Raw genomic sequence first — 50,746 nt, forward strand, 5'->3', positions numbered from 1 at the left:
CTTAGCCTGTGGTTATCAATCGGCGGAAAAGTTTTCCTTACGTTTTAAGCAACAATTTGGCCTGACCCCTGCGGCTTATCGTCGTACACTGTGAGGAGGAATAGATTGATACTCAAACAATCTCAAGCTGCAGGAGCGATATAATGGCGGATGAGCAATTTACCGACAGCGGATTTTGGAACAAGGTTAAACTCTTTAGCCGTCAGGCGGGCAGGGAAGTGATCGAGCGTGCCCTGTGGCTTTATTATGCGGCGCAGCAGCCGAATACGCCTAAATGGGCCAAGTCTGTCATCTTCGGTGCCTTGGCGTATTTTATTTCTCCCTTAGATGCGATCCCCGATCTTACGCCTTTAGTGGGTTTTACCGATGACTTAGGTGCGCTTGCCGCGGCTTTGACTATGGTGACCTTATATATTGATGACGAAGTGAAATCCCTCGCGGCGGATAAACTGGCACTCTGGTTTGGCGATAAACAGACGGAACCTAAGGCTTAAGCCTAATGTGCTCGCCAAGACCTAAGTGATGCTAAATTGCGCTAAAAATATGATTTTATTAGGAGTCGTGGATTTGGTTTTTACTTAGATTTTCTGGGGTAAAAATATTTTTTTGCAAACGTTTCACTATTGCTTGATTGCGCTATATGCTAGCGCTGTTTTGTAAACCCCTTGTGTTTGTTTAGGCAGATAAATGAAAAATATTATGGTAGTGATCCTATGGTTTTTAGGTGTCTCTGCCGCTACCCCCGCGTTTGCCGATGAGGCCTCTCCGGAACAACTCGCCCGTCTTTACCTCGATTTTATGGCGCAGAATAGTCGCCAGAGCGAAGCTTTGTGGCCGGGTTTTCGCCTCGAAGATAAAGTGCACCTCTTTAGTTATGGCGGCAACGTCTGGCTGCGTCAGCCCGGTGGCGAAATCATTCAAGATAATAGTGTCTTAGAGTCAGTCAACCTGCAGTCTGGTTTGTCGATTAATTTCGGTTTTCCGCAATATCAAGGTCAGCCAGGGGTATTAATCCAACTCGAAGCGCCGAACATCCAATTTACTGCCGACACTAAGCCTACGGATTTAGCCTTTTTAATCTGGGCCAGTAATGGTCTGCATGAAGCTTTTCACTTTTATGCGCAATCCGAATGGCGAGTTTTAGAAGAGGGCAGGCGTTACGAGGGCGAAGTGTTTCCGCTCAGCCTCGATGCCCGTTATTACCGTTTACAGTTGTTTGATGCCTTAATGGCGGCGCTGGCACAGCCCGAGCAGCAGTCATTACACTTGAGCCATGCGGCCTATTGGTTGCAGCAATGGCGTCAAATTGCGCCAAACGAGGATAGAGTCGGTTACATCAACGACCTCGTCGAAGGCAGCGCTAAGTATGTGGAATTGGCCGCTGGCGCACGTATCTTAAGCCAAAATCAAACCTTACTCGGTTATCAGCAAATACTGACCCAATATGTGCACGACTATTACCAGCAGAGGAAAATGTTGGGTGGTTGGACGGCGGAGGCGGAAAACATCGGTGCTCTGGCGGGCATATTGTTGGATAGCACTCAAGACCCTTATGTGTGGAAAGAGTCTGTCATGTCGGGCATGTTACCGCTAGATTTACTGTTAAATCGCGTGAAACCAGTGCCGCCGGTGGAAAGAAAAGACAATAAACAGAAGAAGCCGTTACAGCAAATGCTAGCGTATTATCCTGCCACTCAAGCGAAATTGTCGCAGCTATTATTGAATGCGCAAGACGTTAGAGTACCGTTATTGGTGATGCCGAGCGTGAGCGATAGCAGTAGTTTTATTGATGTGGGTGATGTGCGTTCTGGTTTTTATGTTGTGCCGTACCAAGATGAAATGACGCAAGCCTATCTAGGGATGAGCGCGCAATTTAGTAACTTGTCAGTGAGTGGCAGTCCATTACTCGATGTTCCTGTACAAAATTATTGTGAGGGCATTGAGGCTGCAACTCTGTTACCTTTGGCATTCCCCTTTCAGCGTGAGGGTCAGTATCTGGTATTCAATGAAGCAGAAGTCCATGGAACTATTAGGGTTTCTGCGAGTGTTGTTGATGGAAGAACCCTCTACTGTGCGATGAATTAATAATGAGAAAAAATCAGCTCGAATTTACCTACATGCGTGGCATTGCGATTATCTTTATCGTGCTTGGCCACAGTATTTACAACTCTGGAGAAGGTTTCCCGCTGCTGTTGGAAAACCTATTACGCGGTGGCACGGCTTTGTTCGTGTTTATCTCAGGGTACTTTTTCCATCGTATTTTTTATAAGGATTTCGACTACAGCAAGTTCATGAAGAACAAAGTACAGAACGTACTTTATCCTTTTTTAGTCGTCTCTCTGATCGGTTTATTCTGTTTGTGTTTGCGCTGGATTTTTATGGAGCACCAGTCGCTCGATAAACTCTTGCTGAGTATTTTTTACACCATACGTAACGGTTATATCCTGTATCCGCATTGGTATATTCCATTCATCATGGCGGTGTTTTTATTTTCGCCGATATTTTTGTGGTTTATCCGTTGCTCACAGCAGATGCGTTGGACGCTATTTGTTCTGAGTTGTGTGGTGGCAATTCTGCTGCATAGACCCATAGGCAACGTCAATTTCATCCACTCAGTGGTGTATTTTATGCCTTTCTATTTGATTGGTATTTTATATTCGCAAGATGAACATATTGTGATGCGCTTTGGTTCTATCTTTACTGCCCTCGCGATGATTTTTTTAGTGGTGAGCTTAGTCGAGCAAACTTACATAGTGCAGCATATTGGTAACTACCATAAGGCTCCGTTTGAATATAACGGCATCGATTGGCAGTTTATTCAAAAACTCTGTTTATGTGTGTTAGTGCTGAATTTCTGCGAATGGTTGTCGGGGCGCAGTCGATTGCCTTGGTTAGTGGAAGTGGCTGAGATGAGTTTTGCGATTTTCTTTATTCATCCGCTGTTCGACATGATGTTTAACGCCACTGCGACCTTAATGCGTTACCGTTTACCGCCGGGATCTTGGGTCACTAGCGTGCTCTTCTCTGCGGGGATTTTTATCTTCCTGATGGTGGGAAGTATCATTACGGCTCGCTTTATCAAGAAGCGTCTCGGTAACCGTTCACGCACGTATATCGGCTGGTAATCACTTGGCTTATCATCACTAACACTAGGTGAAATTCAGTTTGAATTTATTTCCTAGTGTTAGGGTGTTTTTCATCTAAAAAATGGAGAACAAGATGAAGTCCAGAATTGCCCTACAGAGTCTCGCGCTCGCCAGTTTGTCTTCGATTGCCTTACCATCCATAGCGGCTCAAGCTGAGCCCTTATCCACTGAAGCGCAGAATACTTTCTTCGCGCAAATCGCCGTCCATTGCGGCCAAGCCTTTGCGGGCAAAGTAGTTTCGGGTGACACTGCGGACTCGGCCTTTAGCGGTAAGTCTTTAATTATGCACGTGCGCGAATGCAGTGACACTGAGCTTAAGATCCCGTTCCATGTGGGTGATGACCATTCACGTACTTGGGTGCTGACTAAAACGCAGCAAGGGCTTAAGTTGAAACACGATCATCGCCATCAAGATGGCAGCGAAGATGCTGTGACTATGTATGGCGGCGATACCATGAATGACGGGACGGTGCTGAAACAATCGTTCCCCATTGATCGGGAATCTATCGATAACTTCGTTAAGAATGGGCTAACCCAGTCGATCACGAATGTGTGGCACATGGAAATCACCCCAACAACGTTTAGCTATCAACTTACGCGCGAAAACCGCGATTTCAAAGTCGATTTTGATCTCACTCAACCCGTCGCATTACCGCCAAAACCTTGGGGGCATGAGTAGTGTCGCGCGCACTTTTGAACCATAGGTTAGAGCATATCTAACAAAACGGCGAGCACTGAGGCTCGCCGTTTGATTTAACCGTTTAATGACTCGCATTAGTTAGCTTTAGGTTCGAAGCTAAAGGCTTGACCCGCAAGTGCTGCTTCAAACATCAAGCCGCCTTTTGCTGCGGTAAATACCGCCATACCGTTAATGTAAGAGCCGCTTGCTGAGCGATTACCACCCGATTGGCCTGCGCCTGCGGAGTTGCCCGTGGTTCCCGCTTGAGCACTTGCACCCATGTTGATGGCAACCGCCGAGGCTTGGGCATCAAACTCGAAACTGCCGCTTGTGAAGGCTTCATAGGCTTTAGCATCTTTAAAGAAGATGATCTCGCTGTAGGCTTGTCCACCTAATTGAAAACCGATGGATAATTGAGTCAGGCTCGAATCACCCATATAAACACCGCCTTGATAGACTCGGCCCTTGCCATAGGCTGCGCCAATGCCTATGCCGCCTTTACCCACAGTCGGGAATAACGCATAGCCATAGGCTGTGTCGAAAAACTTACTGGTTTCTTTTGCTTTTTGGAAATTGACTACCGCCTGATCATAGCTTTCATCCGCATGTGCAGTGGGCGCCGCAAATAGGCTCACGATAAGGCATGTCGATGCCGCAATGGCAGTTAAAAATGATTTCATGGTAACGCCTCTTCAAGTCTTCAGTTGCTCCAGACTAGCCTTTATCGACACAAATGACAGCCAAAAGTGACTCCTGTGTCAGCTTAGGTTCAGTGTTCGACTCAATGGTTGGAGTGATATTGATGGTGATTATAGGAGTGTGGTTTCGCTAATTAGTTCTTAGGTGGTGAAGAAGCTTGGGGTTTTTCTGTGTCGTCCTGCTGAATTTGATGTAAGAATTCATACTCCTCAGGGGTGAGCACATTTTCAATCGCGATCGGGCGTGGCCGTGATTGGGGTTTAGCTAGGCGACCTTTTAGGTAGGCAGATCGGGTGATTTGTTTCAGGCCGTATACGGCCAACATATACATGCTCAGCAGTAAGGTGAGTCTTGGTAACGCATGGGATAGCAACGATAAGTTATCACCAAGATAGAAGGGCAAAATCACCACAAACACGCGGATCAACCAGTTCAACAACATGGCTAAAGTCAAACCTATCAGCCACCGAAACCGAATGGTACCGAGCGCCTCTTGGGTTAATGTGGCATCAGTTTGATTGCGTTTATGCCGACGAAACAGCACCCACAGCGCGATAAAGTAACAACAGGTTTGTATTGATAGCAGTGCGGGCAGTATGGCGCCCCATTGGCTAATGCTAATTTCCTTCAGCATCTGGGTTAAAGGTTGCCACTCCCCGTTGGGATGCGCGCTTAATCTTAGGGCGATATCTAAAATGGCGAAAACTAAGGTGAATGCTGACGGCCAGTAATGTTTTGAAAACCCTAGTGGTTTATTAGTTGGTACTAAGCTGCGTTTGCAGTAGAGATAGAGCAAAGGCATAAGCAAAAAATAGATAGGGTTAATCAGGTTGAATAGAATATGGATCGGAATTGGACTGTTATCGCGGTTCAACAATCCCGTTAGGAAGTACAGGGCGATGAGACTTAAGAAAGCGGCGAGGAGTTTTTGGTTACCGTCTGGGTGATAAAAGTAGCGAATATAAATAGCTAACGCGAGGCAATGTACGCCTCCGAATAACGACAACCACCAGTAAGCTTGAGCGAAAAAAGTATTAAAATCGTTCATATGCGATACCTCGAGCCCTGTTATATCAGGGAAATCGGCTCGGTAAAAGTATCGCCGTTAGTTTTTCTGCTGGTTGGCTATGCGCCGATGACGATTTGAAGCCGCCTCTGGCACAACGCTGGGAACGGGAATGCGTTCCGCGAGTAAGTGTTTGATTGCGCGAATGGGATGCGGTAACAGCATCCTAGGACCGGAGAAGATCATGATCTCTTTGACGATTTGTTTCTGCGCTGGTTTGTAGCAATGTACAGGGCATTTATTACAGGTGGGTTTGCTTTGTCCGTAGGGGCAGCGATCTAGGCGCGTTGCGGCATAATCCAATAACTCAATGCAATCTGCACATAGGCCTATCGCGTCTTGGCCTTGGTGTTTCGCCTTGCAATAAATCGTTACCATAGCGGCAATGGTTTGGTGTTCGTACAGGAGTTTGCCCGTAAGCAGTGTGGCTGTGCCCATTGGAATACCTTAGCTTGTCACTCGGATATCCCATCATAGGCAGAGAAATTGACGCTGACAAAATGAAAGCGCCAATTTATGAAGGTGCGCACAAAATAGGGCTTCAAATAATTCAACTATCCCCAATGTCACACCTAAAAATAAACCTTAGATATGCATCACTTTGTCGGCAGCCAGTGTCCAGCGAGTTAAATCTTGTAGCGTACCTATGTGCGCGCCTTCGATGATCATTTCCGCCGTGACGCCTCGCGCTTGAGCGCAGGTCTTACAAAGCAGGATCGGCACTTGCTGCACTGAGAGGATCTCGAACATCTGTTGTAGGTTGTAGCTTAAGTCGGGTGTGGTTTGATTTTTGAGTGCGCCAAACACGGCATCAGACATGAGAAAGAGTTTAAGATCGACGGCTTGTTCATCCTGATCCTTCAGTGCTAATGCGATGCGTAGGCTGTTAAATAGCTTTTCTGTCCCGTAGGGGCTAGCGTGGGCCACGATAAGAATACTTTGCATCAGGTTTTCCTTATATTTGTCGTAAGCTGGGCAATTGGGGTGATAAGGCAACACGGTTGCGTCAGTCTAGCGCAATTGGCTATAACTATTTGAGCGCAAGATCGTATAAAAAGGCATAAATACTTGATTTACACCGACACAATGGACTTTAATAGCGGTTAATCTCTGCTCAATTTTTAGCTAGACTCGGTTGCCATGGACACTGTCCTAATGGATTTTGGCAAACCAATTGACACGGCTTCTGACGAGAAGCGGCCATCAAAGGTGAACAAGAATGAAGATCATAGTCGTATTTATACTAATTGCTGTCGGGGTGTTTTTATTCCTTCGCGCGCAGCGATTGGCGAAAGAAGAACAAGAGGCGATGAAACCTAAGTCGACCACGGTAAAACCTGTTGTTCCTACCGAAGAGGTACCTATTTCCTCCGCTGCTGAACCCGAGCGCGTAGAGCCTGAGCCAGTTGAGCAGGCTGAGGACACTCGCGTGGTGGAAGTTGAGCCTATCATCGAAGTTGAAGCTGAATTAATGCCCCGTGAGACGAATGAGCCGGCGAACATTTCGGTGGAGCTAGACACAGATATCATCGAAGTCGATATTCCTGCGGCCCATAATGAAGAGGCGGTGATCATTTTAGGCACCACGCCAACAGATGAACAAGCTGACGTTAAGACTGAAGCTGAGCCTGCATCGAGCACGCGTTCAGAGGTCGGTGCGCCAGGGGCTTGGGCGAATGTAACCTTAGTTCGGGCCTTTGAAGAATATCAAGGGGCAACGTCAGCCAGTGCTCGCTATACCGCGCTGCAAAATATGGTCGCAGAGTGCTACAAGCAGCGTAAATCGGCGGATTATCTCAACTATGGCGCTCAGTTAGCTGAAGAATATGTCGCACTGTTCCAAGCGGCTAGCGCCGAGCAAGGCAAGGATACAGAGCTTAAGTCTTCCGGTTTCTTGCATTTAGCCACCTTGCTGAATGATACCCAAGCCTTCGATGCCGCCATTGTCATTTGCCGTAAAGCATTAGAGCTTGGGCTGAGCGATGGCACTGTCACTGGCTTTGAGGGCCGGATCAATCGGATTGAGAAAGCACAGGCTAAAGCAACTACGGCTTAACACTTTGGTTGGGAGTGCTTAGCGGGTAAACCCTTAAACGAAAAGCGGTTATTTCCCTCGTCTAAGCAGTGTAGAATCCCTGCTAACTGAATGCGCAAAAGGCGAACTAAGGTTCGCTTTTTTTATGGGCTTGATAGGGGAAAAATGAAACTAAGCTATGCCTTACCGAATGTCTTATTCGGGCTTGGATTATTGCTACTCAGTGGCTGTACTAAAACCCCAGAATGGACCCTATTTTATTATCCCGATGTGAGTGCCATTCCGGTGACGCCTTTGCAGGCCGAGGATATTAATGGCTACTACGACACCCTAGCGCAATGCCAGAGCAAGGCCCACGGCATGCAGCGTCTAAGCAGCTCTGGCGTGAGTGGCTTTGGCCTTGGGGTGTATCAATGTGGGCACCTATGTGAGTTCGACGATAAGTCGGTGCTGGTTTGCAAGACCATGAGCCAATAGGTGGACAAGATGAAGTTTAAACAGGATTTTTTTACGCAGTTACCTGAGTTTTACTCGCAAGTTTACCCGCAAGGGATTACTAAGCCTGAATGGCTGGCATGGAGTGATGACGCTGCGCAATTGATTGGCTTAAGCCAACCCACAGATGAGCTGTTATTGGGCTTGTCTGGCAATGCCGCCGTCGATGGCGCGACTTACTATGCTCAAGTGTATAGCGGCCACCAATTTGGCGGTTACACGCCGCGCTTAGGGGATGGACGCTCGATCATTTTAGGTGAAGCGATTGGCCCAAATGGCGCATGGGATGTTGCCCTTAAAGGCGGCGGTCCGACGCCATATTCGCGCCGTGGTGATGGCCGCGCCGTTATGCGCTCTGCCGTACGTGAGTTTTTAGTCTCTGAAGCGCTGCATCATTTACATGTGCCGACGACCCGCGCCTTGGCCGTGATTGGCTCTGACTTACCCGTATGGCGTGAGAGCCAAGAAACCGCAGCTATTACCGTGCGTTTAGCCCGCAGCCATATTCGTTTCGGTCATTTCGAGTTTTTCTGCCACAGTGAGCGCGGCCGCGCCGATAAACTGATCCAATTACTCAACTTCACTATTACTCAGCATTATCCCCATTTGAGTTGTGATGCCGCAGGCTATAAGGCGTGGTTTTTACAGGTAGTGCAAGATACCGCCAAGATGATTGCCCACTGGCAGGCGGTCGGTTTTGCCCATGGCGTGATGAACACAGACAATATGTCGATTCTGGGTGACAGTTTTGACTTCGGTCCCTTTGCGTTCCTCGATACATTTCAAGAAGATTTTATCTGCAATCATTCGGATACCGAAGGTCGCTATGCCTTTGGTCAGCAGCCGGGTGTCGGTTTGTGGAACTTGCAACGCTTAGCGCAGGCGCTCACACCTGTGATCCCATCCGATGACTTAATTGCCATTCTTAATCAATACCAAGAGGCGCTAGTGCAGCCTTATTTGCGCTTGATGCGGGCAAAACTAGGTCTTTCAGTAGTTGATGTCTCGTCGGTAGAGCAGGACAAACAGGATCTCGACCTCATAGGTCGATTCACTGTGCTGATGGAGAAAAATCAGCTTGATTACACTCAGACTTGGCGTCAATTAGGTAAGTTAGATCCGACCAGCAAACACAGTGCGCTGCGGGATGACTTTATCGATGTCAGCCAGTTTGATGCTTGGTATCAAGCCTATCAACAGCGATTGGGCGCGGTGGCTGATATCCCTGCGTGGCAAATTGAGCGCAATAGTGTGAATCCCAAATATATTTTGCGTAACTATTTAGCCCAAGAGGCGATAATCGCGGTAGAAGAGGGTAATCTTGCGCCGCTGCATTTGCTGCAAAAAATCTTAACTCAGCCCTTTGCTGAACACGCAGAACATGAAGACTTGGCCAAGCGTCCACCGGACTGGGGCCAAGGTTTGATCATGTCATGTAGTAGTTGATTGGATAACAAGCATGAAATTACCAAGCACGCATCTAAAAGCCATTAGCTTAGATACCATTCGCTTAGATAGAAGCGCCTTAAGTTTAGCGGTCAGTGCGGATATCGATTTTGATCGTTTCGCCGACTTTGCCGAACCCTTAGCCGCGGCGCTCGATTGCACTGTGCGCGAGCGTCAGTGGGGCGCCGACAGGCATCAATGGTTATTAGAATTTGAAGGCAGCCAGTTATGGCTCAATTATGAGTTTTACGGCAACATTTGCTGGCTCTCGACCGAACGAGAAGCCGATTTTGAGGTGCTGGAATACTTAGCCACTTTGCTGCAACCTCACCTAAGAGTGAACTGAATATGAGTCAGAATATGACGCCACCAACCACGAGTTCTAGCGGCGCTGAGTTTCATTTTCAAGCGCTAACACCGGATTTGATCTTAGATGCGATCGAAAGTCTGGGCGTGTACCCAGAAACAGGCTTGCTCGCGCTAAACAGTTACGAGAACCGCGTGTATCAGTTCCGCAGCGATGAAGGTCTGCGCTATGTGGTGAAGTTCTATCGTCCCGACCGTTGGAGCGACGCGCAGATCCAAGAGGAGCATGATTATGCGCTCGCACTTGCGGCAGAAGATATCCCAATTGCGGTACCTGTGATCATCGAAGGTCATACCTTACACAAGTACCAAGGCTATCGATTTACCCTGTTTCCTTCCTTGGGTGGCCGTGCCTTTGAAGTCGATAATTTAGAACAGCTGGAATTAGTGGGTCGATTCATCGGTCGTATACATCAGTACGCAGCGCAAACTGTATTTGCTGAACGTGAACCGCTGAATCCGCAGATTTTAGGCGCCGAGCCGCTCGCGTGGTTAAAGCAATCCAATCTGGTACCTAACAGCCTACGCTTGCCGTTTTTTACCGTCGTTGAGCAAGTGTTGGCTAAGGCGAATGCGATTTGGGATCGCCAAGATTTTGCGGCCATTCGTTTGCATGGCGATTTACACCCAGGCAATATTTTGTGGACGCCAGATGGTCCCGGATTCGTCGATTTAGACGATGCTCGCATGGGGCCGGCGATTCAAGATTTATGGATGATGTTAACGGGTGATAGAGCGCAGCAGTTGATGCAGCTTGAGATATTACTCGAAGCCTATGAAGAGTTTTGTGAGTTTGATACAAGGCAGTTAGCCTTGATTGAACCGCTGCGGGCGCTGCGTATGGTGCACTACAACGCGTGGATTGGTCGTCGCTGGGACGATCCAGCTTTCCCGATGAACTTCCCTTGGTTTGGGGATGAAAAGTATTGGGAACAGCAGATCTTGGCATTTAAGGAGCAGCTTTTTGCCCTTGGCGAGCCACCACTGAGCCTAGTGCCTTATTAGTATTGAGCAAAATATGATGTCACAGACGTATCTTGTGACATTAGATTGAACTCTTAAGCTTGAGTTACACTCAAAAAATGGAATATGTTAGTCTCCAGCCAATTTATCAAAAATGATTTAAGGAATGTTCATGAAAAAAGTATTACTTATGGCCGCGGCTTTGTTACTGGCGCCACTGGCTGTATCGGCTGTGGAATACCAAGAAGGTGTGCACTACACAGTGATTAATGATGGCCCAGCAACCGCTAAGCCAGAGATCACTGAGTTTTTCTCTTTCTATTGCCCACACTGCTTTAATTTCTCTAAAACAGTTGTGCCAAAAATTCTCGCCGAAAAGCCAGAAGGCGTAGCGTTTAACCAAGCACACGTTGATTTTATTGGTAAAGAAATGGGCGTTGAAATGTCACGCGCATTTGCTGTTGCACATCAGTTAAATGTCGATGAAAAAATGGATGCGGCGTTATTTTCTGCCATTCATGAGAAAAAAGAACACTTTACTAGCCTTGCCGATATTCGTGCCCTTTTCGTGGCTAACGGTGTCGATGGTAAAACCTTCGATGCGGCGGCAGAATCTTTCATGGTGAAGGCGCAGATGGCGAAAATGAAGCGTGATACTGAAAACGCTAAACTGACAGGCGTACCTGCTCTTGTCGTTAACGGTAAGTATCGTGTTGAGACTGGCGCGATTAAATCCTACGACGAACTGTTAGATATCGCTTTCTACTTAACCAAAAAATAGTTTTATGGCGTTATCACATCACTGTCATGCGGGTTTGTGATAATGCTGAATATACTGAGTTTGAAAGGAGCCTGAGGGCTCCTTTTTTATTGCGGTACGGCGCAGACTAGGCGATTTTGAGGTTAGTCGCTTGAACTTATTGAATAAAAGTGAGGCAAAAAAAAGGGCAAAAAAAACCGTACTTCTTGTAAAAGAAAGTACGGACTTGAGCCAGAGGACTCATTTTTACCCTGAGTAACGCTGTTAATTTAGCAGAGCGTCAAAAAAATGGCAAGTGACATTATTATGGCGCTTTGTTTATTTGGGTTACAGCGTGGCAAATTGATAAGTTAACTAAATCAGATGATTAACTGTTTTTGGCAATAAATTATGAAAAAAAGCACGCTAACGATGAAACTCAAGTGGTAAAGCTTCTGTCAAACAACTGTAATCAATAACAACAAGAATGCTTGTAGGTGGTCATATGAGAGTTTTTCCTGTCTACGCACCTAAGCTTATCGTTAAGCATGCGCGTATTTTTCTCACTGGTGTTATTTGGGTTAAAGACTTAGGACGATTGGAATTTGAGAAGGGACGGTTTTTGCTGCCAAGAAAAAGCCTGCCAAAAGTGAAGCAGGCTATTTTAGAATTGAACGAACTGATCGAAGCGCAGCATCATCAAACTAATGCAGTTTAGATTTCGCTGTTTAACAAGCCAACAAGGCCAGTCACTTTTTCGTTCCAAGAAGTGAGTTCTTCTTGTAGTTGCTGGTTTTGCGCATTCAATTGTTGATTGTGCTCACTCAGCGTAGACGCTTTTTGCTTCTCTTCTTCAAGCTCCATTTTTAGAAGCTCGATAGTTTCGAGTGCAGCCTGGATTTTGGTTTCCAGTTTGGACAGTAATTCAAGGCTCATCTGGAGAGTCCTATGGTTTCTGGATGGGACTGTGATTCTAGCAGTGCCTAGAACTTAAGGAATAGCGATTCTTGTCGTTTGGTCAAAAAACACCCTATTACTGGGTTCTAAATTAAGTTTTTTTGCATTTGTTATTAACTCGTTAGTATTCTTGGTTTTATTTTTTATCGGAATGGTCCATGTCGCCTAGTCTGCTCGCCATACTCCCGCTACTGTTGACCTTAACCTTAGCCCTGTTTTTACGTCGTACACTGGTGGCGTTAGGCGTCGGCATCGTCTCTGGCGCCCTATTGATCGCCCAATTTGATCCACTGCAAACTGGGCGGTATTTGCTTGATATCGGCGTTAAACAATTCTATGCCCAAGGTGCTTGGCAAGCGTGGCACCTCAATGTGCTATTGGCCATGTTGCTGCTAGGCAGCATGACGCAGTTATTAGCACGTGGCGGCGCCGTGGGTCAGTTTGGTGATTGGCTTTATAGCCGTATCCGCACTGAACGTCAGGCGCGTCTGGGCGTCGTTTTCCTCGGTTGGTTAGTGTTTATCGATGGAATTTTCAGTTGTCTTGCCGTCGGCCATGTTTGTCAGCCATTAAGCCAGCGTTATGGCATTCGTCATGATCAGCTCGCCTATTTGGTCGATTCCAACGCTTCACCTCTGTGTGCGCTATTGCCTTTCTCTAGCTGGGGCCCCTATGTGATGGCTCTGATTGCGGGGATCAGCTTTTTGCCCGTGTCACCGCTGGAAGCCTTTATCGATGTGGCTTTATTTAATTTTTACGCCATAGTGACTTTAGGTTTATCCGTGCTTGTCGCTTGGTATGGTGTGGGGTTTCGCTCTTTTGTTGCCCCTATAGAGGCCAAATCCTCAAATGCGGTCGAGGTTAGGGGAAATCCTTGGCTGCTTGCTATTCCTATGCTGACGCTGTTATTGGCTTCAGTGGGATTAACTTTGTGGTCGGGGGCTCAGCAGGTCTCGTCTTGGGATGTGTCGCTCTGGCTGGCTAAGGCTGATATTGGCGCCTCTATGCGCGACGCTTGTTTGTTGGCGACCTTAGTCACTCTGATTATGTTGAGCTTGTCTGGGCGACGTTTAACGGCGTTAGTGGGGGACTTGAGCCACGGTGTGCGTATGATCGCTTTCGCCATTGCGATTTTGCTCTGTACTTGGATGATTGGCGCTGTGATCCAAGATCTTGGCGTGGCGAAATTGTTAGCTGCTTGGGCTAAGTCTTATCTTTCTCCGCACTTGCTGGTGGCGGGCATGTTTTTACTCTGCGCGATTATGGCTTTTGCGACGGGTTCAAGCTGGGGAACATTTGCGATTATGATCCCGATTGGCGCTGAGATTGCCCATAATTTAGATCCTCATCTGTTATTGCCTGTATTGAGCGCTGTGATGGCGGGGTCAGTTTTTGGCGATCACTGCTCGCCCATCTCAGATACCAGCGTGCTCAGTGCGACCAGTTCAGGTTGCGCTCCCCATGACCACGTGGTGACTCAGTTGCCTTTCGCGTTAATCGCGGCGTGTTCGGCCTTGGTAGGATTCCAATTAGTGAATTTAGCTGTGGCGACGCCGTTAGTGTGGTTGGCCGTGGTGAGCTGTGGTCTCGGTTTATTTGCCTTGATGGCACGTTTCTACTCGCCTTGGCCTAAGTTAGCGGCGCAGACATAACGCCTGTTTATCGTTAAAATGGCCTATTCGGTTTGAGTGAAACCCTTTATTTCAATGTACTGATTTAAGAGATGATCAATATGAGCATTACCCGTTTAGACGTTGGCACCCGCATGAGCAGCATAGTCATTCACCAAGGTACTGTGTATCTGTGTGGCCAAGTGGCGAAGGATAAGTATCAAGATATCACTGAGCAAACCGTCACTATGCTGGAGGAAGTCGATACCTTGTTAGCTCAGTCGGGGAGTTCACGTGAGCATATATTGTCAGCGACTATCTATCTGAAAGACATGGGTGATTATGATGCGATGAATGCCGTATGGGATGCTTGGGTGCCTAAAGGCCATGCACCAGCCCGCGCTTGCGTGCAGGCTGCTATTGCTGAGCCCGAATATTTGGTTGAAGTGTCTGTGATCGCGGCGATCCAGTGACCGATTTCAACCGATAAAATTATAGTTGCCATGTGTTGCCACTGTTAATCTTGTTTAGTGGCAATAAGCACCCTGCCAAATTCAGCATTCGCATCGGCAGGCGTGATGGCAACGATATGGTCGAGCCTAAGGGCGTGTTGAGTTTGCTGCTGGATAACAAGCCACTCGGTTTTGTCGGCTCTGGTCTGCGTGGTGATGGCTTGGCCTTGGCACTGGGTGCCATTAATCAACTCAATGTTGAGCTGATAACCGCGCAGGCAGGCAAGTTCGAGGTAATCGTAGTGTTCGCAGGGGATCATCTTATAATCTGACATAGGGTCGTCTCATTGGGAGTTCGACCCTATTGTGGCAAAAATACTTGCCATTGGCATTATATGCGCGCCCCTCTTGACTTTATTCCTGTCGCTCCCTAGTCTGCTTGTTCAGTAATCAAGGTGGTATGCGATGGAAATAACTTACAATTTAAAACCTGCGTCTGAGCGCCGTACTGAGCAATTCAAGCCCGAGGGGAATGTGGGCTTTGGTAGCCTCAGAACCGATCATATGTTTTTGATGGATTATCATGACGGACAATGGTGCGATCCGCGCATCGTTCCTTATGGTCCATTTGAAATGGCCCCGGGTGCAATGGCGTTGCATTATGGCCAGTCGATCTTCGAAGGCGCGAAAGCCTTTATGCACGAAGATGGCGAGATTTATACTTTCCGCATTAATAAGAATGCCGAGCGGATGAATCGCTCCGCCGATATCGTCTGTATTCCTAATATCGATGAACAAGTGCAGATGGATGCGATCAATGCGTTGATCGATGTCGATCGCCTGTGGTTCCCGATGCAAGAAGGTGCGTGTCTGTATATTCGCCCCTTTATTTTTGCGACCGAAGACCGTCTCTCTGTTAGCCCAAGCACGCGTTATACCTTCTGTGTGGTATTAAGCCCAAGTGGTGCTTATTACGCAGCGGGCGTGAACAAAGGCATACGCTTATTGATCAGCAAAACTTTCCATCGCGCGGTATCGGGTGGCACTGGCGCCTCAAAAGCGGCGGGTAACTATGCGGCTTCGTTGCGTGCGGGTAAAGCTGCGGCAGCCTTTGGTGCATCGCAAGTGTTATATCTCGACTCGACCAATCAACAGATTGAAGAAGCGGGCGCGATGAACCATTTCCACATCTTAAAAGATGGCACTGTGATTATTCCCACCTTCACAGATACCATTCTTAAGTCGATCACCTCGCAATCCATCATGGAATTGGGTGAGATGCTTGGTTGTGAAGTGCGCCAAGAGACTGTCATGCTTGATCAATTTATCGCCGATATCGAATCTGGTGAAATTGTCGAGGCGGGTGGTTTTGGTACAGCGGCCGTGGTTTCAGCTGTGGGCTCCTACATTTTTGAAGATGGCCATGTTGTCACTGTCGGTAATGGTGAAGTGGGCGAGCATGTTCAGCGCATCTACAAACTCTATACCGAAATCCAAAAGGGCCACATTCAAGGTCCAGAAGGCTGGGTTAAGCGTGTTGAACGTTTAGCAAAGTAAGGATGTTGTGGTGATGATTAAAGGCTCCTAGGAGCCTTTTTTATTGGCTATTTTTGACGATGACATTTGTAGGCTTCGCCTCAACTCAACTCAACTCAAATCGGCTGTGGCTTAGATTGGTTTTTGAGCAAAGTTAAAAAATCCGCGGCACTTAAGGGTTTACTGAGTAAGAAACCTTGTACTTGATCGCAACCTTGCATCGCCAAGAAGTTGAGTTGTTCTTGGGTCTCTACGCCTTCGGCGACAACGTTCAGGTCTAAACTGTGGGCGAGGGCGATAATGGCGCTGGTGATGGCGGCATCGTCGGGATCATTGGTGATGTCTCTGACGAACTCTCGATCAATTTTCAGCGTGTCTATCGGGAAGCGTTTGAGATAACTCAGGCTCGAATAACCCGTCCCAAAATCATCCACCGCTATGGTTAAGCCTAGGGCCTTGAGTTTTGACAAAATACTGACCGACTCCTGCGGATTGCCCATGATCATCGACTCTGTCAGTTCAAGCTCAAGGGACTGTGCTGGTAGACCAGAAACTGCCAAGGCCACTTCTATGGTGGAGATAATATCAGCCTTAAGCTGGCGCGCCGATAGGTTAACGGCGACAGTGATACCATTGAATCCTAAGCTGTTCCATTCGGCTAATTGCTGGCAAGCATGATTGATTACCCAATGGCCAATTTGGGTGATTATGCCGGTTTCTTCCGCCAGCGGAATAAACTCGACGGGGGAGATGGGGCCAAGTTCAGTGTGATGCCAACGTAAAAGCGCTTCTATCCCAGTCAGCGAGCCATCTTTTAAACAGAACTTAGGCTGATAAACTAAGCTCAACTCGTTGCGCTGAATCGCCTGTTTTAACCCACTTTCGAGTTGCACATGGCGCGTGGCAATTTCATTTAATTTAGAAGTATAAAACTGGAAGTTATTCCTGCCTGATGATTTTGCGTGGTACATGGCAGTATCGGCAAATTTAATCAGCGAGTCGGCGTTGTCGGCATCGTTTGGATAGAGACTGATACCGATAGAGGTCGAAATGGTCAGCGTTTTATCGTCTAATAAAAAGGGCGTTTGGAATGCTCTGAGCACTTTTTCTGAGATCAAAGTAGCGGCTTTGGTTTTGGCCACTCCTTCTAAAATAATGGTAAATTCGTCACCGCCTAAGCGTGCAACCGTATCGCCATCGCGCACTGCATTTTGCAGTCTTCTGGCAACGGCTTTGAGCAGTAAATCGCCGACATGGTGACCCATGGAGTCGTTGATATGTTTAAAGCGGTCGAGATCTAAAAACAGTAAGGCGACGATATTGTTCGCTCTATGCGCTTGGGTTATCGCGTGATTAAGCCTGTCTTGGAACAAGGTTCGGTTGGGTAGGCCAGTTAACGTGTCGAAACTGGCGAGGAAACGCAGATCTTCTTCGGCTTTTTTTCGCTCTGTAATGTCGGTAAATACCGCAACGAAGTGGCTGGTTTCACCTTTAATGTCGATAACTTGGTTGATCTCTAGCCAGACTAGAATTGCCTGCCGTTGTTTATTGCGGATCCACAGTTCCCCAACCCAATGTTTATGACGCAGCAGCTGCTGTTCAATGGTATTGAACAATTCACGCTGTTGGCGGCCAAAGGCTAAGTGAGTAAAATGTCTGTCGCTGATTTGGCGTTCTGTGTAGCCTGTTATCGTGCAAAATGCAGGGTTTACTGAGCGAATGCGATAGTCTAGGCCCGCTACGACAACGGCTTCATTCATGCTGTTGAGCACTTGTGAGGACAAGACCAACTCGTTCTCAATCAGCTTACGAGAGGTGATGTTACGGTTAGTCCCTGTCATGCGGATCGGGTTATCTAAACTATCTTTTTCAACCACTTTGCCACGATCTAAAATCCATACCCAATTACCCGGTGAGCGTTCGACACGGTACTCGGCTTCGAAGAAAGGTGAGCGGCCTTGAAGATGCTCGTTTAGCTCAAGTTTGAATCTCTCTCTGTCTTCTGAGTGCATGCTCTCATGGGCAATATTGCTGCTATTCCAATGGGGAATCGAAGCATCCATATTGGTACGATAGACTCGATTTTCGGGTATGTTCCAGTCCCACATGCCATCGCCAGATGCCCACAGTGCCAGCTTTAGTCGCTCCTCAGAGGCGCGGATACTGGTTTCAAATTCACTTTGTATGTGACGTTTCTTTTTACGCCAGCGAATAATCCAAACCAGCAAGCCTAATGTGAGTAAGAAATAAAGGGCGTAGGCGAACTGAGTGCGATAGAAGGGGGCTTGTACATTCAGATCGACAAGCAGTGCATAGGCACCTGCTGAGTTGTATTGCAGCCCATGGCGAACATGCAATCGGTAATGACCAGGATTGATGTTAGTGAAGGTGATTTCATTGCCTGTGGGTAGCTCATGCCATTCGTTATCAAATCCTTCAAGATAATAGCTAAAACGATTTTTACCTGTGTAGCTGAAATCCAATGAGGTCACCTCAAAACTGATCAGCTGATCGCTATAGTCCATCACTATGCTAGGAGGATGACTTAAGTCGAGAATCGTATGGTCTTTTCCCGCAATGCTATAGCCTGTGAGCGCGACTTTAACATCGGGTCGTTGATCCGGAATCAACTTGGGATTAAAACGATTGATACCATTAATGCCACCAAACCAGAGATCGCCATCGCTGTCTTGCAGTTTTACACCACCGTTAAACTCCAGCGCCTGTAATCCCTCTTGCTCGTTGAATATGATGACACGATTGGTTTTAGGGTTTAGTTTGCCTATGCCCGCATTACTGCTAAACCAAATATTATGTTGTTGGTCTTCTAATAAGGCGTAGATAGTATCGCTTGGTAATCCCTGATCGCGGGTGTAATGGGTAAAGCCTGCATTGGCATCTTGAGAAGGTAATATACTGATGCCACCATGGGTGGCGAACCACACCTCGCCCGCCTGAGTCACTAAAATATCGCGGACACGGTTATTGATTAAGCTTTTCTTATTAGCAGCTTGATGGAAGTAAGTTTTCCCTATACCCGTCTGCATGTCCAGTTTCAACAAACCATCGAGTGTACCAATCCATAGCGTATCTTTATGTGCTCTTAGGATTAAAAGTTGGTTTTGTGCTGGAGAGAAATGGTCAATATTCGCCAATGAGATAAAAGTAAACTCATCGTTATCTATAGCCTTGCGATAGAGGGCGTGAGTCGTTGCTACCCAGAGATGGCCTTGATCATCAATTTCTAGATTACGAATATAATTGGCTTCAGAGCCTTGGTCCGTACTTGCAGTGACCTTGAGTAATTGGAATTCTCCCTCTGGCGACAACCGGCCGAGTCCATAGTTAGTCGCAAACCAGAGCACGCCCGCTTTGTCTTGATCAATATCTCGCAGGGTGAGATTTAAATTGCGTTGATGCATCCCTAAGGCGTTCGCAAATCTCTCCGTAAAGTGCTCATATTGCCCGTTCGTTAATATGCGCTTAAGCCCTGCGCCTTCAGTACCTATCCAGAGGGCATCATCTTTACTGCGGAACAAGGTGCGAATATTGTTACTCTGTTGCGACAGATCTGGGGTGTATTCGAAAATATGCTGAAAATACTGGCGGCGGGTATTTATTTTATCTAAGCCCGAATAACTGGCGCCTAACCATAAATTACCAAAGGGATCTTGCAGCAAACTCAGTATGTTGTTTTCACTGATACTGTTGGTGCGCTTAGGATCATACCTGTGGTAAGTCGCATTAAATGCTTTGTTGTTTCTCTCCAGTTGAATAAGACCCGCTTCAGGCCCGACGACCCAAAAATCACCCTGTTCAGTTTGGATAAAATCCTTGATATAAGGCACGTTATCGTCGGTCTGCCAAAGGATTTCGCCCTGTTGCGAGGCTAAGTTGTAGTGCCATAGCTGTCCACCGAGCGCTAAGCTGATCGAATAGGCCGAGTTCGCTTTAATTTGATAGGCCGTGACATTTTGCGGCACGTTCAAGCGGGTGATGGTATTTGCACTGACAGCAAAGGTGCCGCTATCTTGGGTTCCAGCTAACAGATAAGTGTTTTCAACATTGGCTAGGCTTGTGATATGGGGTTCGACACTATTACCTAAACTTACTTGGGTAATGCGTTTAGTTTTGATCGATAGGGAAAATAGCCCTGCTTTAGTGCCAATCCAGAGTGTATTACCCACTATGCTGAGTTTAGTGGTGCGGGGATCGGTTAAGCCTTGTTCTTGGCCAAAGTGTTCAAAGGTCCCAGTGCTCAAATCGAGTCGATTGACTCCTTGGCTGAACGTGGAAACCCAGATGTAGCCTTCTGAATCTTGAATAATGTCAGAGACATAACTTTCAGAAATACTGTTAGGATCGTTGGGTGAGTGGGTGAAAATATTGAAGTTATGACCATTATAGGCATGCAAACCATCTTGAGTGCCAATCCACAACATGCCAGCACTGTCCATAAACAGGCTGGTAATTGTATTCTGGTTGAGACCATCTTCACTGCGAATATGTTCAAATTTAAGCTGTGTAAAAGCCGCACTCAAGGGTTGCGTTAATCCATTGCACGATATCCCCCACAAACTTAGGATACAAAGCGCGCTTAGCACAAGCTTGTGGATTAGTTGACTCAAATTTTCCCCTACCAAAAAACGGACCCATCCTGATTAGGTTTCTATTTAGTTTAGTTCTTAGCCTAGACCTTAAATGCCATTTTGTTGTAAAAATTTAGTTTAAATAACTGACTTGGTTTAAAAATAACCAAAATCGATGGGCGCGATTCTATCACCGATCATGCGATAGCTTAAATATACTGTTTCAGTGTCTTTGTGCTGGTTATGACGAGCTTTTTTTCCCGTGTTTAAGCTTAAGAATCTTAGCACTGTTTAAGATAGGCCAACATATGATGCTGCGACAAATGCAGCGAAAACCAGTGCGCAGAGTCACTAAAATCATGAAGGGGAATAGAAAAAGACCTTGCCGGAAGGGGGAGAAGCAAGGTCTTTGGTTGAACTGTTTTAGCGTTTAGATGGCAGGGTTAAACTTGCATTGACTCAGTTACGTCCATAGCCAAGGTCAAGATCCAAATACGCTTGTGTATTTATGATCCGTTCACGCTCTGCAAACGACACCATCTGCTCGGCAATACTGCCACTGTCACCTTGCTCAAGAATGGTGCGCAAGGTGTGCTGACAAGCATGGATAGTCGCTCGCTGTAAGTCTGAGGGAATAATGATGAACTTGTATCCCAATGCTTGCAGTCTGTCCTTCGACACCAGCGGTGTTTTACCACTGTGGAACATATTGATGAGCTTAGGCTGCTTAATATGTTTAGCGATCAATTCAATTTGCTCAACGGTTTCGGGTGCTTCGACAAAGATCACGTCGGCACCTGCCGCTAAATACGCTTGTGAGCGTTCAATTGCAGCGTTGAATCCTTCAACGGCGATCGCATCAGTGCGGGCAATTAAGATAAAATCTGGATCAGTTTGGCTGTCCTTGGCGACATGGATCTTATGCACCATTTCTTGGGTACTCACCAAAGATTTATCATTCAGATGGCCGCAACGCTTTGGAAAGGTTTGATCTTCCAAATGCAAGGCTGCGACACCGGCTCGCTCAAAGGCTTTTACTGTGCGGCTCACGTTGATGGCATTACCAAACCCAGTATCCGCATCCGCTATGATAGGCACTTGAGTCACTTCGACCATCTGTTCTAGCCGATGCAACACTTCGCTAAAGCTCAGCATGCCTATATCGGGGAAACCACAACTTCTCGCAATCGCGCCGCCACTGGCGTAAACCAGCTTAAAACCCGTTTGTTCAGCTAAACGTGCCGTCATTCCATCGTAAACACCGGGCGCGACGTGAATATCGCTACCACTGAGCATTTGTCGTAATGCCGTTGTTTTTTTCATTTGAATTATCTTCCTTGTGCGCCTTTAGCTATTAATCCAGAACCCTGTAGACGATTAGAAACAATCGCTCGGTACTCGCACAAAACCTTCCATCAGTACGCGGGCGCTGCGGCTCATAATGGCTTTAACCACAGTCCACTGCCCGTCAACCATTGACGCCTCTGCGCCGACGCGCAAGGTGCCAGAGGGATGACCAAAGCGCACCGCATCTATTTTGCCCTGAGTGTCGCCGCCAGCAGCTAAGTTAACTAAGGTGCCGGGGATTGCTGCTGCTGTGCCAATTGCCACTGCTGCCGTGCCCATCATGGCGTGGTGCAGTTTGCCCATCGACAGGGCGCGCACGAGCAAGTCGATATCATCGGTATTGACGGGTTTGCCGCTCGATGACACATAGGCTTTGGGTTTAGCAACAAAGGCGACCTTGGGCGTATGTTGGCGCGTAATCGCTTCATCTATATGCGAAATCAGGCCCATACGCACAGCGCCATAGGCGCGAATGGTTTCAAATTTAGCCAGTGCCGCCGTGTCGCTGTTAATATCATCCTGCAGCTCAGCGCCTGTGTAGCCTAAGTCCTCAGCATTGATAAAAATGGTGGGAATGCCAGCGTTAATCATAGTGGCCTTAAAGCTGCCAATACCCGGCACTTCTAGCACATCAACAACATTGCCCGTCGGGAACATGCTGCCACTCCCTCCGTTAGAATTGGCATCTTCGTCAGCAGCCGGATTCATAAATTCGATTTGCACTTCGGCGGCGGCAAAGGTCACACCATCGAGCTCAAAATCCCCTGTTTCTTGCACTTCACCTTGGGTGATGGGTACATGGGCGATAATGGTTTTGCCTATGTTGGCTTGCCAAATACGCACAGTGCAGATGCCATTTTGTGGAATGCGGGCCGTATCAATTAAGCCATTGCTGATGGCGAAAGCACCGACGGCGGCGGTTAAGTTGCCGCAGTTACCACTCCAATCGACAAAGGGTTTATCGATGGCCACTTGGCCGAACAGGTAATCGACATCGTGATCGGTTTGGGTGCTAGGGGAGAGGATCACAGTTTTACTGGTGCTTGAGGTGGCAGCGCCCATGCCATCAATTTGTTTACCGTAGGGATCTGGGCTACCAATCACTCGCAGTAACAAGGCATCACGGGCAGGGCCGGCAACTTGTGCGGCTTTAGGCAAATCCTGCAGACGGAAAAACACGCCTTTACTGGTGCCGCCGCGCATATAAGTTGCGGCGACTTTGATTTGGGGCGGGAAAAGATTGTTACTCATGCTATTAACTCCAAGGGGAATAGCGATACAGGTTAGCGTTGCTATCAAAGGTGGCGATTCACGTGTGGAGTCGCCACCTGTTGAAAGCGAGTTTTACTTCAGATTCGACTCTAAAAAGTCCTGAGCAAAACGCTGCAATACGCCGCCCGCCTCGTAGATAGACACCTCTTCGGCGGTATCGAGACGACACGTCACCGGCACTTCGATGCGCTCCCCGTTTTTACGGGTGATGACGACGGTCAAATCTGCTCGTGGCGCTGGCGTGCCGAGGACATCGAACACTTCTGTGCCATCTATTCCATAAGTTGCACGATTGTCGCCCGCTTTAAATTCAAGTGGCAACACGCCCATACCGACTAAGTTAGTGCGATGAATGCGCTCGAAACCTTCGGCAACAATGGCCTCAACGCCCGCTAAACGCACGCCTTTGGCAGCCCAGTCGCGGGACGAACCTTGGCCGTAATCTGCGCCCGCTATGATGATCAGCGGCTGCTTACGTTCCATATAGGTTTCAATCGCTTCCCACATACGGGTCACTTGACCTTCTGGCTCGATACGCGTCAGTGAGCCTTGTTGCACTTTGCCATCAACCAGCGCCATTTCGTTTTTAAGCTTAGGATTGGCAAAGGTTGCGCGTTGGGCGGTTAAGTGATCCCCCCTGTGGGTGGCGTAGGAGTTAAAGTCTTCCTCCGGCAAGCCCATTTTGTGCAGATATTCGCCTGCGGCGCTGTCCATCATAATGGCGTTAGAAGGCGATAAATGGTCCGTGGTGATGTTGTCACCCAGCACCGCCAGTGGTCGCATGCCTTTTAACGTGCGCTCTCCGGCCAATGCGCCTTCCCAGTAAGGTGGGCGACGAATATAAGTAGATTGCGGACGCCAATCGTACAGCGGGCTGATTTTTTCGCCGTAATCGACGGCTAAATCGAACATGGGCTCGTACACTTTACGGAACTGCTCAGGTTTAACACTGGTCGCAATCACGGCATCGATTTCTTCATCCGATGGCCAAATGTCGATAAGTTTGACGGGGTTGCCGTCTTTATCTAATCCCAACACATCCTTTTCGATATCGAAACGTATGGTGCCGGCAATTGCGTAGGCGACGACCAATGGCGGCGATGCTAAGAAAGCTTGCTTTGCATAGGGATGAATACGGCCATCGAAGTTGCGGTTACCCGATAACACTGCGGTAGCGTACAAGTCGCGGTCGATCACTTCTTTTTGAATCACAGGATCCAGCGCGCCGCTCATACCGTTACACGTCGTACAGGCAAACCCAACAATCCCAAAACCGAGTTGTTCAAGTTCAGGCAATAGCTTGGCTTCTTCCAAATACAACTGCACAGCTTTTGAGCCGGGGGCGAGTGAGGTTTTGACCCAAGGTTTGCGGCTTAAGCCTTTAGCGTTGGCGTTGCGGGCAATGAGACCTGCGGCAATCACGTTGCGTGGGTTACTGGTATTAGTGCAGCTGGTAATCGCCGCAATAATCACAGCACCATCGGGCATTAAGCCAGGCTCGTTTTCGACTACGCCGCTAATTCCGCGCTCAGCCAATTCTGATGTTGGCACCCGTGCATGTGGGTTTGATGGCCCTGCAATGGTGCGCACCACCGAAGATAAATCAAAATGCAGTACGCGTGGATAGTGCACTTCGGTCAAGCTGTCGGCCCACAAACCTGCGGTTTTGGCATAGGTTTCAACCAGTTTAACTTGCTCGGCTTCGCGGCCAGTTAAGGTTAAATAATCTAAGGTTTGCTGGTCGATGTAGAACATGGCCGCAGTAGCGCCAAACTCAGGTGTCATGTTCGAAATCGTTGCGCGATCGCCTAATGTCAGTGCCGCTGCGCCTTCGCCGAAGAACTCTAAGTAGGATGAGACGACTTTTTGTGCGCGTAGAAACTCGGTCAAGGCCAATACGATATCGGTAGCCGTAATGCCTGGCTGTGGTCTGCCCGTGAGCTCAACACCGATAATGTCCGGTAGACGCATATAGGATGCGCGCCCTAGCATCACGCTTTCGGCTTCTAAGCCGCCGACACCTATGGCGATAACGCCGAGCGCATCAACGTGCGGCGTGTGGCTGTCGGTGCCAACTAAGGTATCGGGGAAGGCCACGCCATTGCGTGAATGCACCACAGGCGACATACGTTCTAAGTTAATTTGGTGCATGATGCCGTTACCCTGAGGGATAACATCGATGTTTTTAAAGGCTTTTTGCGTCCAATCAATAAAGTGGAATCTGTCTTCGTTGCGTCTGTCTTCGATGGCGCGGTTTTTGGCAAAGGCGTCTTTATCAAAACCACCAAATTCGACGGCGAGTGAGTGATCCACAATTAATTGTGTTGGTACAACAGGGTTCACTTTGGCGGGATCGCCACCCTTGGCGGCAATAGCGTCACGCAGACCTGCAAGGTCAACTAAAGCGGTTTGCCCCAAAATATCATGGCACACCACGCGGGCAGGAAACCAAGGGAAATCCAGTTCTTGCTTAGATTCGATAATCTGTTTTAGCGAGTCGGTCAAAACGGCCGGATCGCAGCGACGGACTAAGTTTTCAGCTAAAACGCGCGAGGTGTAAGGCAGCTTGGCATACGAGCCAGCTTGAATGGCTTCTATGGCTTCGCGGGTGTCGAAATAATCGAGTTTGGTGCCGGGTAAGGGCTTGCGATATTGGGTATTCATAGCAGTGTTCATAACATCATCCATTTCGGAAAATGAAGTTGGCGCGAGACTGTCCTTTAACAAAAATCTCGCGCCAAGAGTCGTTAGCTTGGCTTAACGGTTGGCAATGGGGACGACTTTGCGTGGTGCAACGCCCACATAATCGGCACTTGGGCGGATGATGCGGTTGTTAGAGCGTTGCTCCATCACGTGTGCAGCCCAGCCTGTGACCCGTGAACACACGAAAATTGGCGTGAACAACTTAGTCGGAATGTCCATGTAGTGGTACGCGCTGGCGTGGAAAAAATCTGCATTACAGAAGAGTTTTTTCTGTTCCCACATCAGGGCTTCACAGGCAACCGATACGCGGTATAGACGGTCGTCACCGTTGGCGGCAGCCAGTTTTTCTGACCATTCTTTGATGATGGCATTACGTGGATCGCTGTCGCGGTAAATCGCATGGCCGAAGCCCATGATCTTATCTTTACGCTCCAGTTTGCCCATCAAGATGTCGCGCGCATCGGCTTCATCTTTCATGTCTTGGATCAGTTCCATCGCCGCTTCGTTCGCGCCGCCATGCAGCGGGCCGCGCAGTGAACCAATGGCGCCAGTGACGCATGAATGCATGTCTGACAGAGTTGAAGCACAGACGCGAGCGGTAAAGGTTGATGCGTTAAATTCATGTTCTGCATAAAGAATTAACGATACGTCCATTACTTTAGCATGCAGTGCCGACGGCGCTTTACCATGTAATAAGTGCAGGAAGTGTGCGCCAATTTGATCGTCATCGGTTTCAGTGTCGATACGCACGCCATCGTGACTAAAGCGATACCAGTAACAGATGATCGATGGGAACGCAGCCAATAGGCGGTCGGTGATTTCACTCTGATCGGCAAAGCTGTGTTCGGCTTCTAAGTTGCCTAGCATAGAGCAGCCAGTACGCATCACATCCATAGGATGAGTTTCAGCAGGAATGCGTTCTAATACTTCTTTTAATGCTTGTGGCAGACCGCGAAGGCTTTTGAGTTTGGTTTTGTAGGCATCAAGCTGGGCTTGAGTGGGCAACTCGCCGTAAAGAATGAGATAGGCGACTTCTTCGAAGGTAGCATTTTCACCGAGATCTTTCACATCATAACCGCGGTACGTGAGGCCGCTGCCTGACACGCCCACTGTGCTCAATGCTGTTTCGCCTGCGCTCTGGCCACGTAATCCTGCACCGCTTAGTTTTTTAGCTTCTGACATAATCCTTCCCTTCCGTTAACTCTATGTGGTTATTGCTGGTGGATGAATGCACTTATTTTTGAGTGTTCATTCGCCGACATTTATTGGTTAAGGCTGCACTTTTTATGTAACTTGTTTAACGTTAAATCTGCATTAACGCCAAACCCTGTAGGGTTGCAGCTTTTCGGTGACGCCTTGCTGCTTGGGGCAAAGCGTCTGGGTTTCAGTAACAACATGAGCTTGCGCTTCTACTGACAATCCATGGTCTTGTGTATTTTGCTTTCTAGCTTGTTTAGCTATTTATCTTGGCTAAACAGTTGATCTAACTTGTCTTCAAAGGCGTGGTAGCCCAAGTACTTATACAAGTCTTTACGGGTCTGCATAGTGTCGAGCACGTTGCGTTGATGACCATCATTCATCAGCGCTTGCATGACGTTCAGTGCCGCTTGGTTGGCTGCACGGAAAGTACCGAGTGGATAGAGCACCATGTCGGCGCCTGCCTGCGCGAGTTCTTCTTTATTGAACAATTGGGTTTGACCAAATTCAGTCATGTTGGCCAAAATCGGTGCTTTGACTTGCGCTTTAAAGTGGCGATATTGGTCTAGCTCAGTTAAGGCTTCGGCGAAGATCATATCGGCACCGGCGGCAATATAGGCTTGCGCGCGTTCGATACCTGCTTCTAAGCCTTCAACGGCAACTGCATCGGTACGCGCCATGATCACAAAGTTAGGGTCGGTGCGGGCATCGACGGCCGCTTTAATGCGATCGACCATTTCTTCTATGCTCACGACCGCTTTGTTAGGTCTGTGGCCGCAACGCTTTTGCGACACTTGGTCTTCCATGTGCACAGCGGCGACGCCGACTTTTTCGAATTCTTTGATGGTGCGAGCAATGTTGAATGCGCCGCCCCAGCCAGTATCGATATCGACCAATAAAGGCACTTGTGTGGCTGAGGTGATTCGACCTGCATCGATCAGCACGTCGTTCATTGAGGTCATACCTAAGTCAGGCAAACCGTATGAAGCATTGGCAACGCCAGCGCCCGAAAGATACAAGGCTTGGAAGCCAGTTTGCTCTGCCATCAAGGCAAAATAGGCATTGGTGGTGCCAACGATTTGTAACGGTTTAGCCTTAGCAAGAGCTTGGCGAAAACGTAATCCTGCGCTTTGGGTCATGGTCTTGTCCTTATCCTTTTCCATTTATGGGAAGTGACATATTGAGCCGTATAAACTTAGCTGATGTTGGCTAAGGTTTCTTTTGCGGCTGCATTGGCTTGCAATTCAATTAAGCGTAATTCGGTATTTTTACGCCCCTGTTCGATATGGCGACGCATCAACAAACTGGCGAGTTCACCATCGCGCTGGGCAATGGCTTCGACTATGCGTCTGTGCTCGGCAATGGCTTTAACGGGGCGATTTTTATTAGTGCACTGGTAGCGGTACATGCGCAGCAGGTGATACAGGCCGCCGACTAAGGTTTCCTGCAGATGTTTGTTACCGCTGGCTTGAATAATTTGGTAGTGGAAGTCGACATCGCCTTCCTCTTGGAAGTAAGTATCTCCCTTGGCGAGCGCCGCTTCTTGCGTTGCGAGTAGATCTTCTAACTTGGCTAATTGTTCTGGGGTGATACGACTGGCGGCGAGTTCGCAGGCCATGCCTTCGAGTACGCTACGAAGTTGATATAAGTCGTTAAGTTCGCTCACTGTCAGTTGTGCGACGCGGGCGCCAACATGGGGGGCGCGCACCACTAAGCGTTGTCTTTCTAAGGTTTGCAGGGCTTCGCGGGTCGGGCCGCGGCTGATACCGTATTTTTCGGCCAGCGCTTGCTCGTTAATTTTACTGCCCGCAGGCAGCTCGCCCTTGATGATGCTGGTTTGGATCTGCACCAAAATTTGATCGGCGAGTGTGGTCGACGTTTTATCTGCCGAGGTCGATTTGACCTTATGCAGGTGGGAAACATGTGTGTCATCAGAAACGAACGTCGTGTCTTGCTTCAACATAGAGCGCATCACTATTAATAGGATTGTCGACAATGGGTAAAAAATAGCCCTCCCTTGGTGGATTGTCAACAATGTGTTTACTTAGACGTAAGTCTACATCCTAATTGTTTTTTATTTATTGTTATGATTTTTATAGTTTTATTTTAATTTGTTCGTTTTTAATATTTTAGCTTATGAATTTTTAAATATTAAATTGTCAACAATGAAGTGGTTTTTGCCGTCCGTTCTTGTTGCAGGTGTTGATGGCTTTGGGGGAAATCGTCCAAATGCATTTTGCATGTTTGTCCTTCGCGTTATGCTATGGGCGGAATGACACGCTTGGAGGTGACAGTGGAAAAAGTGTTAGTGAGCAGTTGTTTACTCGGGCAAGCGGGTTGGGCAGCGTATCTTAACCGCTCAGAGTGAGGATGTGACCTACGCTTTTAGTCTGGGAGCCGATCTCGCGCTTAAGCTGGCGCAGCAACAAGGGATTAAAGTGGCGATTTTAAAAGCCCGTAGTCCATCCTGTGGGAATAAGCAGATTTACGATGGTCAATTTGTAAAACAGTTAATTGCGGGGCAAGAATTAACGGCTGAAAAACTCAGCGCAGCAGGGATAACCGTATTCAATGAATTGGAGTTATTCGCTGCAGCGGCATGCGTTGCTGAACTAGAGCAAAGCTAGAGACGAGCTAGCTTGCTTGAGTGTGATTAGTGCTGGTGGCGCTATCCGCGACATTTTGATTTGTTTGCAGTAACGCATGAATTTGTTGATCTTTTTCCGCCCACACTTGGTTTAACCAGCGTTGGAACTCGACGCGATACTCAGACTCAGAGAAATAACGCGTTGGATCGACTTGAGGTACGGGCAGGGCGTTGATCCGCACAATAATCTTGCTGACCTTGCCGTTCATCACCCCAAACAGAATATCGTCAGGCGCATCTGGGTAGACAATTGTCATATCCAGCAGGTTAGTAAATTGCTCACCCATGGCCGATAGGGTAAAAGCGATTCCACCTGCTTTAGGGCGTAACAAATGTTGATAAGGCGAGTTTTGGCGTTGATATTTATCACGGGTAAACCGGCTGCCTTCAACATAGTTAATGATTGATGTGGGCATATTTTTAAATTTTTCGCAGGCGCGGCGTGTGGTCGCTAAATCTTTGCCCTTAAGCTTTGGATTCTTCTTGAGTTTTGCAGGGCTGGTTCTGTTCATAAATGGCATATCCAGCGCCCAACAACCCAGTCCCATAATCGGCACATAGATGAGTTCTTTTTTGAGGAAGAACTTCAGCATAGGAATATGGTTGCGTAACACATAAGTTTGCGCGGCGATATCGAAGCCACTGAGGTGGTTGCTGATCAGCAAGTACCAGCTGTTTTTATCGAGTCCTTCGAGCCCTTCGACATCCCACTCAATTTTAGCGATCAAATACAAGATGCCACCGTTGCAGCAGGCCCACGCCCACATAAAACGATTCATAACCGCAGTCACCGCATTACGTGCACTTTGCGCTGGCATCACGAGTTTTACGACTCCGCCTATGCTGATAAGCGAGCCCCAAACGGCGGTATTAATGATCAGCAAGCTTAAGCTCAGCATAAACAACACTGGCCCGGGCAGGAAATTCAACATAGTGGCGTTACCTTTATTCTTTATTCGCTTGGCTAGCGAGTTGGCTTAACACTTGATCCTTAGTGAGCCAGAGTTGATTCAGTTGTTCTTGGAAGCCAATTTTAAAATCGCGGTCATTCATATAATCGCCGCGCATCGCAGGATCAATATCAGAAACCTTGATGTGTACTTTAACGCTTGGCAACTTACCTGTCAGGTAGTCCCAATAGCTTGGCACTGAGTCTGGGTAATAAATGGAGACATCGACTAGCTTGTGGATCTGTTCACCCATGGCCGATAGCGCGAAGGCCATGCCGCCTGCTTTAGGTTTTAACAAATGTTGGAACTGTGAGTTCTGCTTTTGATGTTTAGCTTTACTGAAGCGCGTGCCTTCTACAAAGTTCATCACACTTACAGGTTTAGCCTTGAACTTAGCACAGGCTTTACGTGTAATTTCAATGTCTTTGCCCTTTAGCTTAGGGTTTTTACGTAGCTGTGCCGTGCTATAACGGCGCATAAACGGAAAATCGAGCGCCCACCAAGCTAGGCCTAAAATCGGCACAAAAATCAGTTCTTGCTTGAGGAAAAACTTCAAGAAAGGGATTTTTCGATTAAAAATCCGCTGCAGGATCAGGATATCGACCCAAGACTGGTGGTTGGCAATCACCATGTACCACTCTTTAGTGGAAAAGTCGGTGTCACCACTCAGTTCAATCTTAACGGGATGTAAGCAGCGCTCAATCACACCATTAACACTGATCCAAGCGCTGGCACAAAAGTCGAGTACATGGCTAGTTGCAGTCCTTAACGAACTGATAGGTATCAGTTTTATAAAACTGACCAACAGGATTGGGATTGTCCAAAAGACGGTATTTATAACGTAGCCTAAAAATGCGATACAGCCTTTTATCTGTGAAAACAGCGTTCCCATCCGAGCCCCCTGACAAAAATTGGAGGCCTATGTTACTCGGTGTCGGCGTTTGGCTCAATCTTAGGCACTGCTGGTCGGTGCATTTGTTAACATTTATTCCCGGGCAAACTTAATATTGCTGGGATAAGCGGGCGAGTAATCTATCCATAGCGCGATAACCCAGTGCTTGGGCAATATGGCGGCGTTCTGTGTTAGGCACTTGTTCCAGATCGGCAATCGTGCGCGCAACTCTTTGTATACGATGAAAACTGCGAACCGAGAGGCCAAGCTTTATCACGCTTTGCTCCAAAAACACTAAATCAGCGTCACTGAGTCCGCTAAAGCGTTTCAATTGTTTCCCTGTAAGTTCGCTATTGAGCACACCAGCACGGGCGAGTTGTAGCTCACGTGCTAGCTTCACTCGTTTGGCGATATCTTGGCTGGTTTCTGTCTGCGGCGCGGCTTGAGTTAAGGTGCCCGCGGGGAGTTTGGGCACTTCAATGGTTAAATCGAAGCGGTCGAGAAATGGGCCCGAAAGCCTTGAGAGATAACGTTGAATCTGTTCGGGGCTCGATCTGTGTTGGCTATCAATATCACCGCTCGGGCTGGGATTCATCGCCGCGATCAATTGGAAGCGACTCAAAAATGTCAGCTTAGCGGCGGCGCGGGAAATCACCACTTCGCCGGTTTCCATCGGTTCGCGCAGGCAATCTAAGACTTTTCGAGGAAATTCAGCCACTTCATCTAAAAACAGCACGCCACGATGGGCGAGGGAGATTTCACCGGGTTTTGGAATACTGCCACCGCCCACGAGGGAAATCGAAGAACTCGTGTGGTGCGGCGCCCTAAATGGTCGTTGTAAAAAATGCTGCGGTTTAATGTCGAGTCCAGCAACGGAATGAATTGCTGCTACTTCTAATGCTTCCTCATAATTAAGCGCGGGCAATAGCGCCATCATGCGGCTGGCAAGCATGGTTTTGCCCGTACCTGGTGGGCCAAGCATCAAGAGGTTATGGTTTCCCGCCGCGGCAATTTCGAGTGCTTGCTTGGCCTGATATTGGCCAATCACATCGCTCAGGCAAGTATGGGACTCGAGCGTCTCTTGGCTTATCCATTCTAATTGCGGCGCTAACGTCGGCAGTTGGTTTTGCCCCTGTAAATAAGCGGCCAGACTCTGCAGGTGCGAGCCAAACAATACATTGGGATAGCCGACTAACTCGGCATCGTGGCGATTATCCAGCGGCAATATCAAGGTATGGTCTTGGCGCTTTGCGGCGATAATCGCCGGTAATAATCCTTGGCAATAACGTATGTGCCCAGACAATGCCAGTTCACCGACAAACTCGAGATTTTTTAGGCTATTAAGGGGGATTTGTTCTGATGCGGCCAATATGCCTACGGCTATGGGTAAGTCGTAGCGGCCACCTTGTTTAGGTAAATCTGCTGGCGCAAGGTTAACGGTTATCCGCCGCATCGGAAACTCGAATCCTGCATTGATCAGCGCGCTGCGCACCCGCTCGCGGGCTTCTTTCACCGACGCTTCGGGTAATCCCACTAGATTAAATGCTGGTAAGCCGTTACTGAGATGCACCTCAACTGTGACTTGGGGCGCTTCGACCCCACAACTGGCTCGGGTATTGACGCAGGCAATCGCCATAAACAAATCCTTTTGTTGTTCATTTCGCACAGAATTTGAGTGTAGCAGTAATTGACGTTAGGGGTTTTCGATTAACTTGGTCATTCGCCTCATCAGTAAGCTGCTGAATCTGGCTTTACCGTTCCCGTGATAGCTTTGGCAAATTGCCATATTGGACGATAGCAAATAGTTGATAGAAATGATAAAAAGCAAACATTGGAGTCCTGAGGTCAATATGGATATGTTGTTAGCAGAAAATTCCCCCATTCGTCAGCAGCTGCTAGAGCAAAAGCTGGCGCAGTTTAAAGACCCGCATCTTGCCCATACGCTTTCGGCATTTATTCGAAGTAGTGTCGATCTCTATCCCAGTGCAATCGAAGACTATGCCCAGTTAGGTAATAGCCGACTGGGTGGATTGCCGGATTTGCCTGTTGGCATGGATTATCCGGTGACTTTGGTCGGAAGGGAGGAGATGTTGGATGGCTATGTTGAGAGCTTTGGCCATACCCGCGAGTTTATTAATGAGCATTGGCGGGAGGACTGGCAGGACGATTGGGAGACAGATGAGGCGCATCTTTGGGATTGGGACGAGGCTGCGCAAGCCTTCCGTGTGCCCATGCAATTTATCGCACAAATCAATTGTAGCGACCTGAAGGCGTTTCAATCTTATTTGCCCCGAGAAGGGCGATTGTTATTCTTTTTGGAGCGATGGCGATTCTCAGAAATGCTTCGCGGCCATGTCTATTATGTCGCAGAGGGTCAGCAACTGAACTCTGGGAAAGCGATTGCCGAACTTAAGTTCGACGATGCGGTATGTGCAAACTATGAGTATGAGGCGGCTTATCAACTTCAGGGGATTGCCAGCATTAAGATGATAGCCCCTGACATGATTAATAGTGACAACCCGCATTTAGTAAAGTTAGCCAAGGCACGTTTACAAGCGCTACCAGAACCGCAACAAGCTATGGTGCTGGAGGCTCTAGCGGTTGTGGATGATGAATTGGCACCAGAGTGGCAAGATCAGCTCAAGGGCTATGAGCTGATACAATTGAATGAGCACGGGTTCATCCCTGGCCAGATTCTCACTCAATCGCAATGGGCTAATACCGAGTGGCAGCCATCCAGCTTGCAGTCATTGCTGGTCCCCGAGCAGCCGCTGCCGTATTACAATGGTATCGCCAGCATTAATGGCCATGGCGACAGCCGCTATAAAGCCCCCGAGCTCCACGCTGCGGCTGAGTTAGGCGGCAATGCCGAAGATTATCTAGTACTGTTCAAAGTCGTCTACAGTGAGCATTCTATGCAATTGAATTTTATTATTCACAGGGATGATTTAGCGTTAGGAAAATTCGATCGCATTTACTGCATTTATGATTATTAGCGTATTGAAAGGTTGGCTATAACCAACCTTTTTGTTTGGCGATGCGGGCTACGCAGCACTTGGAGTACATAGAGATGATTGGAGATGTATGTTGCGACTGACTAAAAGAAGAGTCGCACAATTTCGTGCCTTTGAGTGAATATGAGTTATAAAGGATTGATTCTGGGATTCTTGAACCCGACTGAATAGATTAAGTGATTGATAGTTATGTTTAATTATTTCAATCAGTTAATGGAGATTAGTCAACCTATGCCATTATATGAGGGCATCGTTGAGCAGCCTCATTTGGTTTACCCTCCAATGAAAATCATGGTTCAAATCCCCCAATCTTGATTCACCTCGGCCGTTAGGCCGCATTAACGGCTAGAATGAACTCGTGTACCTTGTGACTCTTTATGACGAACCAAGACGAACCAACAACTTCCCCTTTTAAAACGTTTAGGTCCCTCTCATTTTCTACGTGGTTAAGCCTTAAGACTGACCCATAAGATAGTCTGCAATGACTCATAAATATTCTGCTACGGATCCACGCGATTTCCTTATACAGACAGGGTGTCGGAATAAATAGTCAGCATATAAAGTATACTTTGTATCATTTTGTGGTTTAATCGAAACATCTGCTGCTGGTTTTAGCAACATTTTGGGCGGCGATGCGGTAACAAGGTTGTGAATCGATAATAATAAAGTGACCTCTTGTGAAGGATGACATTTGAGGGAACATGGTCGAGGAGAACTCGCCTATGCGTTCGTGGATGTTAGCGTGTGTGTTTATCTGTACTGCGGGGTTTGGTGGGGCAGTTTGGGCTAAACTCGATGTCGTATTTTTTAATCCCGGGGCTGTCGATGACAGTTTTTGGGGGGACGTCGACCAATTGATGCTGGAGGCGGCGACGACACTCGATATTAAGCTCGAAATCATTCATTCCGATCGCAATCATTTCAAGATGATCACCCAACTCGATGAGTTGTTAGCCTCCGCAAAGGCGTTACCTAATTACGTTATTCTGGTTAATGAAAAACAATCCGCGATAAAAATGCTGCAAGCGCTTTACTCCCACCCCATCTATGTGCAATTGATTTCAAACGATATTTCCATCGGTGAACGTGATGTTTTACTGCAAGATCCCCATTGGCAAGAATATCTGTTACCCGCCATTATTCCCGATAATTACGCTATAGGTTCGGCGACCGCTAAGGGCTTAATGGACGACTTAGAGGGAAAGCAGGCTAAAGTTTTGTTGATTTCGGGCGATAAGTCGACGCCTGCTTCAGTACTTCGTACCCAAGGTGCCAGCGATTATTTCTTTATGCAGCCCAATGCCACTCTGACTCAAACGGTTTATGGCCAATGGAGTGACGCAGTAGCTTATGGTCAAGCGCTCACTCTGCTGAACCGTTATCCCGATCTGAATGTGATTTGGACCGCCAGTGATCGTATGGCGATTGGAGTGCTTAAAGCATTGAAGGAAAAAGGCTTAGTCTCGGGTAAAGATGTATTTGTCAGTACGATCAATACGTCACCTGAGATTTTACAGCTTTGTCGCCAACACGCGGTGAGCATTATTGGTGGCGGGCACTTTATGGCTGGCGCGTTAGCTTTGGTCGAGTTGCAATATTATCAGCAGCATAAGCGCTATATTCCCTATGACAATGTCACCTTGTTCGGCGTTTTACTGCCTGATTCGGCATTTTATCAAATGTTAGTTGCTCGGGATTGGCCGCAGATTTTCCAGTCTCAGATTTTGAATAAGTTGCCCTTCAAGGCGTAATAACGGGTGTACATGAAGCATCGAAATCATTCTATTAGTCATAAGATGACGCTGACCATCATCGGGGTGAGCTCATTTTTTGCAGTGTTAACTATGCTGGTGCAGTTGATTTGGAACTATCAGGATAGTATCGACAATGCCACGTCGGATATCCGCGAATATTCAGAATCTATTCTGCCGAGCGTGGCGAAGTCGCTGTGGGACGTTGACCGCAGCCTGCTATCTGATTTGCTTTCTGGTTTAGGGATGATGCCGTTAGTGTCGAGTGTGCATTTAGACAGTATCGATGGCGTCACTATGCAGCTGGGTAAACCGCTGTTAACCGATGATGAGTCGCAAACTCTGTTTCATTATCCGGTGACTTATCAAGACCAGCCGATCGCCACTTTAACCGTAGGCTTAGACACCAACCAGCTTTACTACGAGCTGTGGCGGCAGTTGATTTTTATCGTACTCGGCAATGGTTTAAAGACCCTGCTGATGATCTATTTGATCTTGACCTTAGTGCGACTCATGGTGACAGATAGACTGTCGGCATTGGAAGATTTTACTAATAAAATCAATCTAAAATCGTTAAAAAAGTTGTCTGTTCCCGAAACGGTGACCGCCAGTCCTGACGAGATTGCTCATGTGGCATTGTCGCTTAAGGACATGTACCAAAGGATACGCAATGACCTCGCTATCAATAAGCGCCATCAACGTGCGTTACAGCAACAGCAGCATTTATTGTCGGACTTAGTGAAAGAGCGGACCAAAGAACTGGACTGGCAGTCGCAATCGAATCAGCTGTTGGCGGAGATTTCGTTGCAATTTTTGAGTATCGACACCTGCAATGTAGACAAAACCTTAGCTGAGGTGTGCCACAAAATCGGTCAGTTGTTTGATGTTGAGAGGGTGAGCATTCTCGAATTTCATCAACAGCATGCTTATTACCGCAGTTTTTGGACCAGCGAGTTACATGCTAACAAGGTCCAAGGGATTTCGGTGGACAACATTACTCAGCTTGCTAAAAAACTCGAGACAGAATCGACCTTAGTGATTGAGGATCTTGAGGCGTTAAAGGACTTCTCACCACAGGAATATGAGGTGATGAAATCCGTGGGCATTTGCTCGATTGCCGCCTTTGCGATTAAAAATGCTGGGGAGTTATTGGGATTGCTCTCGCTGTCGACGGTGTCGCGGCCACTGAACTGGAATGCCCAGAAAAAGAATATGCTGACTCAGTTTGCGTCCGCATTGAACGAGTTACTGCTGCGCGAGCAAAAAGAGCGGCAGATGATAGTGCTGCAACAAGCGCTGGTTTCTGCCAATACTCAATTGAAAGAAATGGCCGAAACCGATGAGTTGACTGGGTTAGCGAATAGACGCCCTTTTACCGAAAGGCTAGAGGCTGTGCTACAGACCAAGACGCCAGCGGGGCTGTTGATGTTGGACGTCGATTATTTTAAATCCTATAACGACACTTATGGTCATATTGAAGGTGATCTAGTGCTTAAGCGTGTGGCGGATGCTTTAGTGCAGTGCGATATCCTGCCGCACAATGCTTTATTGGCGCGCATCGGGGGCGAAGAGTTTGCCTTAGTCGTTGAGCACGTCTCACCTGCGCAGTTAACGGCCATTGCCACGCAGCTGTGTTATCTCGTCGAGCAACTCAGTATTCCCCATCAAGCATCACCGTTGGCAGCGGTAACGATTAGTATTGGCAGCGTGTTTTTGCCATTAGATAAGGTCTCGGGACTTAAGATGCCCGACGTGTTACGCCGTGCCGATGTTTGTCTCTATCGCGCTAAGGATAAAGGGCGTAATAGGGTCGAAGTTGAAGTGATTTAATGGCATAGGGGCAAGTCAGCCTTGTACCTATACCTATGCAGTCTTTTGTTGCTCGGCACCAGTTGAGTATTGCTCCATCATTAGGTGCTCTCTGCGCTTAATAATTGGGATTAAGCCTCAAATTGTCCTATCTCCATGCTTAAGCAATGCTTAGGTCATCAGCGTTCGTCATTTAGCCATCTGGCGATATTTAGGCTAAATCAGCTGAGCCTCTTTATGTCACAGACCGCATTCAATCATGCTAACTAATTGATAACATTTGCATGAAACTGTGCTGTAGATCCATCGTTAAGATAAAAATTACTCAAGGTGAGGTAATATTAGGCGGCAAATGAGATATAATCTGTCGCCCATAGTCGATTTAGCGATGCACTCTGAGTGACATCCATGCTGCCATTCTGGACGTATTTCTCGTAACGCAACTAAGTAAAAGCCACGACTGCCTAGTCAATTCCATTGGCTTAAATGTACGTTCTAGCAGCTCAATATCAAAGCCACCGCACTGAGATGTCTTAATGATGTCGAGTCGCGCCTAAGCCGTGAATTTGCAGATATACTCAGAGCAGCCTAAAACGGCAATGTAAGTGCTTTTTATCTTAGGGTAGCAAGGAGCTGGCACAGCCGTTTGAACGGTTTGTAGGCTGGATAACCCCTAGCAAATTGTGCCCCAATTAAATGAATTCAGCTGACTCGCGAGCCATAAAGCGCGGGTTGGTCCTAGTTAGTCCAGTGTTAAATGAAAGGTGTTACATGAGTCTCTTTGATAACGTGATGATTATATTGTGCCTAATCGGCGCGAGTTGTTTCTTCTCTATGTCAGAAATTGCACTTGCCGCTTCACGTAAAATCCGTTTACGTCAATTGGCCGATGAGGGCGATGCCCGCGCAGAAAAAGTGTTGCAGTTACAAGCCGTTCCCGGCAGCTTTTTTACTGTGGTACAAATCGGGCTTAATGCCGTTGCTATCATGGGCGGTATCGTCGGTGAGTCGGCATTTCGACCTTATTTCTATGAATTACTATCGCCTTTGCTGACCGATCCTTGGTTGAGCCAACTGAGCTTTATTTTGTCCTTTGTTGTCGTCACCAGTGCCTTTATTCTGGTGGCGGATTTGATGCCAAAACGCATTGCCATGGCGATGCCTGAGCCAGTTGCATTAGCCGTTGTTGGGCCTATGTCTTTCTGTATTGTGCTATTGCGTCCATTAGTATGGTTTTTCAATGGCATGGCGAGCGGCATCTTTAAACTGCTGCAAATCCCAACCGTGCGTAACGATGCTATCACCTCCGACGACATTTATGCCGTGATGAATGCAGGCGCCGAAGCTGGAGTTTTAGATCGCGGTGAACAACAGATGATGGAAAATGTGTTTGAAATGCAAACTGTTTCTGTAACCTCTGCCATGACGGCCCGTGAAAGCTTAGTGTACTTTTTACTGCAAGATAGCGAAGAAGATATCAAGCGTAAGATTTCTGAAGATCCCCACACTAAGTTCCTCGTCTGCGATGGTCAGTTAGATATGATCAAAGGCTTTGTGGATGCAAAAGAGCTGCTGATCCGAGTGATTAACGGTGAGAATATTACCTTAAAAGGCAGTAATTTAGTCCACACTTCGCTGATTATTCCCGATACTTTGAGCCTGTCAGAGGCGATGGAATATTTTAAGAATAGCCGCGCCGATTTTGCCGTGGTAATGAACGAATATGCCTTAGTGGTGGGTATTGTCACGACCAACGATTTACAACGCGCCGTGATGGGGGCTTGGTCATTGCACGAGAGCGAAGAGCAGATTATCGCCCGCGATGGTAACTCTTGGTTAGTCGATGGGGTAACACCGATTACCGACGTGATGCGCGCCTTCGGCATCGAAGAATTCCCGCATAATCAAAACTACGAAACCATTGCCGGTTTTATGATGTATATGCTGCGTAAAATCCCTAAGCGTACCGATTTCGTCAACTATGCGGGCTATAAATTTGAGGTGGTCGATATCGATTCTTACAAGGTCGATCAGTTGTTGGTGACCCGTATCGATCCTATCGATAAGCTCAACTCGCCGGATGTTTAAATCACATCCAAAAACGCATTGACTATGGGATCGTCGAGCCGCTTTACTTTGCAGCAGCAACCTAACTCGAAGGGCGGTATTGCAACGGGAGAAGCGAGTAACTGGATACGATCCCGCACTGGGCTGTTATTGATCACCACTTCTGGGCTCATGCTCACGCCGCAGCCCAACGCCACCATTGAGGCGATCGCTTCTTGGCCCGAGACTTGGGCGTAAATATTAGGGCTGATGCCCATTTGTTTGAACCAGTTATCGGCACGGCGACGTCCGGGCCCGTGGTCGGGAATGATAAAGGGCACACTCGACCAATCAATAGGCGTTTGGCTAATTTGCTGCTGCACTGCGCAGCGGATAGTTGGGGCGATGATCGACAGCGGCACATCGTCGATTTTGGCAAAGTGTAAGCTGCTCGGAAACGGATCGGGCAGGGCGGCGATGGCGATATCGGCGCGATTCTGCTGCACTTCGGCCAGTGCGTTCGCCGCATCTCCCGTGGTTAAGGCTATCTCGACGAAGGGATGTTCTTGGCGGAATAAATCCAATAAACCCGGTAAATGACTGTAGGCAGCAGTGACCGAGCAATACAGATTTAACCGACCGCGCAGTACGTCCTGCTTGAGATCGATACTGTGCTTGAGCGTGCTCCAATGGTTCAAAGTCTGCTCGGCAAACAGCTTAAACTCGCGTCCCGCGTGGGTTAAGGTCACACTGCGATTATCCCGCTCTAACAGCTTAGCGTTCACTTCCTCTTCTAATCTTTGCAGGGCTCGGCTTAAGGTCGATGGGCTCACATGCATCTGCTCCGCCGTTTTGGCGAAGTGCAAACTGTCACATAAGTGCAAGTACAATTTGAGGGTACGAATATCCATGAGCTTATCCTGTTTAGTTTGAACTTAAGCCTAGCTTGAGTGATGGCGTGATTCGGTGCTGCATATTGGTGCCGATATTACTGTCAGTGTTATGAATCCATGATTGCCGTTGACGTTGCGCATAATGCAATATGAGGTTTCGAATATATCATTTTAAGCAATGATAAGCATGGGTTATAGTGATTCCAATCACAACCAAGTCGTAACATTCTGTTAGTTTGGTTGCGTCCAAAATTTCTGACTTATAGGTGGTATATCAGATGGCTAACTATTTTAACTCTCTGAATTTACGTCAACAATTAGCACAGCTTGGCCAATGTCGTTTCATGGATCGTTCTGAGTTTAGCGACGGCTGTAACTACATCAAAGATTGGAATATTGTTATTTTAGGTTGTGGTGCTCAAGGTCTTAACCAAGGCTTGAACATGCGTGATTCGGGTCTGAATATCTCTTTTGCCTTGCGTCCTGAAGCGATTGAACAGAAACGTGCCTCATGGCAGAAAGCGACTGACAATGGTTTCCGTGTCGGTACCTTTGAAGAATTAATCCCTACGGCGGATCTGGTCCTTAATCTGACGCCGGACAAACAGCATTCCAACGTGGTTAACGCGGTTATGCCATTGATGAAGCAAGGTTCTACCTTGTCTTACTCACACGGCTTCAACATCGTTGAAGAGGGCATGCAAGTTCGTCCCGATATCACTGTGGTGATGGTTGCGCCTAAGTGCCCAGGCACTGAGGTGCGTGAAGAATATAAACGTGGTTTTGGTGTGCCAACCCTTATTGCGGTTCACCCAGAAAACGATCCAGACGGTGACGGCTTAGAGATTGCTAAAGCCTACGCTAGCGCAACGGGTGGCGACAGAGCCGGTGTTCTACTGTCGTCTTTCATCGCCGAAGTGAAGTCGGATCTAATGGGCGAGCAGACCATTCTGTGCGGTATGTTGCAGACGGGTGCCATCTTAGGTTACGAGAAAATGATCGCCGATGGCGTTGAGCCAGGCTACGCGGCCAAGCTTATCCAGCAAGGTTGGGAAACGGTCACTGAAGCGTTGAAACACGGCGGCATCACTAACATGATGGACCGTTTGTCTAATCCAGCCAAGATTAAAGCATTTGAAATTGCAGAAGATTTAAAAGAAATCCTCCAGCCATTATTTGAAAAGCACATGGATGACATCATCAGCGGCGAATTCTCTCGCACTATGATGGAAGACTGGGCGAACGATGATGCGAACTTACTGCGTTGGAGAGCGGAAACTGGCGAAACAGGTTTCGAAAATGCACCCGTATCGAGCGAGCATATCGACGAACAAACCTATTTCGACAAAGGTATTTTCCTTGTCGCTATGATCAAAGCGGGTGTGGAACTGGCGTTCGATACCATGGTGTCTGCGGGTATCGTGGAAGAGTCGGCTTATTATGAGTCACTGCACGAAACCCCACTTATCGCCAACACGATTGCCCGTAAGCGTTTGTACGAAATGAACGTGGTGATTTCAGACACGGCCGAATACGGTTGCTACCTGTTCAATCACGCCGCCGTACCTATGCTGCGCGATTACGTTAATGCCATGTCATCTGAGTATTTAGGTGCTGGCCTGAAAGACAGCGCAACCGGTGTCGACAACCTAACGCTCATCGCAGTTAACGAAGCGATTCGTGAAACGGCTGTGGAATATGTTGGCGCTGAACTTCGCGGTTACATGACTGATATGAAGAGCATTGTTGAGGCTTAATTGATCGTTAATTAAGCCCAGCATTGGGGGAGAGGGTTGAGACTCAAAGGACTTGGGTCTCAGCTCAGTTCCCAAGCAACCTCAGAGACTGAAACGCGCATCTTGAGTTTGCTTAGTGATGAATCAGTTTAGTGATAAATCTGTGTAGTGAGAAAAAAATTTTTCCTGTTCAGTGGGTTGTCGAGCGGGCAAAAACGACATTGTTAGTGAGTTAATAGTTAGTGAGTGAATCTTCAGTGAGCGTTCGATGGTGAATGTGCGTTCAGTGAATGAATCCTGCGGTAGGTGAATCGCGCCGACTGAGGATCAACAGTTAACGTTTTACTTTGTTGTTTTGCATTGTCTCGGCAGGGAAGCTGAATTTTTTTTGACAAAAGATATTTTTTATTGTGTTTGGCTGTCGCTTTATGGTAAAGCTAATAGCTCGCGGTAGGGCAAAGTCCAAAGCGAAACTAACTTTCATGCAATATCCCAATTTTAGAAACACCGATTAGGAATCCATATTGATGTTTAACCAAGCTGCCAAGCTCATTCTCGTGATTATTACCGTCGTGATTATTAAATCACAGCGGGGGCGGCGCATGGCAAACTGATAGACCTAAAAGGTTAGAAGTTTCGAAAGAACCCCCCGCTCCGAAAGGACCGGGGGGTTCTTCGTTTCAGGGCCTAGAGCAAGGTCCTAAGCTTCGAAAGAGTAAAAAATTAGCGTCGATTTTCGGCAATTCAGGACTAACGTAGTGAGAGAGAATATGGAACCAGGGCAGATGATCAGAGGCGCAGACGCGGTAATCAAAGTGTTAGCAGCACATGGAGTCACCACAGTGTTTGGTTACCCAGGTGGTGCCATTATGCCAATATACGATGCCCTTTATGGAAGCCCTGTCGAACATCTGCTCAGCCGTCACGAACAAGGCGCCGCCTTTGCCGCCGTAGGATACGCAAGAGCCAGCGGTAAAACTGGCGTGTGCTTTGCGACTTCAGGCCCTGGCGCGACTAACTTGATCACTTCCTTAGCCGATGCCCTGTTAGATTCTGTGCCTATGGTGGCCATCACAGGCCAAGTTTCTACCGCCGTTATCGGCACCGACGCCTTTCAAGAAATCGACGTGCTGGGCATGTCACTGAGCTGCACTAAGCACAGTTTTATGGTGACAGACGTCAACGACCTGATCCCAACCTTGTATCAAGCCTTCGAAATCGCCGCATCTGGTCGCCCTGGCCCTGTGCTGGTCGATATCCCGAAGGATATCCAAATCGCCCAATTGGAATATCGCACCCCTTTGCTGGCCGTCACCAATGAACCCCAAGCCGAGATGAGTGATATTGAGGCCGCCCGTGCGCTGTTGGCTGAGGCTAAACAACCTATGTTGTATGTCGGCGGCGGTGTGGGCATGGCGGGCGCGGTCGATCAACTGCGTGAGTTTATCAAAGTGACGGGCATACCTTCGGTCGCAACCTTGAAAGGGCTGGGCTGTATCGCCCATGGCACACCCGGCTACTTAGGCATGTTAGGTATGCATGGTGGCAAGGCGGCTAACTTAGCGGTACAGGATTGTGATTTGCTGATCGTGGTTGGCGCCCGTTTCGACGACCGAGTCACCGGCCGTTTAGCGAGCTTTGCCGACAAGGCCAAAGTGATCCATTTAGACATAGACGCCGCTGAGCTGGGCAAGTTACGTATGCCAGAGGTGGCAATCGCCGGTGACTTACGCCAAATCCTACCCGCCTTAGCCATGCCGATAAACATCACGCCTTGGCAGGCCGAGGTGGAGCATTTATCCCGTAAGCATCAATGGGATTATCAACACCCCGGCAGTTTGATCTATGCGCCTGCGCTGCTGCGTCGTTTAGCCAATAAGTTACCCGAGGACAATGTTGTTTGTTGCGATGTAGGTCAGCACCAAATGTGGGTGGCCCAGCATATGTGGTTCCGCCGCCCAGAAGATCATCTTTCCAGCGCGGGCTTAGGCACTATGGGCTTTGGCTTACCCGCCGCGATTGGTGCGCAAGTGGCGCGTCCAGATGCGACTGTAGTTACTGTGTCTGGCGATGGTTCTTTTATGATGAATGTGCAGGAGCTGACCACCATCAAACGCCGTAAGCTGCCGGTGAAAATCGTGCTGGTTGATAACCAAAAGCTTGGCATGGTGAAGCAGTGGCAACAGCTATTTTTTGAAGAGCGCTACAGCGAAACGGATTTATCCGATAACCCTGATTTTGTCTTATTGGCCTCCGCCTTTGATATTCCCGGCCGCACGATTTTTTCTTCCGACGAAGTGGAAGAAGCCTTAACCGAAATGTTAGCGGCTAAGGGCCCGTATTTGTTACACGTTGCAATCGACGATGCTTTTAACGTTTGGCCACTGGTGCCCCCCGGCGCATCAAACAGCGATATGATGGACGAAATGGAGAAACAAACATGATCCACTCTCTGGAATTAACGGTTCAACAACGCCCCGAAGTGCTTGAGCGTGTTTTGCGCGTGACTCGCCATCGTGGTTTTAGGATTACCCAAATGCAGATGCGCATGAATGACGATGCTAGCCTGTCGCTGGATATGGAGGTCGATAGCGAACGTGCCATCGAACTGTTAAGTAATCAGCTGAATAAACTGATTGATGTGACCCAGTGTAAGGTATTGTTACCGCTGAGCTTGCAACAAACGGCGAATGCTTAAGCATTCGCCATGTGAATTAAGAATACGATTTTCGATTTGAGATAAAGGATACAGTCAATGCCAAAGTTACGATCAGCTACCAGTACCGAAGGCCGCAATATGGCGGGTGCACGTGCGTTATGGCGCGCCACAGGGGTGAAAGACAATGATTTTGGTAAGCCAATTATCGCTATTGCTAACTCCTTTACTCAGTTTGTACCGGGCCACGTGCACTTAAAAGATATGGGCTCACTCGTCGCGAGCGCCATTGAAGAAGCGGGCGGTATCGCAAAAGAATTCAATACCATTGCCGTCGATGACGGTATCGCCATGGGCCACGGTGGCATGCTCTATAGTCTGCCATCGCGTGAGCTTATCGCCGACAGTGTCGAGTATATGGTTAACGCTCACTGCGCCGATGCCTTAGTGTGTATCTCCAACTGCGACAAGATCACCCCCGGCATGTTGATGGCGGCGCTGCGCCTTAATATTCCCGTTGTGTTTGTCTCTGGCGGACCTATGGAAGCGGGTAAAACTAAGCTGTCGGATAAGCTCATCAAGCTCGATTTAGTCGATGCTATGGTGGCGGGCGCCGACTCGAACGTGAGCGATGAAGACAGCGCCAAAATCGAGCGTAGCGCGTGCCCAACCTGTGGCTCTTGCTCGGGCATGTTTACTGCCAACTCAATGAACTGTTTAACCGAAGCTCTAGGATTATCGCTGCCGGGTAACGGCTCTATGCTGGCAACCCACAGCGACCGTCGCGAGCTGTTTTTAGAAGCGGGTCGTCGCGTGATGGTGCTGGCAAAACGTTATTATCATCAAGATGATGAATCGGCATTGCCACGTAATATCGCCAACTTCAAAGCCTTCGAAAATGCTATGACCTTAGATATCGCCATGGGCGGTTCATCTAATACCGTATTGCATTTATTAGCCGCTGCGCAGGAAGCCGATGTTGATTTTACCATGGCGGATATCGACCGTATGTCGCGTCTTGTGCCGCACCTTTGTAAGGTTGCGCCATCGACGCCTAAATACCATATGGAAGACGTGCACCGCGCCGGCGGCGTGATGGGGATTTTAGGCGAACTCGACAGAGCCGGATTACTGCATACCGATGTGTTCCATGTGGCGGCCGATGAAGGCGGCAATTTAAAGTCGGTGCTGGCCCAGTACGATGTAATGCAGACGCAAGATGAAAAAGTAAAACATTTCTTTATGGCGGGGCCTGCGGGTATTCCGACCACTAAAGCCTTTAGCCAAGATTGTCGCTGGCCGTCACTGGATAACGACAGACAAGAAGGCTGTATCCGTAGCCGTGAGTTTGCTTTCAGCCAAGAAGGTGGCCTTGCCGTATTGTCGGGCAATGTGGCCGAAAACGGCTGTATCGTTAAAACGGCGGGCGTGGATGAATCGAATCTGACCTTTATTGGCTCGGCGCGCGTCTATGAAAGCCAAGATGACGCAGTGGCGGGTATCTTAGGTGGCGAAGTGGTGGCGGGTGATGTGGTTGTTATCCGTTACGAAGGCCCGAAAGGTGGCCCGGGTATGCAAGAAATGTTGTATCCAACCAGTTACTTAAAATCACGCGGTTTAGGCAAGGCCTGTGCGTTGATCACCGACGGTCGTTTCTCCGGTGGCACTTCAGGTTTATCTATCGGCCACGTCTCACCCGAAGCGGCAGCGGGCGGCACGATCGCCTTGATTGAAAATGGCGATCGCATCGAAATTGATATACCCAAGCGCAGCATCAAGTTGGCAGTAAGTGATGTTGAACTCAATGCTCGCCGCGAAAAAATGCACAGTCTTGGCCCAATGGCGTGGAAACCTATCGGTCGCCAACGTTATGTATCACTCGCGCTTAAGGCCTACGCCATGCTCGCCACCAGTGCCGACAAGGGCGCGGTACGCGATCGCAGTAAACTGGAGGACTAATATGTTGCCACTTGCCTCTATGTCTACAGCATCGCAAGCTCGGACCGATTTAGCCCATTTTCAGTTGGCACAAAGCTATCTGCAAAAAATCCTGTTGTCATCTGTGTATGACATAGCGAAAGTGACGCCGCTTTCAAGCATGAACAAGTTATCGGCGCGTTTAGGTTGTCAGGTATTTTTGAAGCGCGAAGATATGCAGCCAGTGCATTCCTTCAAGTTACGCGGTGCCTATAACCGTATCGCCCAGCTGACGAAAGAAGAATGTCAGCGCGGTGTGGTGTGTGCTTCGGCAGGCAATCATGCTCAGGGTGTGGCGATGTCGGCGGCGAGTCGCGGTGTGGATGCTGTGATTGTGATGCCAGAGACGACGCCCGATATTAAAGTCGATGCGGTGCGCCGTTTAGGTGGCAACGTGGTATTGCACGGCCAAGCCTTCGATCAAGCCAATGGCTTTGCGATGGCGATGGCGAAAGAAGAGGGCCGAGTCTATATCGCGCCCTTCGACGATGAAGCCGTGATCGCAGGCCAAGGCACTATCGCCCAAGAGATGTTGCAGCAGCAGCGCGATCTCGAAGTGGTATTTGTGCCCGTGGGCGGTGGCGGTTTAATCGCGGGTATCGCAGCCTATTACAAGGCGGTAATGCCGCAGGTGAAAATTGTCGGCGTCGAGCCAGAAGACGCGGCCTGTTTAAAGGCTGCGATGGAAGCGGGCGAACCTGTGACGCTGGCGCAAGTCGGTTTATTTGCCGACGGCGTGGCGGTTAAACGTATCGGCACTGAGCCGTTTCGAGTCGCGAAACTTTATGTCGATGAAGTAGTGACTGTCACCTCGGATGAAATCTGCGCTGCGGTGAAAGATATCTTCGAAGACACCCGTGCGATAGCCGAACCTGCAGGGGCCTTGTCCTTAGCTGGGCTTAAAAAATATGTCAGCGCTAATGCCAATGGTGATTGCGGTAATGGTGAAAAGGTCGCGGCGATTTTAAGTGGCGCGAATGTGAATTTCCACAGTCTGCGTTATGTGTCCGAACGTTGTGAGCTTGGCGAGCAGAAAGAAGCGGTACTGGCGGTGAAAGTCCCTGAACGTCCGGGAAGTTTCTTAAAATTCTGTGAGTTGCTCGATAAGCGGGTGATGACAGAGTTTAACTATCGTTTCAGCAGTCGCGATCTGGCCGTGGTGTTTGCCGGCATTCGCTTAAGCCGAGGCCAAGGCGAACTTGAACAAATCATCGCTACCTTAGAGGCTAACGATTTTGAAGTGCAGGATTTATCCGGCGATGAAACCGCGAAATTGCATGTGCGCTACATGGTCGGCGGTCATCCACCTGAACCTTTAGAAGAGCGTTTGTTTAGCTTCGAGTTCCCCGAACATCCCGGCGCGCTGCTGAAGTTTTTAACTACCTTGCAGAGCAAATGGAACATTAGTCTGTTCCATTATCGCAACCACGGCGCGGCCTTTGGCCGAGTGCTGGCGGGATTTGAAGTGCCCGCGAGTGATGCTTTGCCGTTCCAACAGTTTTTAACTGAACTGGGTTTTGTCTATCAAGAGGAAACTCAAAGTCCTGCCTATCAGCTGTTTTTAAATGCGGGTAACGGCAACAAAGTCTTATAGCGTTCGCTGTGATGCACATAGCTGTGATCGACGCGATGACATGTTAGGCAAAGTTAGGCACAAGTTAAGTGAAAGTTAGGCTAAAGGAGGGGCGCACATGCGCCCTTTTTTGTGGTAGTTTTGTAGACTTAATACTCTAGCCGCCGATTAATACGTCACAGTTAAGTTACTGACTTAACCCGTTAACGATTAACTGGCAGTTTCTTAAAACAGAACGGCTAACGAATAACAACGAGACCTCGACCTGCACGCATTAAGGAGACATGATGTTACCAGCACCGCGTTTTACCGCTTTTAATCCTCCTCGCCGTATTTTGATGGGCCCTGGCCCATCGGATGTTTATCCCGAAGTGCTTGCGGCGCAGTCCAGACCGACAATCGGCCACTTAGATCCGCTGTTTGTCGGCATGATGGATGAGCTTAAGAGCCTTATCCAATACGCCTTCCAAACTAAAAACGAAATGACTATGGCGGTATCTGCGCCGGGCAGTGCGGGCATGGAAACCTGTTTCGTTAACTTAGTCGAGCCGGGTGAGAAGGTGATTGTCTGTCGTAACGGTGTGTTTGGCGAGCGTATGCGCCAAAACGTCGAACGCGTGGGCGCCATTGCAGTGCTGGTGGACAATGAGTGGGGCGCCCCTGTCGACCCTGCTGCGGTTGAAGCGGCGCTGAAAGCCAATCCCGATGCCAAGTTTTTAGCCTTTGTGCACGCAGAAACCTCTACTGGCGCGCTGTCCGATGCCAAAACCTTGTGTGCATTAGCCAAAACCTATGGTTGCTTGAGCATAGTCGATGCTGTGACTTCCCTTGGCGGCGTCGAGTTAAGAGTCGATGAATGGGGCATAGATGCCATTTATTCTGGCAGTCAAAAGTGCCTCTCCTGTGTACCGGGTTTATCGCCCGTGTCTTTCTCGAGCGCAGCGGTAGAAAAACTGAAAAATCGCAAAACCCCAGTGCAAAGTTGGTTCCTCGATCAAAGTCTTGTGATGGCCTATTGGACCAGCGCGGGCGGCAAACGCAGTTACCATCACACTGCGCCAGTGAATGCCCTGTATGCACTGCATGAATCCCTGCGTATGTTGGCGGCCGAAGGCTTAGAGAATGCGTGGCAACGCCATCACGAAATGCATTTAGTGCTGCGTGCTGGGCTGGAAAAGTTAGGGCTTAACTTTGTGGTTGCCGAAGATTATCGCCTACCGCAGCTGAATACGGTTTATATCCCCGTTGGTGTCGATGATGCTGCGGTGCGAACTCGTTTGCTGAAGGATTATAACCTCGAAATCGGCGCCGGCCTTGGCGCCCTTGCGGGTAAAGCATGGCGCATCGGTCTAATGGGCTTTGGTGCCCGCCGTGAGAATGTTTCTTTATGCCTCAAGGCATTAGAAGAGGTCTTGAGCTAAGCAATGGCACCGTCTTTCCCGCAATGCTTTTGAGGGAATTGAAATTTGCCTTAAGCACTGTCATTTCAGTGACTCGCAGCAAGT

The 50,746-nt window shown here is 48.3% G+C and carries 42 protein-coding genes and 1 pseudogene (1 of these 43 running past the window's edge); 26 read left to right on the forward strand and 17 right to left on the reverse strand.

What is annotated here, in order from left to right:
- The 5 genes from Q4Q49_RS14005 to Q4Q49_RS14025 form a co-directional block, all read left to right on the forward strand.
- Positions 1-94, forward strand: the end of a protein-coding gene (locus tag Q4Q49_RS14005; RefSeq protein WP_311999632.1) for an AraC family transcriptional regulator. It extends 665 nt beyond the left edge of the window; the window shows 94 of its 759 coding nt (coding positions 666-759); the start codon falls outside the window, past its left edge; it ends in the stop codon at positions 92-94.
- A gap of 49 nt (positions 95-143) precedes the next feature.
- On the forward strand, positions 144-494 hold the full coding sequence (locus Q4Q49_RS14010; RefSeq protein ID WP_259561510.1) for a YkvA family protein: 351 nt from the start codon (positions 144-146) through the stop codon (positions 492-494).
- A gap of 193 nt (positions 495-687) precedes the next feature.
- The gene (locus Q4Q49_RS14015; RefSeq protein WP_311999633.1) at positions 688-2,085 is read left to right on the forward strand and encodes a hypothetical protein; all 1,398 of its coding nucleotides are present in this window, start codon (positions 688-690) and stop codon (positions 2,083-2,085) included.
- 2 nt (positions 2,086-2,087) lie between these two features.
- Entirely contained in the window at positions 2,088-3,125 is a 1,038-nt protein-coding gene (locus Q4Q49_RS14020) for an acyltransferase (RefSeq protein WP_311999634.1), read from the forward strand.
- A 94-nt stretch (positions 3,126-3,219) separates the two neighbouring features.
- A complete protein-coding gene (locus tag Q4Q49_RS14025; RefSeq protein ID WP_311999635.1) occupies positions 3,220-3,825 on the forward strand; it encodes a hypothetical protein in 606 nt (201 codons plus the stop codon).
- A gap of 95 nt (positions 3,826-3,920) precedes the next feature.
- Here the strand turns inward: Q4Q49_RS14025 and Q4Q49_RS14030 are convergent, their stop codons facing one another.
- The 4 genes from Q4Q49_RS14030 to Q4Q49_RS14045 all read right to left on the reverse strand — a co-directional run bounded on the left by Q4Q49_RS14030 (position 3,921) and on the right by Q4Q49_RS14045 (position 6,535).
- Positions 3,921-4,505: a YSC84-related protein gene (locus Q4Q49_RS14030; RefSeq protein ID WP_106649140.1), complete on the reverse strand. Its 585-nt coding sequence runs from the start codon at positions 4,503-4,505 to the stop codon at positions 3,921-3,923.
- A 152-nt stretch (positions 4,506-4,657) separates the two neighbouring features.
- Positions 4,658-5,572: a hypothetical protein gene (locus tag Q4Q49_RS14035; protein ID WP_311999636.1), complete on the reverse strand. Its 915-nt coding sequence runs from the start codon at positions 5,570-5,572 to the stop codon at positions 4,658-4,660.
- Between the two features lie 57 nt (positions 5,573-5,629).
- Complete coding sequence (locus tag Q4Q49_RS14040; RefSeq protein ID WP_311999637.1) at positions 5,630-6,028, reverse strand: nitrous oxide-stimulated promoter family protein; 399 nt, start codon at positions 6,026-6,028, stop codon at positions 5,630-5,632.
- Between the two features lie 147 nt (positions 6,029-6,175).
- On the reverse strand, positions 6,176-6,535 hold the full coding sequence (locus Q4Q49_RS14045; RefSeq protein ID WP_311999638.1) for a DsrE family protein: 360 nt from the start codon (positions 6,533-6,535) through the stop codon (positions 6,176-6,178).
- A gap of 274 nt (positions 6,536-6,809) precedes the next feature.
- On the opposite strand from Q4Q49_RS14045, the gene Q4Q49_RS14050 reads away from it, so the two are divergent.
- The 7 genes from Q4Q49_RS14050 to Q4Q49_RS14080 all read left to right on the forward strand — a co-directional run bounded on the left by Q4Q49_RS14050 (position 6,810) and on the right by Q4Q49_RS14080 (position 12,352).
- A complete protein-coding gene (locus Q4Q49_RS14050) occupies positions 6,810-7,646 on the forward strand; it encodes a hypothetical protein (RefSeq protein WP_012090452.1) in 837 nt (278 codons plus the stop codon).
- A 144-nt stretch (positions 7,647-7,790) separates the two neighbouring features.
- Entirely contained in the window at positions 7,791-8,102 is a 312-nt protein-coding gene (locus tag Q4Q49_RS14055; RefSeq protein ID WP_012090451.1) for a hypothetical protein, read from the forward strand.
- Positions 8,103-8,111: 9 nt separating this feature from the next.
- The gene (locus tag Q4Q49_RS14060; RefSeq protein ID WP_311891205.1) at positions 8,112-9,566 is read left to right on the forward strand and encodes a protein adenylyltransferase SelO family protein; all 1,455 of its coding nucleotides are present in this window, start codon (positions 8,112-8,114) and stop codon (positions 9,564-9,566) included.
- Positions 9,567-9,579: 13 nt separating this feature from the next.
- On the forward strand, positions 9,580-9,912 hold the full coding sequence (locus Q4Q49_RS14065) for a DUF3630 family protein (RefSeq protein ID WP_071940629.1): 333 nt from the start codon (positions 9,580-9,582) through the stop codon (positions 9,910-9,912).
- Positions 9,913-9,914: 2 nt separating this feature from the next.
- Positions 9,915-10,937, forward strand: a complete 1,023-nt coding sequence (locus Q4Q49_RS14070) for a serine/threonine protein kinase (RefSeq protein WP_006083490.1) — start codon at positions 9,915-9,917, stop codon at positions 10,935-10,937.
- 130 nt (positions 10,938-11,067) lie between these two features.
- Positions 11,068-11,676 (forward strand): thiol:disulfide interchange protein DsbA/DsbL, encoded by a 609-nt coding sequence (locus tag Q4Q49_RS14075; RefSeq protein ID WP_220776584.1) that lies wholly within the window; start codon positions 11,068-11,070, stop codon positions 11,674-11,676.
- Positions 11,677-12,139: 463 nt separating this feature from the next.
- A complete protein-coding gene (locus Q4Q49_RS14080) occupies positions 12,140-12,352 on the forward strand; it encodes a DUF1107 domain-containing protein (protein ID WP_006083486.1) in 213 nt (70 codons plus the stop codon).
- On the opposite strand, the gene Q4Q49_RS14085 is transcribed toward Q4Q49_RS14080, so the two are convergent.
- Positions 12,349-12,570 carry a cell division protein ZapB gene (locus Q4Q49_RS14085; protein ID WP_006083484.1) on the reverse strand — a complete coding sequence of 74 codons (222 nt, stop codon included), beginning with the start codon at positions 12,568-12,570 and terminating at the stop codon, positions 12,349-12,351. The genes Q4Q49_RS14080 and Q4Q49_RS14085 overlap by 4 nt on opposite strands.
- Before the next feature lie 179 nt (positions 12,571-12,749).
- On the opposite strand from Q4Q49_RS14085, the gene Q4Q49_RS14090 reads away from it, so the two are divergent.
- Complete coding sequence (locus tag Q4Q49_RS14090; protein WP_311999639.1) at positions 12,750-14,243, forward strand: Na+/H+ antiporter NhaC family protein; 1,494 nt, start codon at positions 12,750-12,752, stop codon at positions 14,241-14,243.
- 80 nt (positions 14,244-14,323) lie between these two features.
- Positions 14,324-14,674: a RidA family protein gene (locus tag Q4Q49_RS14095; RefSeq protein WP_311990715.1), complete on the forward strand. Its 351-nt coding sequence runs from the start codon at positions 14,324-14,326 to the stop codon at positions 14,672-14,674.
- A 44-nt stretch (positions 14,675-14,718) separates the two neighbouring features.
- Here the strand turns inward: Q4Q49_RS14095 and Q4Q49_RS14100 are convergent, their stop codons facing one another.
- Positions 14,719-14,988 carry a Rho-binding antiterminator gene (locus Q4Q49_RS14100; protein ID WP_311999640.1) on the reverse strand — a complete coding sequence of 90 codons (270 nt, stop codon included), beginning with the start codon at positions 14,986-14,988 and terminating at the stop codon, positions 14,719-14,721.
- Positions 14,989-15,118: 130 nt separating this feature from the next.
- On the opposite strand from Q4Q49_RS14100, the gene Q4Q49_RS14105 reads away from it, so the two are divergent.
- Positions 15,119-16,210, forward strand: a complete 1,092-nt coding sequence (locus tag Q4Q49_RS14105; RefSeq protein ID WP_311899534.1) for a branched-chain amino acid aminotransferase — start codon at positions 15,119-15,121, stop codon at positions 16,208-16,210.
- A gap of 95 nt (positions 16,211-16,305) precedes the next feature.
- Here the strand turns inward: Q4Q49_RS14105 and Q4Q49_RS14110 are convergent, their stop codons facing one another.
- From Q4Q49_RS14110 to Q4Q49_RS14140, 7 genes are all read right to left on the reverse strand, one after another.
- On the reverse strand, positions 16,306-20,832 hold the full coding sequence (locus tag Q4Q49_RS14110) for an EAL domain-containing protein (RefSeq protein WP_311999641.1): 4,527 nt from the start codon (positions 20,830-20,832) through the stop codon (positions 16,306-16,308).
- A 405-nt stretch (positions 20,833-21,237) separates the two neighbouring features.
- Positions 21,238-22,101, reverse strand: a complete 864-nt coding sequence (locus Q4Q49_RS14115) for an oxaloacetate decarboxylase (RefSeq protein WP_311999642.1) — start codon at positions 22,099-22,101, stop codon at positions 21,238-21,240.
- Between the two features lie 54 nt (positions 22,102-22,155).
- Entirely contained in the window at positions 22,156-23,376 is a 1,221-nt protein-coding gene (gene prpF / locus Q4Q49_RS14120; protein WP_311999643.1) for a 2-methylaconitate cis-trans isomerase PrpF, read from the reverse strand.
- Positions 23,377-23,469: 93 nt separating this feature from the next.
- Positions 23,470-26,073, reverse strand: coding sequence for a Fe/S-dependent 2-methylisocitrate dehydratase AcnD (acnD, locus tag Q4Q49_RS14125; RefSeq protein ID WP_311999644.1), 2,604 nt, complete (start codon positions 26,071-26,073; stop codon positions 23,470-23,472).
- A gap of 81 nt (positions 26,074-26,154) precedes the next feature.
- Complete coding sequence (prpC, locus tag Q4Q49_RS14130) at positions 26,155-27,282, reverse strand: 2-methylcitrate synthase (protein ID WP_311999645.1); 1,128 nt, start codon at positions 27,280-27,282, stop codon at positions 26,155-26,157.
- 275 nt (positions 27,283-27,557) lie between these two features.
- A complete protein-coding gene (prpB, locus tag Q4Q49_RS14135) occupies positions 27,558-28,436 on the reverse strand; it encodes a methylisocitrate lyase (protein WP_006083473.1) in 879 nt (292 codons plus the stop codon).
- A 56-nt stretch (positions 28,437-28,492) separates the two neighbouring features.
- Positions 28,493-29,260 carry a GntR family transcriptional regulator gene (locus tag Q4Q49_RS14140; RefSeq protein WP_011791017.1) on the reverse strand — a complete coding sequence of 256 codons (768 nt, stop codon included), beginning with the start codon at positions 29,258-29,260 and terminating at the stop codon, positions 28,493-28,495.
- Positions 29,261-29,627: 367 nt separating this feature from the next.
- Here Q4Q49_RS14140 and Q4Q49_RS14145 point away from each other — a divergent pair.
- Positions 29,628-29,924: pseudogene (locus Q4Q49_RS14145) on the forward strand (DUF523 domain-containing protein); the annotation flags it as partial.
- Positions 29,925-29,931: 7 nt separating this feature from the next.
- On the opposite strand, the gene Q4Q49_RS14150 reads toward Q4Q49_RS14145, so the two are convergent.
- The 3 genes from Q4Q49_RS14150 to Q4Q49_RS14160 form a co-directional block, all read right to left on the reverse strand.
- Positions 29,932-30,876, reverse strand: a complete 945-nt coding sequence (locus Q4Q49_RS14150) for an acyltransferase (protein WP_311999646.1) — start codon at positions 30,874-30,876, stop codon at positions 29,932-29,934.
- A gap of 13 nt (positions 30,877-30,889) precedes the next feature.
- Positions 30,890-31,786: an acyltransferase gene (locus tag Q4Q49_RS14155; RefSeq protein ID WP_006083469.1), complete on the reverse strand. Its 897-nt coding sequence runs from the start codon at positions 31,784-31,786 to the stop codon at positions 30,890-30,892.
- A 109-nt stretch (positions 31,787-31,895) separates the two neighbouring features.
- Positions 31,896-33,422: a YifB family Mg chelatase-like AAA ATPase gene (locus Q4Q49_RS14160; protein ID WP_311999647.1), complete on the reverse strand. Its 1,527-nt coding sequence runs from the start codon at positions 33,420-33,422 to the stop codon at positions 31,896-31,898.
- A gap of 214 nt (positions 33,423-33,636) precedes the next feature.
- Here Q4Q49_RS14160 and Q4Q49_RS14165 point away from each other — a divergent pair, with 214 nt between their 5' ends.
- From Q4Q49_RS14165 to Q4Q49_RS14180, 4 genes are all read left to right on the forward strand, one after another.
- Positions 33,637-34,782 carry a DUF1963 domain-containing protein gene (locus Q4Q49_RS14165; RefSeq protein ID WP_311999653.1) on the forward strand — a complete coding sequence of 382 codons (1,146 nt, stop codon included), beginning with the start codon at positions 33,637-33,639 and terminating at the stop codon, positions 34,780-34,782.
- Between the two features lie 740 nt (positions 34,783-35,522).
- Complete coding sequence (locus Q4Q49_RS14170) at positions 35,523-36,551, forward strand: ABC transporter substrate-binding protein (protein WP_311999648.1); 1,029 nt, start codon at positions 35,523-35,525, stop codon at positions 36,549-36,551.
- Between the two features lie 45 nt (positions 36,552-36,596).
- Positions 36,597-38,381: a GGDEF domain-containing protein gene (locus Q4Q49_RS14175; protein WP_311999654.1), complete on the forward strand. Its 1,785-nt coding sequence runs from the start codon at positions 36,597-36,599 to the stop codon at positions 38,379-38,381.
- 750 nt (positions 38,382-39,131) lie between these two features.
- Positions 39,132-40,448 (forward strand): hemolysin family protein, encoded by a 1,317-nt coding sequence (locus Q4Q49_RS14180; RefSeq protein WP_107946304.1) that lies wholly within the window; start codon positions 39,132-39,134, stop codon positions 40,446-40,448.
- Here the strand turns inward: Q4Q49_RS14180 and ilvY are convergent.
- Positions 40,445-41,317 carry an HTH-type transcriptional activator IlvY gene (gene ilvY, locus Q4Q49_RS14185; protein ID WP_106649164.1) on the reverse strand — a complete coding sequence of 291 codons (873 nt, stop codon included), beginning with the start codon at positions 41,315-41,317 and terminating at the stop codon, positions 40,445-40,447. The genes Q4Q49_RS14180 and ilvY overlap by 4 nt on opposite strands.
- A 260-nt stretch (positions 41,318-41,577) precedes the next feature.
- Here ilvY and ilvC point away from each other — a divergent pair, with 260 nt between their 5' ends.
- The 6 genes from ilvC to Q4Q49_RS14215 all read left to right on the forward strand — a co-directional run bounded on the left by ilvC (position 41,578) and on the right by Q4Q49_RS14215 (position 50,662).
- Positions 41,578-43,056 (forward strand): ketol-acid reductoisomerase, encoded by a 1,479-nt coding sequence (gene ilvC, locus Q4Q49_RS14190; protein WP_311999649.1) that lies wholly within the window; start codon positions 41,578-41,580, stop codon positions 43,054-43,056.
- A gap of 749 nt (positions 43,057-43,805) precedes the next feature.
- Positions 43,806-45,479 (forward strand): acetolactate synthase 2 catalytic subunit, encoded by a 1,674-nt coding sequence (ilvG, locus tag Q4Q49_RS14195; RefSeq protein WP_311999650.1) that lies wholly within the window; start codon positions 43,806-43,808, stop codon positions 45,477-45,479.
- A complete protein-coding gene (gene ilvM, locus Q4Q49_RS14200; protein ID WP_007651625.1) occupies positions 45,476-45,733 on the forward strand; it encodes an acetolactate synthase 2 small subunit in 258 nt (85 codons plus the stop codon). Before ilvG ends, ilvM begins: the two co-directional genes overlap by 4 nt.
- A 57-nt stretch (positions 45,734-45,790) precedes the next feature.
- Positions 45,791-47,650 carry a dihydroxy-acid dehydratase gene (ilvD, locus tag Q4Q49_RS14205; protein WP_311999651.1) on the forward strand — a complete coding sequence of 620 codons (1,860 nt, stop codon included), beginning with the start codon at positions 45,791-45,793 and terminating at the stop codon, positions 47,648-47,650.
- Position 47,651: 1 nt separating this feature from the next.
- A complete protein-coding gene (gene ilvA / locus Q4Q49_RS14210) occupies positions 47,652-49,262 on the forward strand; it encodes a threonine ammonia-lyase, biosynthetic (RefSeq protein ID WP_311999652.1) in 1,611 nt (536 codons plus the stop codon).
- Positions 49,263-49,528: 266 nt separating this feature from the next.
- On the forward strand, positions 49,529-50,662 hold the full coding sequence (locus Q4Q49_RS14215) for an alanine--glyoxylate aminotransferase family protein (RefSeq protein ID WP_311999655.1): 1,134 nt from the start codon (positions 49,529-49,531) through the stop codon (positions 50,660-50,662).
- Positions 50,663-50,746 lie beyond the last annotated feature (84 nt).

It is taken from the genome of Shewanella sp. SP1S1-7 (assembly GCF_031932105.1).
Lineage (GTDB): Bacteria > Pseudomonadota > Gammaproteobacteria > Enterobacterales > Shewanellaceae > Shewanella > Shewanella baltica.

Bases quoted from the DNA above. Each gene is read 5' to 3' on its own strand.
- Q4Q49_RS14010 (WP_259561510.1), top strand. From the start codon at position 144: ATGGCGGATGAGCAATTTACCGACAGCGGATTTTGGAACAAGGTTAAA.
- Q4Q49_RS14015 (WP_311999633.1), top strand. From the start codon at position 688: ATGAAAAATATTATGGTAGTGATCCTATGGTTTTTAGGTGTCTCTGCC.
- Q4Q49_RS14020 (WP_311999634.1), top strand. From the start codon at position 2,088: ATGAGAAAAAATCAGCTCGAATTTACCTACATGCGTGGCATTGCGATT.
- Q4Q49_RS14025 (WP_311999635.1), top strand. From the start codon at position 3,220: ATGAAGTCCAGAATTGCCCTACAGAGTCTCGCGCTCGCCAGTTTGTCT.
- Q4Q49_RS14030 (WP_106649140.1), bottom strand. From the start codon at position 4,505: ATGAAATCATTTTTAACTGCCATTGCGGCATCGACATGCCTTATCGTG.
- Q4Q49_RS14035 (WP_311999636.1), bottom strand. From the start codon at position 5,572: ATGAACGATTTTAATACTTTTTTCGCTCAAGCTTACTGGTGGTTGTCG.
- Q4Q49_RS14040 (WP_311999637.1), bottom strand. From the start codon at position 6,028: ATGGGCACAGCCACACTGCTTACGGGCAAACTCCTGTACGAACACCAA.
- Q4Q49_RS14045 (WP_311999638.1), bottom strand. From the start codon at position 6,535: ATGCAAAGTATTCTTATCGTGGCCCACGCTAGCCCCTACGGGACAGAA.
- Q4Q49_RS14050 (WP_012090452.1), top strand. From the start codon at position 6,810: ATGAAGATCATAGTCGTATTTATACTAATTGCTGTCGGGGTGTTTTTA.
- Q4Q49_RS14055 (WP_012090451.1), top strand. From the start codon at position 7,791: ATGAAACTAAGCTATGCCTTACCGAATGTCTTATTCGGGCTTGGATTA.
- Q4Q49_RS14060 (WP_311891205.1), top strand. From the start codon at position 8,112: ATGAAGTTTAAACAGGATTTTTTTACGCAGTTACCTGAGTTTTACTCG.
- Q4Q49_RS14065 (WP_071940629.1), top strand. From the start codon at position 9,580: ATGAAATTACCAAGCACGCATCTAAAAGCCATTAGCTTAGATACCATT.
- Q4Q49_RS14070 (WP_006083490.1), top strand. From the start codon at position 9,915: ATGAGTCAGAATATGACGCCACCAACCACGAGTTCTAGCGGCGCTGAG.
- Q4Q49_RS14075 (WP_220776584.1), top strand. From the start codon at position 11,068: ATGAAAAAAGTATTACTTATGGCCGCGGCTTTGTTACTGGCGCCACTG.
- Q4Q49_RS14080 (WP_006083486.1), top strand. From the start codon at position 12,140: ATGAGAGTTTTTCCTGTCTACGCACCTAAGCTTATCGTTAAGCATGCG.
- Q4Q49_RS14085 (WP_006083484.1), bottom strand. From the start codon at position 12,570: ATGAGCCTTGAATTACTGTCCAAACTGGAAACCAAAATCCAGGCTGCA.
- Q4Q49_RS14090 (WP_311999639.1), top strand. From the start codon at position 12,750: ATGTCGCCTAGTCTGCTCGCCATACTCCCGCTACTGTTGACCTTAACC.
- Q4Q49_RS14095 (WP_311990715.1), top strand. From the start codon at position 14,324: ATGAGCATTACCCGTTTAGACGTTGGCACCCGCATGAGCAGCATAGTC.
- Q4Q49_RS14100 (WP_311999640.1), bottom strand. From the start codon at position 14,988: ATGTCAGATTATAAGATGATCCCCTGCGAACACTACGATTACCTCGAA.
- Q4Q49_RS14105 (WP_311899534.1), top strand. From the start codon at position 15,119: ATGGAAATAACTTACAATTTAAAACCTGCGTCTGAGCGCCGTACTGAG.
- Q4Q49_RS14115 (WP_311999642.1), bottom strand. From the start codon at position 22,101: ATGAAAAAAACAACGGCATTACGACAAATGCTCAGTGGTAGCGATATT.
- prpF (WP_311999643.1), bottom strand. From the start codon at position 23,376: ATGAGTAACAATCTTTTCCCGCCCCAAATCAAAGTCGCCGCAACTTAT.
- acnD (WP_311999644.1), bottom strand. From the start codon at position 26,073: ATGAACACTGCTATGAATACCCAATATCGCAAGCCCTTACCCGGCACC.
- prpC (WP_311999645.1), bottom strand. From the start codon at position 27,282: ATGTCAGAAGCTAAAAAACTAAGCGGTGCAGGATTACGTGGCCAGAGC.
- prpB (WP_006083473.1), bottom strand. From the start codon at position 28,436: ATGACCCAAAGCGCAGGATTACGTTTTCGCCAAGCTCTTGCTAAGGCT.
- Q4Q49_RS14140 (WP_011791017.1), bottom strand. From the start codon at position 29,260: ATGTTGAAGCAAGACACGACGTTCGTTTCTGATGACACACATGTTTCC.
- Q4Q49_RS14150 (WP_311999646.1), bottom strand. From the start codon at position 30,876: ATGTTGAATTTCCTGCCCGGGCCAGTGTTGTTTATGCTGAGCTTAAGC.
- Q4Q49_RS14155 (WP_006083469.1), bottom strand. From the start codon at position 31,786: ATGGGAACGCTGTTTTCACAGATAAAAGGCTGTATCGCATTTTTAGGC.
- Q4Q49_RS14160 (WP_311999647.1), bottom strand. From the start codon at position 33,422: ATGGCGATTGCCTGCGTCAATACCCGAGCCAGTTGTGGGGTCGAAGCG.
- Q4Q49_RS14165 (WP_311999653.1), top strand. From the start codon at position 33,637: ATGGATATGTTGTTAGCAGAAAATTCCCCCATTCGTCAGCAGCTGCTA.
- Q4Q49_RS14170 (WP_311999648.1), top strand. From the start codon at position 35,523: ATGCGTTCGTGGATGTTAGCGTGTGTGTTTATCTGTACTGCGGGGTTT.
- Q4Q49_RS14175 (WP_311999654.1), top strand. From the start codon at position 36,597: ATGACGCTGACCATCATCGGGGTGAGCTCATTTTTTGCAGTGTTAACT.
- Q4Q49_RS14180 (WP_107946304.1), top strand. From the start codon at position 39,132: ATGAGTCTCTTTGATAACGTGATGATTATATTGTGCCTAATCGGCGCG.
- ilvY (WP_106649164.1), bottom strand. From the start codon at position 41,317: ATGGATATTCGTACCCTCAAATTGTACTTGCACTTATGTGACAGTTTG.
- ilvC (WP_311999649.1), top strand. From the start codon at position 41,578: ATGGCTAACTATTTTAACTCTCTGAATTTACGTCAACAATTAGCACAG.
- ilvG (WP_311999650.1), top strand. From the start codon at position 43,806: ATGGAACCAGGGCAGATGATCAGAGGCGCAGACGCGGTAATCAAAGTG.
- ilvM (WP_007651625.1), top strand. From the start codon at position 45,476: ATGATCCACTCTCTGGAATTAACGGTTCAACAACGCCCCGAAGTGCTT.
- ilvD (WP_311999651.1), top strand. From the start codon at position 45,791: ATGCCAAAGTTACGATCAGCTACCAGTACCGAAGGCCGCAATATGGCG.
- ilvA (WP_311999652.1), top strand. From the start codon at position 47,652: ATGTTGCCACTTGCCTCTATGTCTACAGCATCGCAAGCTCGGACCGAT.
- Q4Q49_RS14215 (WP_311999655.1), top strand. From the start codon at position 49,529: ATGTTACCAGCACCGCGTTTTACCGCTTTTAATCCTCCTCGCCGTATT.